This window comes from Alloyangia pacifica, assembly GCF_900116195.1.
In the GTDB taxonomy this organism is placed as follows: Bacteria; Pseudomonadota; Alphaproteobacteria; order Rhodobacterales; family Rhodobacteraceae; genus Salipiger; species Salipiger pacificus.
This window is the reverse complement of sequence record NZ_FOZW01000008.1, coordinates 222,277-279,370: the sequence shown is the minus strand read 5'-3', so window position 1 is coordinate 279,370 and position 57,094 is coordinate 222,277. Positions and strand designations below refer to the sequence as shown.

Below are 57,094 nucleotides of genomic sequence, written 5' to 3'. Positions count from 1 at the left end.
ACCATCGGCGCGGGCGAGAACCCGGCCCTGTCGGAATGGGTCGAGGACAAGATGGCCGAGAGCGATCGTCCGGAGCTGACCTCGGCGAAGATCGTCGTCTCGGGCGGCCGCGGCGTCGGCTCGGAAGAGGATTTCGCGCTGATCGAGAAGCTCGCCGACAAGCTCGGCGCCGCCGTGGGCGCCTCGCGCGCCGCAGTGGATTCGGGCTTTGCGCCGAACGACTGGCAGGTCGGCCAGACCGGCAAGGTCGTGGCACCGGACCTCTACGTTGCCGTCGGCATCTCGGGCGCCATCCAGCACCTCGCGGGCATGAAGGACTCCAAGGTGATCGTCGCGATCAACAAGGACGAAGAGGCGCCGATCTTCCAGGTCGCCGACTTCGGCCTCGTCGCCGACCTCTTCGAGGCCGTGCCGGAACTCACCGACAAGGTCTGAGCCGCCTAGGCACCCGCAAACCACCGGAAAGACAGATGAGCCACATACAGCAGAATTACATCGCGGGACGCTGGCAGGCCGGGGACGGCGTGACCGAGAACCGCAATCCCGCGCAACCGGACGACCTCATCGGGCTCTACGCCAGAGCCGGCCGCGAGACCGTGACCGCGGCGATCGATGCCGCCGCAGAGGCGCAGCCTGCCTGGGCCGCCGCCTCGCCGCAGGTCCGCGCCGATGTGCTGAGCCGAGCCGGCGATATCATCCTCGCCCGCCGCGAAGAAATCGCACGGCTGCTCACCCGCGAAGAGGGCAAGACCCTGCCCGAAGCGCTTGGCGAGGTCACCCGCGCCGGCCACATCTTCCAGTTCTTCGGCGGCGAGGCACTGCGTCTTGGCGGCCAGAAGATCGCTTCGACCCGCGCCGGCTGCGAGGTTGACGTGACGCGCGAACCGCTCGGCGTGGTCGGGCTGATCACCCCGTGGAACTTTCCCATCGCGATCCCCGCCTGGAAAAGCGCCCCGGCGCTCGCGGCGGGCAATGCGGTGGTGCTGAAACCGGCCGAGATCACGCCGGCCTGCGCCCATGTGATGGCGATGGTCCTCGAGGAGGCGGGCTGCCCGGCGGGCGTGTTCAACCTCGTGATGGGCTCGGGCTCGCAGATCGGCGACGTGCTCGTCAAGGATCCGCGCATTGCCGCGGTCTCCTTCACCGGTTCGGAGCGGGTCGGGCGGGTCATCGCCCGCGGCTGCGCCGAAGGCATGAAAAAGGTGCAGCTCGAGATGGGCGGCAAGAACCCGATGGTAGTGCTCGACGATGCCGATCTCGATCTGGCGGTCGAGGCCAGTCTCAACGGAGCCTTCTATGCCACCGGCCAGCGCTGCACCGCCTCGTCGCGGCTGATCGTGCAGGACGGCATCCACGACGCCTTTGTCGAGCGGCTCGAGGCGCGCCGCGCCACACTGGTGGTCGGCGACCCGCTGGAGCCTCAGACGCAGATCGGCCCGGTGGTGTCCGAGGCGCAGCTGCAGGGCAACCTCGACTACGCCCGGCTTGCGGGAGAAGAGGGCTGCGAGGTGCTGGGCGGCGCACGGCTGGACCGGCCCGGGCACTTCCAGGCGCCTGCCCTCTTTCTCGGCGCGACAAACGACATGCGCAGCAGCCGCGAGGAAATCTTTGGCCCCTGTGCCTCGGTCATCAGGGTCGGCGATTTCGACGAGGCGCTGGCCACCGCGAACGACACGCGTTTCGGCCTGTCTTCGGGCATCTGCACCGGCTCCCTGAAGCATGCCACGGCATTCCGCCAGAGGTCGCAGGCAGGGATGGTGATGGTGAACCTGCCCACCGCCGGCGTCGATCACCATGTCCCCTTCGGCGGTCGCAAGGCGTCGAGCCTCGGCAGCCGCGAGCAGGGGCCGATGGCGATGGAATTCTATACCGCCGTCAAGACCGCCTACAGCTTCGCGGGCTGACACCGGCCGCTGACGGCGGCGCAACCCGCCCCCCCCTTGGCCAGCGCGCTGACGCGCCCATGCCCTCGGAACTCCCGGCGCGGGGCCTGACTGGGCCCCGCGCCGGCGGAGATTCCGTGGCGCGGGTGCGGTCCCTGCGACAGCCGCTGCGAGAAGCAGAGGTGCTGCCCTCCCCTGCACGCCAAGGCGTTCCCGCAAGCGCCCGGCTTCAACAAGGATAACTTGCCGATGACTGCCTTTTCTTGATTTTGCGGTCTCCACCCGGCGGGCATCATCATGATGAACAGAAAGGGGACCCGGATGCGGACCGCACTCGTCACAGGAGCCACGCGCGGCACGGGCCGTGTCCTTGCCACCATGCTGGCTGACGCGGGCTGGCGTGTCCACGCTCTGGGGCGCGACCGGCTGGTGCTGGACGAGCTGCGCGCCAGCCACGGTATCATGCCGATGCATGCCGACCTGACCGACCGCGACCAGCTGCGCGCCCTCACCGATGAGCTCGAAGTCGATGCACTGGTCCACGCGGCGCTGCGCCTGCCCGACACCCCCGGTTTCACCGAGCTGACCGAGGCCGAGATCGACATGGCGCTCGAAGTGAACCTTTCGGCGACACTGCATCTCAGCCACGCGCTGCTGGACGGGCTCACCGCTCGGCGCGGCGACCTGGTCATCGCGCTCCCCGAAGGCGCCGGCCTGCTGCCCCGCACGCTGGCCGCCGCCCTGACCGAATTCGCCGCCGGCCTTACCGCCGAGCTGCCGGCAGACGCTCCGCAGGTTCACACCCTGCCCTGCGGCCCGACCCCAGAGGCCGCCGCCAGACGGCTCCGGATGATGCTCGCGGCGCAATCCACACCCGAAAGAACGAGGAATTCCGCAAAATGATCCGCAACGGAGGACAGCTTCTTGTCGAGAGCCTGATGGCCCTCGGAGCGACCAAGAGCTTCGGCGTGCCCGGCGAGAGCTATCTTGCCGTGCTCGACGCCCTGCATGACACCGCTGGCAAGCTCGACTACGTGCTCTGCCGCAACGAGGGCGGTGCCAGCTTCATGGCGGCCGCCTACGGCAAGCTGACCGGCACGCCGGGTATCTGCATGGTGACCCGCGGGCCCGGCGCCACCAATGCCTCGATCGGCGTGCACACCGCGATGCAGGACAGCGCGCCGATGATCCTCTTCGTGGGCCAGGTCGGCACGGACATGAAGGGCCGCGAGGCCTTCCAGGAGGTGGATTACAAGGCGGTCTTCGGCACCATGGTCAAATGGGCCGTCGAGATCGACCTCGTGGAGCGCATCCCCGAGATCCTCTCGCGCGCCTGGACCGTCGCTCTCTCCGGTCGCCCCGGGCCGGTGGTCATCGCCCTGCCCGAGGACATGCTGACCTCGCTCACCTCCGCCGCGCCGCTCACCGGCCCGGTCGAGATCACCGAAGCCGAACCCGCCGCCTCCGCCATGACCCGCCTGCGCGACATGCTCGCCGGGGCGGAACGGCCGCTAATCCTCTACGGCGGCTGCAACTGGCGCGATGCCGGCACGGCCCCGATGCAACGCTTTGCCGAAGCGTCGGACATCCCCGTCGTGTCCGTCTTCCGCTACCAGGATCAGTTCGACAACCACTCTCCGGTATTCTGCGGCGAGGCCGGGGTCGGCATGACCCCCTCGGTCAAGAAGCTGATCGCCGAAGCCGACGTGATCGTCGCGGTGAACAACCGCTTCGGCGAGAACTCCACCGACGGCTACACACTGCTAGACGTGCCGCAGCCGAAACAGAAGATCATCCACGTCCACGCCTCGGACATCGAGATCGGCAAGGTCTACCGCCCTGCCCTCGGCATTCAGGCTGGCCCCAACGCCTTTGCCGCCGCACTCGGCGCGCTGGAGCCGGTCAAAGGCAATTGGGCAGCGTGGCGCAAGACGGGCCGCGACGCTTACGAGGCGGGATTCGAGCTGCCCGACCTGCCCTCGCCCGTCGACATGGGCAAGGTCTGCGCGCTGCTGCGCGACAAGCTTCCCGAGGATTTCATCCTGACCAACGGCGCGGGCAACTTCACCGTCTGGCCGGGCAAATTCTTCCACTACGGGCCCGCCGCGCGGCTGCTCGCGCCGCAGTCTGGCGCAATGGGCTACGGCCTTCCGGCCGCCGTTGCCGCCAAGGTCGCCTGCCCCGAGCGCACGGTCATCTGCTTCGCCGGCGACGGCGACTTCCAGATGAACTGCCAGGAACTGGCCTCGGCCATGCAGGCCGGCGCGCAGCCCATCGTGCTGGTGCTCAACAACGGGATCTATGGCACCATCCGAGCCCACCAGGAACGCCACTACCCGGCGCGCGTCTCGGGCACGACCATGGAGAACCCCGACTTCGTCACTCTCGCGAAGGCCTATGACTTCCACGCCGAGCGGGTCGAGACAACAGAGGATTTCGCCGCCGCCTTCGACCGGGCGCTCGCCTCGAAGACCGGCGCGCTACTCGAACTCAACATCTCTCCGGAGGCGCTCACGCCCCGCCAGACCCTCAGCCAGATGCGCGAGGCCGCTCTCGCAGCCCGTAAGGAACCCGCATGACCAGATCCGACATCCGCCTCGGTGCCGACATCGGCGGCACCTTCACCGACATCGCGCTGGACGTGCGCGGCACGCTCTACTCGACCAAGGTGTTGACCAACTACAGCAACCCCGAGCAGGCGATCCTCGACGGCATGGAGATCGTCTGTGCCGACGCGGGCATCGCCTTTGGTGACATTGACATCGTCATCCACGGCACCACGCTGGCCACCAATGCCCTGATCGAGCGCCGCGGCGCGCGCACGGCGCTGGTGACCACCGAGGGTTTCCGGGACGTGATCGAGATGCGGACCGAGAACCGCTTCGAGCAGTACGATCTCAATCTCAAGCTGCCGACCCCGCTGATCCCGCGCGAAGACCGCTTCGCGGTCAAGGGCCGCATGAGCGCCAAGGGCACCGAGATCCAGCCGCTCGACGAGGCGGCGCTCGAAGCGCTGGCGGACACCATCAAGGCCGAGGGTTTCGGCGCGGTCGCCATCGGCTTCATCCACTCCTACCTGAACCCCGCCCACGAAGAGCGCGCCCGCGAAATCCTGAGCGCCAAGCTCGACGTGCCGATTTCCATTTCCGCCGAGGTCTCGCCGCAGATGCGCGAGTTCGAGCGCTTCAACACAGTCTGCGCCAACGCCTACGTGCGGCCGCAGATGGCCGATTACCTCGGCCGCCTGCAGGACCGGCTGAAGGAGATGGGCGCCCGCTGCCCGGTCTTCATGATCCACTCCGGCGGCGGGCTGATCTCGGTCGAGACGGCGGCCGAGTTCCCTGTGCGCCTGGTGGAATCCGGCCCGGCGGGCGGCGCGATCTTTGCCGCCGACGTGGCGCGGCGTTTCGATCTCGACCGGGTGGTCAGCTATGACATGGGCGGCACCACCGCCAAGATCTGCCTGATCGAGGACTTCCAGCCGCAGACCGCGCGCACCTTCGAGGTCGCCCGCACCTACCGCTTCTGCAAGGGCTCGGGCATGCCGATCTCGATCCCGGTGATCGAGATGATCGAGATCGGCGCGGGCGGCGGCTCGATCGCCTGGGTCGACGCCATGGGCCGCATCCAGACCGGTCCGGAAAGCGCTGCCTCGGAACCCGGGCCTGCCTGCTACGGGCGCGGCGGGGATCGCCCCGCCATCACCGACGCCGACCTGGTGCTCGGCAAGCTCGACCCCGACAATTTCGCCGGCGGCAAGATCAAGCTCCGGACCGACGCCTCCCGCGCCGCGATCGCGCGCGACGTGGGTGACAGGCTCTCGCTCGATGCGCAGGCCGCCGCCTTCGGCATCGTCGAGGTGGTCGATGAGAACATGGCCAATGCCGCCCGCGTGCACGCGGTCGAGAACGGCAAGGCCATCGGCGAGAACATCATGATCGCCTTCGGTGGTGCCGCCCCGCTGCACGCCGCGCGCCTGTGCGAGAAGCTCGGCGTCGACCAGTGCCTCATCCCGCGCGGCGCGGGCGTGGGCTCGGCCATCGGCTTCCTCAAGGCACCCTTCGGCTACGAGGCACTGGCCTCGAAGATCATGCCGCTCTCGGGCTTCGACGCCAAGGCGCTGAACGCGCTGCTGGACGAGCTGAAGCAGACAGCCGAGAGCTTCGTGCGCGCCGGCACCGAGGGCGAGATTACCCGCGAGATCACTGCCTTCATGCGCTACGCCGGACAGGGCTGGGAGATCCCCGTAACCCTGCCCGACCGCGCCTTCACCCCCGGCGACCACTGCGGCATCGAAGCGGCCTTCAAGGAACGATACGCCCAGTTCTTCGGCCGCGCCGTCGAGGGCCCCGAGATCGAGTTCGTCACCTTCTCGGTCAAGGCGCAGGACGTCATGGCAGCGCCCGAAACCGTGGCGCTGGATACCACCGGCAAGGTCCGCGACGTCAGCCCCTGCCGCGAAGTCTTCGACCCCGCCACCGGCGCGCCGATGCAGACGCTGATCGCCGAGCGCGACACGCTGGAGCCCGGAGACCGCATCACCGGCCCCGTGGTGATCGTCGAGCGCGAGACCTCGACCATCGTCACCTCTCCCTTCGATGCCGTGATCCAGCCCGACGGCACCATCCTTCTCGTGCGGAAAGGACCGAAAGCATGAGCCAAGTCGATGAAATCCGCATGCAGGTCATGTGGAACCGCCTGATCTCGGTCGTCGAGGAACAGGCGCTCACCCTACTGCGCACCGCCTTCTCGACCTCGGTCCGCGAGGCGGGCGACCTCTCCGCCGGTGTCTTCGATCCGAAGGGCCAGATGCTGGCGCAGGCGGTGACCGGCACGCCGGGCCACGTGAACACCATGGCCGAGGCGGTGCTGCACTTCATCGCCGAGATCCCGCGCGAGCAGATGTTCCCGGGCGACACCTACGTGACCAACGACCCGTGGAAGGGCACCGGCCACCTGCATGACATCACCATGGTCTCGCCCTCCTTCAAGGGCGACGAACTGATCGGCTTCTTCGCCTGCACGGCGCATGTCGTCGACGTGGGCGGGCGCGGCTTCGGGGCGGACGGAAAGTCGGTCTACGAGGAAGGCATCCAGATCCCGATCATGAAGTTCGCCGAGCGCGGCGAGGTGAACCGCACGCTGCTCGCCATGCTGCGCGCCAACGTGCGCGAGCCGAACCAGGTGATCGGCGACTTCTACTCGCTCGCCGCCTGCAACGACGTCGGCCACAAGCGGCTGATCGAGATGCTGGACGAGGTCGGTTTCGCCAACCTAGACGAGCTGGGCAACTTCATCTTCTCGCGCACCCGCACCGCGGTCATGGAGCGTCTGGCCGATCTGCCCAAGGGCACATGGTCCAACGACATGCTCACCGACGGCTACGACACACCAATCCGGCTGGCCGCCGAGATCGAGATCGCGGACGACAAGGTGAACGTCGATTTCGCAGGCTCGGACGGCATGAGCCCCTGGGGCATCAACGTGCCGCTGATCTACACCAAGGCCTATGCCTGCTACGCGATCAAATGCGTGGTCGCGCCGGACATCCCCAACAACTCCGCCTCGCTCGCGGCCTTCGATGTCTCCTCGCCGGTCAACATCCTCAACGCCGAGCGCCCCGCGCCGGTCTCGCTGCGTCACGTCATCGGCCACATGGTGCCCGATCTCGTGCTGGGGGCGCTGGCCAAGGCGCTGCCGGGCAAGATCCTCGCCGAAGGCGCGGGTGCACTGTGGAACATCCACATCTCTGCCCGCCCCGAAAAGGGCAAGGACGGCGAGCGCGCCGAGGTGCTGATGTTTAACTCGGGCGGCATGGGCGCCCGGCCGGGGCTCGACGGGCTTTCGGCCACCGCCTTCCCCTCGGGCGTGCACACCATGCCGATCGAGGCGACCGAGCACACCGGTCCGGTGGTCATCTGGCGCAAGGAGTTGCGCCCCGACTCCGGCGGCGACGGTGAATTCCGCGGCGGCCTCGGCCAGATCATCGAGATCGGCGCCGCCGAGGGCCACGAGTTCGATTTCTCGGCCATGTTCGACCGGGTCACGCAGGCGGCGCGCGGCCGTGACGGCGGCCAGGACGGCGCGCCGGGCTCGGTGACACTCGACGACGGCACCAGACTGCGGCCCAAGGGCTGGCAGCACGTGCCCGCCGGCAAGCGGCTGATCCTCAACCTGCCCGGCGGCGGCGGCTTCGGGGCGCCCGAGACGCGCGATCCTGAGGCGCGCGAGACCGACCTGCGCAAGGGCTACCTCACCGGAGGCAAAAAATGACCCATATCGCGACCCGCCTTTCGGTGGTCAAACCCTCGGCCTCGATGGCCGTCAGCCAGGCCGCCAAGGAGCTTGCCGCCACCGGCGTCGACGTGATCGACCTCGGCCTCGGCGAGCCCGATTTCGCCGCGCCCGCCCATGTCACCGAGATCGCCTTTGCCGAAGCGCGCGCCAACCGAATGCTCTACACCGCCTCGCTCGGCACGCCGGACCTGCGCCATGCGGTCTGCGAGAAGTTCCGCCGCGAGAACGGTCTCGACTACGTCGCGGACGAGATCGCGGTTGCCAACGGTGCCAAGCAGATCATCTTCAACGCGCTGATGGCGACGGTGGACGCGGGCGACGAGCTGATCCTGCCCGCGCCCTATTTCGTTTCCTACCCAGAGATGGCGAAGCTCTTCGGCGGGGTGCCGGTCACCCCGGCCTGTCCCGCCGAAAGCGGCTTTCGCCTGACGCCCGAGGTGCTCGAGGCGGCGATCACCCCGCGCACCCGCTGGCTGTTCCTGAACATGCCGGGCAACCCCTCGGGCGCGGTCTATTCCCGCTCGCAACTCGAGGCGCTCGGCGCGGTGCTGGACCGGCACCCGCAGGTGATGATCCTGTCGGACGAGATCTACGAGCACATCACCTTCGACGGGCGCGACTTCGTCTCCTTCGGCGCGGCCTGCCCGCAGCTGCGCGACCGCACGCTGATCGTGAACGGCGTGTCCAAGGCCTATGCGATGACCGGCTGGCGGGTCGGCTACGCCGCGGGACCGCGCGACCTGATCAAGGCCATGGCGACGGTTCAGAGCCAGTCCTGCACTTCGGTCAGCGCCCCCGCGCAACGGGCCGCGCAGGCCGCGCTCGAGGGTCCGCAGGACGAAGTGCAGACCTTCCGCGAGGCGTTCGAGCGCCGCCGAGACCTCGTGGTCGAGGGCATCCGGCAGATCAACACGCTGACCCTCGACCCGCCCGAGGGCGCGTTCTATGCCTACATCGGTTGCGCCGCGCTGATCGGCGCACGCACCCCGTCTGGGACCGTGCTGGAGGATGATGTGGCGGTGACGAAATACCTGCTCGATGTCGCGCATGTCGCTGCCGTACCCGGCTCCGCCTACGGGCTTTCCCCCTATTTCCGCATCTCGACCGCGACCTCCGAGGCGCAGCTTTCCGAAGCTGTGTCCCGCATCGCGCGCGCCGTTGCCAAACTCGACCGCTGAGGCTGGACTGATGAGCAAACCCTACAAGAAAATCCTGATCACCGGCGCCGCGGGGCGCCTTGGCTCCGAACTGCGGCGCGGCCTCGCGCCGCTGGCCGACACGCTGGTGCTGGCCGACCGCGTGGCCTGCGAGAACCTTCAGCCCAACGAGACCGCGCTGGTCTTCGACCTTGCCGACGAGGCCGCCACCATGGCCGCGACAGAGGGCTGCGACGCCATCGTGCACATGGGCGGCGCACCGCTCGAGCGGCCCTGGGAAGAGATCCTCGACAGCAATATCCGCGGCTCCTACCACATCTACGAGGGCGCGCGGAAACATGGCGTCAAGCGCGTGGTCTATGCCTCTTCTGTCCACGCCATAGGTTATCACGGCATCAACGACGGCATTGACGCCGATGCCAAGCCCCGGCCCGACAGCCTCTACGGCGTGTCGAAATGCTTCGTGGAATCGCTCGCGAGCCTCTACTGGGACAAGTTCGGCATCGAGAGCGCCTGCATCCGCATCTTCTCGTCCTTCCCCGAGCCCGCCGATCGCCGGATGCTCTGGTCCTGGCTGTCCTTCGACGACTGCATCCGCCTCGTCACCGCCTGCCTGACCACGCCGCATCTCGGCAACACCATCACCGTCGGCATGTCCGACAACAAGGTAAAGCCGGTCAACATGTCCAATTCGGGTTTCCTCGGCTACCAGCCGCAGGACAGCTCCGAGCCCTATCGCGAGGCGATGGAGGCCAAGACCGACGCCGCCGACCCCAAAGACCCGGCCACCCACCGCATCGGCGGCTGGTTCGTCAATCTCGGCCACCCCAACGACGAGGCAGCGGAATGAAGCAGCACTACGACGTGGTCATCGTCGGCGGCGCCGTCATCGGCTCGGCCGTCGCCTACTACCTGACCGCCAACCCCGACTTCACCGGCTCGGTGCTGGTGATCGAGAAGGACCCGACCTACGTGAAGGCCTCGACCTCGCTGTCGTCCTCGTCGATCCGCACGCAGTTCTCGAATCCGATCAACGTGAAGATCAGCCAGTATGGCTCGGAGGTCATCCGCAACTTCGGTGAGATGATGGAAGTGGACGGCGACAAGCCGGACCTCAACTTCCATTCCGGCGGCTACCTCTTCTTGGCAAACACCCCCGAGCAGGTGCAGATCCTGAAGGACAACCACGACGCGCAGATCTCCTGCGGCGCGGATGTCGTTCTTTGGAACCGCGACGAGCTGGCCGACGCCTTCCCGCACCTGCGCGTGGATGACATCGAGTTGGCCTCCTACGGGCGTTCGGGCGAGGGCTGGTTCAACAACACCGGCCTGATGTACGGCTTCCGCAACAAGGCGCGGGCGCAGGGCGCGGACTTCGTGACCGACGAGGTTGTCGAGATCACCCGTGACGGGGCCCGGGTCACCTCGGTCACGCTGGCCTCGGGGGCTGTCATCGGAGCCGGCACCGTGGTCAACGCCTCCGGCCCACGCGCGGCAAAGACCGCGCGGATGGCGGGTCTCGACATCCCGGTGGAGCCGCGCAAGCGCACGCTTTTCGTCTTCGACTGCGCCAAGACGCCCGAGGGCAGCGCCGCGGTCAACCAGGGTCGCCTGCCCTTGATGATCGACCCCACCGGGGTCTTCTGCCGCCCCGAGGGCAAGTTCTTCCTCACCGGCTGCCCGCCCGTGGACGATCCCGCCGTGGACTGGGATGATTTCGACCCGCGCTACGACGAGTTCGAAGAGATCATCTGGCCGGCTCTCGCAGAGCGGTCGCAGTCCTTTGAAGCGATCAAGGTTGTGAACCAATGGGCAGGGCACTATGCCTTCAACACGCTTGACCACAACCTGGTCGTCGGTGCCCACCCCGAGGTCGGCAACTTCATATTTGCCAACGGTTTTTCCGGCCATGGCCTGCAGCAGGGTCCGGCGACGGGACGCGGCGTTTCGGAGTTGATCATCTACGGCGGTTTCCGCACTCTCGATCTCGGCGAGGTCGGCTTCGAGCGCATCGTGGCAGGTCGGCCGTTCCTCGAGCGGGCGGTCATCTGACGGACGGAGACATAAACATGGGACAGGCGTATTCGGCAGGCTCCGAAGGATGAGCACGAGATCGGTGCGCCTGCCCCCGTTGAATTCGCTGCGGGTGTTCTCCTCGGTGATGAAGCACGGCAGCTTCCGCGCCGCTGCCGACGAGCTTCTGGTGACCCCGCAAGCGGTCAGCCAGCAGATCAAGCTGCTCGAGGACATGCTCCAGGTCGAGCTGTTCCAGCGCAAGGGCCGGGTGATCGAGCCGACGGAACAGGCGATCCTCTTCTCCCACTTCGTACGGGCGGGTTTCGACGAATTCATCGAAGGCGTGCGGCGCGTCACCAACGCGACCTATCGCAACCGCATCAACATCAACGTCAGCCCCTATTTTGCCACCCGCTACCTGATGGCGCGGCTCGAGCACTTCCGCGAGCGCATGCCCGGCGCGGACCTGCGGCTGACCACGATGATCGAACTGCCCGATTTTGCCGCTGACGAGGTCGATGCCTCGATCCAGTGGGGGTTCGGCCGCTGGAAGGACTTCGACGTCACGCTGCTGGTGCATGATCCCAAGATCATCTGCTGCGCACCGGAACTGGCGGAGACGGTCAAGACACCGGCAGATCTGGTTAACCACACGCTTCTGCACCCTGTCCTTGCGCGTTCGCACTGGCAGCGCGTGCTGTCGCATCTCGGAATCCCCTCGCGCGAAGCGGCGGGCGAGATCGAGTTCCAGGATGCTGCCACCATGCGGCGCGGCACGATCTCGGGTCTCGGCATCGGTCTCGTCTCGCGCATCGACGCGCTCTCTGATCTTGACGCGGGCAAGTTGGTGGCTCCGCTCGGGCTCGACATACTGGCCGACATGCCCGAGGCCGACATCCCCGGCTTCTATCTGGTTCTGCCCAAGGCACACCGGCGGGTGAAGACGATCGCCGCGTTCTGCGACTGGATCACCTCGGAAGATTGGGCGGCGCTGCTTGATGCCGAGTGACCTGCAAGCTCTGCTTGCCGGTAGCGTACCCCCGTGTGCCCTCGCGGCTACCCACGTTCAAGGATGGCCGCCGGATTGCCCAAGCAAAACTTGTCGATCTTCGGTCTTTCTTGATTTTGAGACTCCCGTCGCTGCGGCAAGCTCCGTCTATTAAAAGGGGAAAGGGTGCCATGAAGAGGGCATTGGTCACGGGAGCGACCAGCGGCGTGGGCCGCGCATTGGTCGAAACTTTGCGCAACGAGGGCTACCTCGTGCATGCACTGGGGCGCAACAAGGCCGCGCTCGACGAGCTCGGTCGGCTCGACAACGTCATGCCGCTTGGTGTCGACCTTGCGGACACCGGCGCGGTTGCCGAGGCCCTCGCGGGGGTCGAGGTCGACGTGCTGATCAACAACGCCGGGCTGATGCCGCCGCCGGGGCCCTTCCAGGACATCGACCCTGCCGAGATCGCAAAGGCGGTCAGCGTCAACGTCACTGCCCAGCTCGCGCTCACCCGCCTCGTGGTACCCGGAATGTGCAAGCGCGGCAGCGGGCACGTCTTCTTCACCGGCTCGATCTCGGGGCATGCGCCCTATGCCAACATGGCGGTCTACTGCGCCACCAAGGCGGCGGTCGGCGGCTTTGCTCAGGCGCTGCGGCTCGACCTCGCCGACTATGGCGTGCGCGTCACCGAGATCGTCGCCGGGCGGATCGAGACGGCGCTCTACACGGACGTGCTGAGCGCCGAGGCCCGGGCCGGCATGTACCGCCCGGGCACGACGCTTCAACCCGAAGACGTCGCGCGCATGACCATGGCCGTGCTGGCGATGCCGGAGCATGTCGACGTGTCGCGCTTCGACATTCTTCCCGCCCGCATCACCCCTGCCAAGGAGGCAAACACATGAAGGGACTTTCCGTGGTCATCGTCGGAGGCGGCGCCGGTCTCGGCGCGCTGATCGGCGAAATGGCCGTGGCCGAGGGCGCCGCGGCGCTCGGGATCATCGACATCAACGCCGAGGCCGCAGAAGCGGCGCTTGCCCCGGCACGCAGCAAGGGACTGCCCTGCGTCTCCGCCACCGCCGACATCCGCAACGGGCCGGACGCCCACGCGGCCTTCGAGGCGGTCGCGGCCCAGCTCGGCCGCGTCGACACGCTGGTCAACTCCGCCGCGATCTTCCCGCGCAAGCCACTGCTCGAGATCACCGATGCCGATTGGGACGCGTCTAACGCGGTCAACGTGAAGGGCACCTACCACATGATGGTCGCCGCCGTGCGCCACATGCAGGCGCAGGAGCGCAAGGACGAGGTGCGCGGGCGGATCGTCAACATCACCTCCGTCGATGCCTTCAAGGCGCATCCGCAGAACGCCCACTACGCCGCGACCAAGGCCGCGGTGGTCAGCCTGACCCGCAGCTTCGCACATGAGGTCGCCCCCGAGGGCATCCTGGTGAACTCCGTCGCGCCCGCCGGCATGGCCACAGAGAAGGCCAAGCAGCTCGGCTTCTTGGGCGAACTGGCCAAGGCCAGCCCGCTCGGCCGGGGTGGCACCCCGCGCGAGATCGCCGAGTGGGTGCTGATGACCGGCGGTCCGAAGAACACCTACATGACCGGTGAAAACGTCATCGTCTCCGGCGGCTACATCTACGCCTGAGGCCGACAGGCGCCAGGGCGGCACCGCCCGGCGCTCCCCCGCGGAGCGATCCGCACGCAGAACGCCAACAAAGCAAGACAGGGAACTTCAAGAATGACATCCATTCTCAAAACCGCCGTTCTGGCGGGCGGCTTCGTGTTGTCTGCCGTCAGCGCACAGGCTGCCTCGGAAACGCTCAAGACCGTGCAGGAACGCGGCGCGCTCAATTGCCCGGGCCACACCGGCTCGTACCTCGGCTTCGCGGAAGTCGACGACAAGGGCAACTGGAAAGGGCTCGACGTCGACCTCTGCCGCGCCGTCGCCACCGCCATCTTCGGCGACCCCTCCGCGCTCAAGATCATCCCGCTCAGCTGGGCACAGCGCTGGCCGTCGCTGCAGTCGGGTGACGTGGATATCATCATCAAGGCCTCGGGCGGCACGCTGTCGCGCGACACCGAACTGGGCCTGCAGTTCTCGAATTCCTACTACCTCGGCACCACCAAGGTGATGGCGCACAAGGAACTGGGACTCACCAGCCTCGCGGACGCCGACGGCGGCACCATCTGCATTCCCGCCGGCGCCAGCCAGGAGCGCCAGGTGGCCTCCTATGCCGAGCGCCTCGGCATCACCCTCGAAACCGTGGCCATCGAGAAGACCGAAGAGCTCGAAGACGCCTATTTCTCCGGTCGTTGCGATCTCTACGCGCAATGGGGTCCGGTGCTGGCGATCGCCCGCTCGGTTTCCGAGAACCCCGACGAGCACGTGCTGCTGGATGACGTGCTGGCAGTGGAGCCCGAGGTGATGATCGTGCGTCAGGGTGACGACGAGTGGCTCGACATCGCCAACTGGACCCTCTCGGTGCTGCTCTTTGCCGAGCAGGAAGGCGTCACCTCGGAGAACGTCGACGAGATGAAGGCCAACCCTCCGTCGAACGAGGTCGCCAAGATGCTGGGCGCGACGCCGGGCATGGGCACGCCGCTCGGGCTGCCCGACGACTGGGCCTACAACGTGATCAAGAAGGTCGGCAACTACTCGGAGATCTTCGAGCGCAGCCTCGGTCAGGACTCGCCCTACAAGATGCCGCGCGAGCTGACCGCGCTGTGGAACCAAGGCGGCGTGCTCTTCCCCTTCGTGATCGACTGACACATCCCCCCCTGCCCCCGTCCCTCGGGACGGGGGCCCTTTTTTTCTGCGTGAGGAGAGATCTCGATGGCGCTCTTGCAGCATCAGAAATCCCGGAACGCGCTGCTTCAGATCCTCTACGTGGGCGTCCTCCTCGCCCTCGTCGTGACGGCGGCGCTGACGGCGCGACACAATCTGCAGGCGCAGGGGATCCTGTCGGGCTGGAATTTCCTGTGGAAGTCCACCGGCTGGGACATGACCTTCTCGCTGCTGCCGACCTCTTCCTCTGACCCCTACTGGTGGGTCCTGCTGATGGGCGTGCTCAACACGCTGTTTCTCGGGATCATCGGGCTGACCTTTGCGACATTGGTCGGCGGGCTCGTCGGCCTTGCGCGCGTCTCGGACAACAAGGCCGCGCGGCTTCTCGGCACCATCTACCTCGAGATCTTCCGGAATATTCCGCTCATCGTGCAGGTGTTCTTCTGGTACGCGCTCGCCAACCGCCTGCCCTCGCCGCGGCAGGCCATCGAGGCCGGCGGCGCGCTGCTGAGCAACCGCGGCATCTACCTGCCCGGCCTCAACATCGCAGGCTGGAGCGTGGCTGCGGGCTTTCTGACGCTGGCGCTCGGCCTGACATTGCTGCTCTGGCTCGCGCTCGCCCGGCGTTTCCGCCGCGTGCCCCCCGTGCTGCGCCGCCGCCGGGGCCTGGCCGTGATGCTGGTCACGCTTGTCACGCTCGCCGCGATCTTCTTCCTCGGACACACACCCGGCACACCGCTGCTGACCCTGCCCGAGCTGAAGGGCCTCAACATCCGTGGCGGCTACCGGATCCAGCCCGAGGTCTATGCGCTCGCCTTCGCCATAGCGATCTACGGCGGTGCCTATATCGGCGAGATCGTACGCGGCGGCTTCATCGCTGTCGGCACCGGCCAGACCGAGGCCGCCAAGGCGCTCGGGCTCAGTGAATGGCAGAGTTTCACCCGCATCCGCCTGCCGCTGGCCATCCGCGCCATGCTGCCGATCCTGACCAACCAGTACGTCTGGCTCATCAAGGCGACCACGCTGGGCATCGTCGTGGGCTTTGCCGATTTCTTCATGGTCGTCGCCTCGGCGATCACCCACTCGGGGCAGACGCTCGAGCTGATCGGCATCCTGATGGCGGGCTTCCTCATCATCAACTTCTCGCTCGCCGCGGTGATGAACCGGATCAACCGCGCCATCGCCCTCAAGGGCCACCAGAACCGGAGCTGAGCATGACCGCCATCGACACCGGACCCGTTCCCCTCCGCGCGACTCCTCTTGGGCGCATCCGCAAGGATTACTTCTCCTCGCCGCTTTCGACGGCCGTCAGCCTGCTGTGCTTCGGTCTGCTCCTGTGGATCGGCTGGGTGCTGCTGGACTGGGGCGTGCTGCGCGCGACCTTTTCCGCCGAGGCCCGCCAAGCCGAATGCCGGGCCGCGGGCGGCGCCTGCTGGTCGGTCATCGCCAATCGCTGGCGGCTGATCCTCTTCGGCCTCTATCCCTACGAGGAACAATGGCGCTCGGCGCTGGCCTGCATCGCGGTGATCGCCACCATGGTCCTGAGCTGCATTCCGTTTCTCTGGACCGGCAAGCGCATCGCCTCGGTCTGGGCGCTGGGGTTTGCGACCTTCTACCTGCTGATGAAGGGCGGCCTGCTCGGTCTGCCGCTGGTCCGTGAGGAGCAATGGGGCGGGCTGGCCCTGACGTTGTTCATCTTCACCGCCACGGCGATCATCGGCATGCCGCTGGCCATCGCCTTCGCCCTGCTGCGAAACTCGACCCTGCCCTGGATCGCCAGGACAACGGGTGCGGTGATCGACGCGGTGCGCTCGCTGCCGCTGATCTCGATCCTCTTCACCTGCGCCATCGTGCTGCCCTTCGTGCTGCCGGACTTCGTGCTGCAGGAAAAGCTCTACCGGGTGATCGCCGGCTCGGCGCTGTTCTTCGCTGCCTACCAGGCCGAAATCATCCGCGGCGGCATGCAGGGTGTCGCCAAAGGCCAGGACGAGGCCGCCATGTCGCTGGGCATTCCCTACCGCCACCGGGTTGCGCGCATCCTGCTGCCGCAGGCCTTCCGCAACGCGCTGCCCGCCACGATCAACCAATTCGTCATCACCTTCATGGAGACCTCGCTGGTGGTCGTCGTCGGCTTCTTCGAGCTGCTGTCCTCGGCAAACGCCGCCTTCGGGACCAGCGAGTGGACCTTCGCCTTCGTCGAGGTCTACGTCTTCGTCGCCTTCCTCTACTTCATCTTTGTCTTCGGCCTCAGCCGCTATGGCGCCTTCCTCGAGCGGCGCATGGCGACCGGCCAGCGATAGGAGTCCGCAATGACCGTTCCCGCCATCTCCATCCGCGGCCTGCAGAAGTACTACGGCACCTACCACGCGCTTCGCAGCATCGACCTGACGGTCAGGCGCGGCGAGCGCATCGTGGTCTGCGGCCCCTCGGGCTCGGGCAAGTCCACGATGATCCGCTGCATCAACCGCCTCGAAGAGCACGACGGCGGCACGATCAACGTGCTCGGCACCGAGCTCGACGACAATATCGGCAACATCGACGAAATCCGCCGCGAGGTCGGCATGGTGTTCCAGCACTTCAACCTCTTCCCGCACATGACCGTGCTGGAGAACTGCACGCTGGCCCCCATGCTGGTGCGCAAGACACCGCTGGCCGAGGCCGAGGCTATGGCGATGAAATACCTCGAAAAGGTCCGCATCCCAGATCAGGCCGACAAGTACCCGGGCCAGCTCTCGGGCGGGCAGCAGCAGCGCGTGGCGATCGCTCGATCGCTGTGCATGAAACCCGAGATTCTGCTCTTCGACGAGCCGACATCGGCGCTCGACCCCGAGATGATTTCCGAGGTTCTGGACGTGATGACCTCGCTCGCCTCAGAAGGAATGACGATGATCTGCGTGACCCACGAGATGGGCTTTGCACGCAAGGTCGCCGACCGGGTGATCTTCATGGACCGCGGCGAGATCGTCGAGGAAGGCAGCCCCGAGGACTTCTTCACCGCGCCCAAGACCGACCGCGGCGCGCAATTCCTGTCACAGGTGCTCGGGCACTGACCTCCCTCCCCCCTGCCCACACAGGAAGGGCGGCTCCCGGATGCGGGAGCCGCCCTTTTCTCTCTGATCGGAGCCTCAGCCCAGGCGGTCGGCAATCAGGCCCAGCGGGTGGCGCAACGCTTCGCCGCCCAGTCGCTCGACCTGACAACGGCAGGAAAAGCCCGTGGCCACGGCCTCCTCGGCCATTGCCAATGGCTCCGCCCAAGACATGTCGAAAAGCTTGCGCGACATCGGCTGATGCCGGTCCTTGTGGCCGAACATGCCCGCCATGCCGCAACAGCCCGTCGCGGGCGTGTCGATCTGCAGACCAAGCGCGTCGAAGACTTCCTGCCAGTCCTTGCGTGCGGAGGGCGCCGCGGTGCTTTCGGTGCAATGGGTGAAGAGGCTCAGCGGCCCGCCCGGAACCTGCGGCAAGGCGACCCCGGCGCGGACCTCGGCGGCAAGAAATTCCTGCGGCAGCAGGACCTCCGGAACCTTCAGACCGGCCTTGCGATAGTCCTGCCGCAGCGCCATGACGAAAGCCGGGTCGAGGCCGATCATTGGCGTCCCGATCTCGGCTGCGCGCCCGAGCGCCCCGGCCAACCGCTCCGCCATCCCGCGGAACGCGGCGCGGTCGCCGAGGTCGCCCGCAACCTTGCCGGAGGGCAACATCTGCACAAAGCGCGGCGCGTATCCCAGAGCCGTGAGGCCCCGGTAGACGTCAAGCTGCGCCTGTTCATCATAGAGCGCCGAGAACCAGTCCATCCAGACCAGCACCGCGCGCGCCGGAACATGCCCGCGCGACAGCGCCTCCGGCGAAATGCGCGCCTCCCGCGGCAGGGGGCGGGCGATGCGCTCCGGCAGGTCGCTCACCCCGAGCAGCCGTTCGGTGAGCGCCCGGGCAAGCGGCCAGGCCGGGCGCAGCAGCGGGGCGGCACGCAGCAACCAGGGGCTCAGACGCTCTGCCAGCAGCATGGCGCGGTCGGTGAGCGGCCGCGACCTGCGCGCGTAGATGTCGGCGTAGAAGGCCGCGCGCATCGCCGGAATGTCCACCTGCACCGGGCAGGTCGAGGCGCAGGCCTTGCAGCCGAGGCAGGTGTCGAGCGTGGCCAGAAGGTCGTTGTCCTCGACCGTCACCTGCCCGCTGCGCCGCCCCTCATGCCAGGCGCGCAGCGCATCGGCGCGGCCCTTGGGAGACTGGCGCAAATCCTGCGTCGCCTTGAACGACGGACACATGGGCGTGGTCGCGGCATAGCTCAGGCATTGCGCGTTGCCATTGCAGCGGAAAGCCTTTTCCAGCGCGTCGCCCGCGGGCGCGTTGAACGGCCGGAACGGCGTCGTGGCGATGCCCATGACCGGCGTATCCGTCGCCACCAGCTTGCCGGGGTTGAAGCGGCCGGCAGGATCGAAGGCGGCCTTCACCCCTTGCAGCGCCGCATAGGCTTCCGGGCCAATCCAGCCCTCGAGATAGGCGCCGCGCACGCCCTTGCCGTGCTCGCCCCAGAAGATGCCGCCGTGCCGGTTCACCAGAGCGAAAATCTCGTCCGAAACCTGCACCAGCCGCGCGCGATCCGCCTCGGCGTCGATGTCCAGCGCGGGGCGGATATGCAGGCAGCCGACATCGACATGCCCGTAGATGCCGAAACTGAGCCCGTGCCGGGTGAGGATGTCGAGAAAGCCGTCGAGGAAGGCGGGCAGCGCCTCGGGCGGGACCACGCAATCCTCGACGAAGGCAACGGGCCGCGCGCGGCCCTCGACCTTGCCCAGCAACCCGACCCCGGCGGAGCGGATTGCCCAAAGCTCTCGGATCTCCTCTGTACCCGAGGCGACATGCACCGCGCGACTGCCCGAAAGGCCCCGCAGCCGGATCTCGCAGGCGGCGATGCGGGCGTCGAGTTCTTCGGCATCGTCGCCGTTGAACTCGACAAAGGCATATGCGACGGCCTCGCCGCCTGAGGGGCGCAGGCTCTCGGGCAGTCGTTCGAGCAGGCCAGCCCCTTCGGCAAGCGCCTGCACCCGCTCGTCCATCACCTCGATGGCCGTGGGATCATCCTGCAGCAGCGGCATCGCGGCGGCCAGCGAGTCGCGGAAACTGGCAAACCCCGCGACCACGAGGCGCTTTTCCCTGGGCAGTGGCCGCAGCTTCACCCGGAGGCGGGTGATCGGCCCGAGCGTGCCTTCGGAGCCGGGGAAAAGGCGCCACCACTCGAAGCCGCCCTCCTCGGGGCAGGCGCGCTCGAGATCGTAGCCAGTGAAGCGCCTGTTGAGCTTCGGCGTATGGGCGACGAAGGCCGCGCGACCGGCCCGCGCCGCGCGTGCGGCGGCCTCCATCATCGGCACCGCCCAATCGGGCGTGGCTGCGAGACTCGACACCAGCCCCTGCCCCCGCGCGATCTCGACGCCCATGAGATTGTCCGAGGTCTTGCCGTAGATCCGCGAGCCCTTGCCGGAGGCGTCGGTCGAGACCATGCCCCCCACCGCGCAGCGGGTCGAGGTCGAGGTCTCCGGCGCAAAGAACACGCCGCGCGGCCGCAACTGCGCATTGAGATCGTCCAGCACGATGCCCGGCTCGACATCCGCCCATCTGCCTTCGGCATCGACCTCCAGCAGTCGGTGCATATGACGCCGCATGTCGAGGATGACGCCGCGGTTGAGGCTCTGCCCGTTGGTGCCGGTGCCGCCGCCGCGGGCCGTCAACGGCACATGCGCGAACTCCGGGCGCTCCAACACGGCCATGCAGGTGACCACGTCGTCGCCATCGCGCGGGGCGACCACCAGGTCCGGCAAGATGCGGTAAACCGAGTTGTCGGTCGACATCGCCGCCCGCAGCGCGCTGTCACGCGTCACCTCGCCGCGGAACCCGGCGCGCTGCAACGCCTGCGGGAGCTTGCCTATCGCGTCGGTAAGGCTTCGGTCTATGTCGGTCATTCGGGTCTCCTGTGTCGCCGCATATTGACCGGGACCGCCGGTTCTTTAAAATTGAAAGTTATGAAGCTTGATTCAGAAAATACGAACTTCAACCTTCGGCACCTCCGCGCCATCCATGCGATATGGTCCGAGGGCAGCTTTGCCCGGGCGGCAGCGCGGCTCGGCGTGGTGCCCTCGGCCCTAACAGAGACCGTGCGCCAGATCGAGGAAATCGCCGGTGGTGCACTCTTCGACCGGCGCAGCCGTCCGCCGGAGCCGACACCTCTGGGGCTCGAGTTCCTCAGGGAGACAGCGCCCCTTCTCGATGCGCTCGATCTCTCGCTCTCCCGTCTGCGCGATCACGCGCGGGGACTCCGCGGCGCCCTGCGGGTCGGGGCCACACCCTCGGCAATCACGCCGCTCGTCGCCCCCGCCATCGCTGCCTTCCGCGCCGCCCACCCAGAGGTGATCCTCACCTTGCATGACGATGTCGCCGAGACCCTCGCCGACATGGTTGCAGACGGCAGGCTCGATCTTGCCATTGCCGGTCGTGCCCGCGGGTCGCCCGATCTGGTACAGACCGAGATCGCCGCCGACCCCTTCGGCCTCGCCTGCGCGATCGATCACCCGCTGGCACAAACCTCGGCACCGGTGCGCCTTGCGGACATCGATCCGCAGCAGCTCATTCACCTCGGCACCGAGACTGGCTCTTCGCGGCTGCTCGCAGCCCATGCGGCTCTGCCGGACTCGCTGAAAGCCGGCCCGCTGCGCAGCCATTCGACGATCGCCCAGCTCTGCCTCGTGCGCGCCGGTATCGGCGTCGCTCTGCTGCCGCGCAATGCCGGCTTGCTGTTCAACGACCCGGGAATCGCCTTCGTGCCGGTCGCCGACCTCTCGCTTGAGCGCAAGCTCTACCTGCTGACGCCGGCGCGCCGCGCGGTGAGCCCGGCCTCGGAGCGCTTTGTCGCGCAGTTCCGCGACATCACCTCCAGCGCACCGAGATCAACGTGAGCGGAGCGCTCCTCGTGCGCCCGGTTGGTCCCGAAGTTGCGGAGGTTGCGCGTTGAGCACCCGTAGGCGTGTGCCTGCGCGCCGAGACACCCTGCGTCCAGTGCAGCGGGCGGTCGCGGCGCGCCTCCCCTGTCCGGTAGCGCGGCGGCCGGTAGCGCGGCGACCCTCGCACCGACGTCCCCTTCGAGCGCGAAATTCGCCTTTCTCGGTCTGGACTTGTGGACCACAGCTATTCACATTCAGCGATGTCCTCAGGCGGCCGGACTGTGGCCGCCATCGGTGTCCCGCTCCCTGCAGCCGTGTCGGTTCAATCGGCAACCAAGAGAAGAGAAGATCCCAATGGCACACCCTCCGCATCCGGTGACAACCATGCTCGACACCATCGGCTCCACGCCGGTCACCCAGCTCAATCACATCGTGCCCGAGGGCGCGGGCAAGGTGTTCGTCAAGCTGGAGTATTTCAACCCGACAGGCTCCTACAAGGACCGGATGGCCAAGACGATGATCTCCGAGGCCGAGCGTCGGGGCACGCTGAAACCGGGCATGACCGTCGTCGAGGCGAGCGGCGGCAGCACAGGGTCGTCTCTGGCCTTTGTCTGTGCGGTGCGCGGCTACAAGTTCCACGTCGTTTCCTCCAATGCCTTCGCGCAGGAAAAGCTGCGCACCATCGCCGCCTTCGGGGCCGAGGTCGAACTGATCCACAGCCCCTCCGGCAAGATCACGGCGGACCTGATCCCGAGCATGATCGCGCGCGCCCGGGACCTGGGCGCGCAGGACGGGTGGCTCTACACGGATCAGTTCGACAACGAGGATTCCTTGGCGGGATACGAAACCCTCGGACAGGAACTGGTCGAACAATTCCCGGACGGGATCACCGCGTTCTGCGGCGCCGCCGGCATCGGCGGTATGCTGATCGGTGCGGCGAAGGCCCTGAAGGCCGCCGATCCGGCGACGCGCATCGTGCTGCTGGAGCCAGAGTCCTCGCCCACGATCACGCAGGGCAAGCCTGGCACCCACCATGTCGAAGGCATCGGCATCGGCTTCGTGCCGCCGCTGCTCGAGACGCACAGGGTCTATGACGAGGCGCGTGGCATCTCCGAGAGCGAGGCCCGGGCGATGTGCCGGCGTCTGGCCAGCGAAGAGGGGATCTTCGCCGGCACTTCGACGGGGATCAACGTGGTGGCCGCCATCGCGCTTGCACAGGAACTGGGCCCGGATGCGACGGTGGTCACCGTGGCCTGCGACAGCGGTCTGAAATACACCAATGGCACGCTGTACAACCAGGCTCCGGACTAGGACAGAAGCAGCGCGACCGCCGCACAGACCCGCTCGACGTCGCCATCGCGCGGCCCGGCCAGGTGATGCGCCGGGAGACGACCATGTAGAATGCGCGGTCTTCGCGAAGCAGGGCGACCTGTTCACCGGTCAGTTCAAGATTGGAGAACATGCCGTTCTGCGCCGCGATGAAGCCGAGCCCCGGGCTCTGCGCGGCGACGGCCCGCCGGATCGACCGGAACCGGCGGGTCATCTCGGCCATCTCTTCACGCCACATCTGCTCCAGCTCCGGCGTCTTGAGAACAAGACCACCGCGGCAGCACCATGGCCCGGCGGCATCGCCCACATCGAGTTGGTCACGACGCCCATGTTTGATTTCGCGGCCGCGGCGACAGCCGCATTCTTGCCGACGGCGAACAGGGTCGCGGCGCGTTCGTGGTAGAGGCCGTAATTCCTGCCCCCGGCCCTGGTAGGCGAAGTCCACGAGCGGAAAGAGCCGCTTTCGCGCGATGTCGAGCAGGCGCGCGGCGACCCGCAACGCGCCGATCCGACGCGAATTCCGAGTTCAACGCCAAGAGTGAACCTTCGGGCTGCTGAACCACTTTCTCCAGCATCTCCACCTGCACCTGCTGAGCGCGCAGATGACCCGGTTTTGCCCCCGCTCTCGAGCCCCTGAGGAGCAACCCTGCGGTGCCCGTCCCGGGTTTGGCATGGCGGCATCGGCGGCCTTTCACCTACGACCAGGGACCGGGCCCCGGCGGCCTCACCACGCCACGGCAGAGAGCTCTGCGGCCAGTTCGGCACTTGCTGCCGCGATGATCCGGCCCTGCCGCAGCGTCGGCGCGTATCCCGGCTCTCCCTCGATGACCACGCAACCTCCGGCCTCCTCGAGAACCAGGACGCCGGCCGCGTGGTCCCAGGGGTTGAGCGAGCCATTCACCGAGAAGTCCGCCTGCCCCATCGCCAGCATCCGGTATTCATGGCAGGAGCAGCGCAGGGAGCGGGCGCTCCGCACGGCGGCGAAGGCGCGGAGGATATCTGCCCGCCGCGCACCTCCGTAGAGATCGAGGGGCAGCGTGCCTTCCGCCTCGTGCACCGCGATGGCGGCACGGACGGAGAGCCGCCGCTGCACGCCCCGCGCCGTCGCGTGGACGGCCCCGCCGCCGCGATGCGCCATGACCCAATCGTCCAGCACCGGATCGTAAAGCAGGCCGAACACCGTCTGCCCCCGCCGCGTGACGGCGAGGATCACCCCGAAGACCGCCACGCCGCGCGCGAAATTGAAGGTGCCGTCCACCGGGTCGATGATTACGCAGGTCTCCGCGCCCGCGATGGACTCGAGCCGCGCGGGGTCTTCGGCCACCGCTTCTTCGCCGACCACAGTGCAGCCGGGAAAAATCTCCCGCGCTCCCTCGGTGAGCGCGGCCTCGGCCTCGCGGTCGGCGATGGTCACGAGATCCGTGGGGTCGGTCTTCGCCTCCACCTCGGCAGGTCCGAGAGTGCGGAACCGGGGCAGGATCACCTCCTTCCCCACCTTGCGGACCAGTGCGACCAGCGCCTCGGCCTCCGCTTCGGTCACAGGGTTGGTCGCAACGTCGGTCTCCGGCTCGATCTGGGTGGTCATCGCATGCTCTCCTACAGGTGCCGCAGCGGTTCGAAATGGTGCATGTGCTCGAAGTTGCAAAGCTCGATGCGGCCCAGACGAATGTCCTGGAGGCGCGGGCCATGTTCGGCAAAGAGCGCCTCCGACAGCGCCACCACCTCGCGCGCTGCCCGCTCTTCGAGCCAGTGCAGGATGTAGGCCAGCGTGATGTGGAAAGTATAGGTCTCGTAGCCCGCCGGCTCGATGCCTGTCACCTCGCGCAGCGTCTCGCGGGTGTCGCGGAGCCCCTGCTCGTCGGGGCCGATGCCGTCGACGGTCATCGAATGCCCGGCAAACACCTCGAGTGCGCGAATGCGCCGGACCTGCGGCAGCGCGATGCCATCGAGCCTGTCCTTGAGCGCGCGGGTCACCTCGTTGCGCGTCGCGCCCTTGTCGACCCCCTCGGGCCAGTCGAAGCGGTTGGCGAAGGGACCGGAGATGCCCTGGAACACCGTCATGTGCAGCGACTCCGCCGGCAGGAAGGTGAAGCTGGCCGCATGCGGGCCGGCCTTCAACCCCGCTTGGATATCGACGAGGGCCGCGTGCGCGTCGCTCTCGGGGTCGATGTGGCAGATCATCGTGTTGCCGGGCCAGATCAGAAGCTGCCCCTCCGGCGTGAACTTGCCACCATTGCCGGGAGCGGAAATCCCCGGCGGAAACGGCAGCCCGGGATGGACGCGGCCAGTGAGGTGATCGAGCGGATCAGGACGGAACGTGGTCATGCTGTGCTTTCTTGGTCTGTGTCGCAGGCGTGGCCGAGGCCAGCGCCTTGCCAGTGAGAGGGTCGAAGAGATGAAGCTCGGCTGCAGGCAGAGCGACCCGCAGATCGGTGGGCAGCCCCCCGCGCTGGCCGAGCGCGGTGGCCATGCGCAGCGCGGTGCCGTCGGGCAGGCGCAGGGTCAGCACCGCGTGGGCGCCAAGCTCCTCGCGGTAGGTGATCTGCACCGGGAGGCCATCCGGCGCCGGCACCACCAGCTCGGGCCGGATGCCGAGGATCGCCGGGCCCCTGTGGGAATGGGCGGCGAGCGCGGTGCCATCCGCGAGCCTCAGCACACCGCCTTCGCCAGTGACGTCGACGAGGTTCATCGCCGGAGAGCCGATGAACCCCGCAACGAAGGTCGAGGCCGGGCGGTGATAGATCGCCTCGGGCGTGTCGAACTGCTCGATCCGGCCCTTGTTGAGCACCATGATGCGGTCGGCAAGGGTCATCGCCTCGACCTGGTCATGGGTGACGAAGACCGAGGTCGCGCCGATGCGGCGATGCAGTTCGGCGAGCTCCCGGCGCATGTCGTGGCGCAGCTTGGCATCGAGGTTCGAGAGCGGCTCGTCGTAGAGCAGCACCTGCGGCTCGCGCACCACCGCGCGGGCGATGGCGACGCGCTGCCGTTGCCCGCCCGACAGCTGGCCGGGGCGGCGATCCAGGTAGTCACCGAGCTCGACGACGCGCGCGGCCTCGGCCACTCGTGCGGCGCGCTCGGTCTTGTTCACCCCGGCCACCTTCAACGCGTAGCCGATGTTCTCGGCCACGGTCATGTGCGGGTAGAGCGCGTAGTTCTGGAACACCATGGCCAGCCGGCGGTTCTTCGGCTCTTCCTCCTGCACCTCGCGGCCCCCGATGGTGATGCGGCCGGCGCTCAGCCGCTCGAGCCCGGCGATACAGTTGAGCAGCGTGGACTTGCCGCAGCCCGAGGGGCCGAGGATGACGGTGAACTCGCCGCCCCGCAGCTCGGCGTCGAGGCCGGGGATCACCGGGGTCTCACCATAGGATTTGACCAGCCCGTGCAGGCCGATGGCGGCGGTAGAGCTTGTCTCGAGCATTGTCATTTCTCCGAGAGGGTCAGACCGCGCACGATGCGGCGCTGGAACAGCGCGATCAGGATCAGCGGCGGCAGGGTGACAAGGATGGCGCCGGTCATTTGCAGAGGGAAATCGGGGATGCGTTCACCGTCCTCCTGCAACCGGGTGAGCCCGACCACGGCCATGGTGCGGGCGGGCGAGGAGGCGGCCACCAGCGGCCACATGTATTGAATCCACGCGCTGATGAACATGTAGATGCCAAGCGCGGTAAGCGGCCCCTTCGACAGCGGCAGCAGGATGTCCCACAGGAAGCGCAGCGGGCCGACCCCATCGACGATGGCGGCACGCGCCAGCTGCGGCGGGATGGTCCGGAAGAACTGCACCAGGATCATCGTGCACGAGCCCTGCGCCATCAGCGGGATCGAGATGCCCGCGTAGGTATCCAGAAGGTTCCACTGCAGATCGAGCGGCCCGCCAAAGAGCGCGCCCCACCAGCCACCGAGATTGGCCACCACGTTGAGTGGCAGCGCGACATTGGCGGTGACCTGGTATGCGGTGATGATCATCAGCTCGAGCGGCAGCATGATCGAGGCCACCACCAGCGCGTAGACAAAGCCCCTGCCCCGCCCGGTGAAGAACACCACGGCATAGCTGGTGGTCACCGCCAGCGCGACCCGGCCCGTGGCGACGATGCCGCCCACGATGATCGAGTTGAGCGTCTGGCGCGGCAGGTCGGTGCGGGACCACACCTCGCGGAAGTTCTCGAGGAAATGGCTGCCGGGGATCAGCGAGAAGTTGTTGCGCAGGAAGTCCTCATAGCTCTGCGTCGCGGTGATCACCACGAAGGCCAGAGGGGTCAGCACGAACAGGAGGCCGGCGATGAGGATCGCACCCGCGACCCGGTCGATGGAGGAGGTGTTCTCGATCATCGGTCGTAGTTCACTTTGCGCTCGAGGAAGAAGTACTGAAAGCCGGTGATGCAGGCGACGAGCACCATGAGGATCACCGTCTGCGTGGCCGCGCCCGACAGGTCATAGGCTTTGAAGCCGTCAGAGTAGATCTTGTAGACCAAGAGGTTGGTGGAGCCGCCCGGCCCGCCTTGGGTCATCGTGTCAATAAGGCCGAAGCTGCCCGAAAGGCTGTCGGCGACTTCCAGCACGATCACCACGAAGAGCTGCGGCGTCAGCAGCGGCAACTGGATGTCCCAGAGCCGCCGCCAAGGCCCCGAGCCGTCCATCGCCCCGGCCTTGTGCAGCTCCTGCGGGATCGCCTGCAGCCCGGCCAGCAGGATGATGAAGGTGAAGGGGATGGCGTTCCACACATTGGTCACGAAGAGCATGATATAGGTGTGGGTGACATTGGTGCGCGGGTTCCAGAAGCCCGGCCAGATCTCGTTGAGCGGCGCGAGGATGCCGAGGAACGGGTTCAGGATGAACACGAAGATCACCCCGATCGAGGCCGAGGCCACGGCCTTGGGCCAGATGAACACGTTGCGCGCCAGCGGCGAGAGCTTCAGCGCCCGGTCGGCGGCCAGCGCGAGGATCAGCGCCGTAGTGATCGAGGTGCCCGAGGCGAGGATCATGTAGAGCAGCGTCGCGCCCGCAGAGGTCCAGAACTCGCCCGAGCCCAGCACCCGGCGGAAGTTCTCCAGCCCGACGAATTCCGAGCCGCCGCCAAAGGGCTGCTCGAGGTGGAAGGCCCAGAAGAAGGCCAGCGCGATCGGCAGGTAGAAGAACAGGAAGAGCACGATCAGCTGCGGCGCGCTCAGCCACCACGGCAGCCAGCGCGAGCGGAAGATTTCCTGTTTCATGGGTGGGCCTCTCGGCTTGGTAGGTCGGCGGGGTGGCCGGCCCCGCGAAGGGCCGGCCGCGTCTCAGGTACGGGACCGAGGGGTCAGGGGAGCTTGGTGCCCTTGTAGGTCTGCTCGAACCGGCGCAGCAGCTCGTTGCCGCGGGTCGCCGCGTTGTCGAGCGCCGCCTGCATGTCCTGCCCGCCGGTGAAGGCCTTCTGCGTCTCTTCCATGAAGATGTCGCGGAACTGAACGTAGAAACCGAGCCGCACGCCGCGGCTGTCCTCGGTGCCCGGCTGGTTGAGGCTCTCGACACCGGTGCTGGCGGTGGCGAACTGCGGATCGTCCGACAGGCCCGCTGCTTCCAGCGCGGCGAGGCCGCTGTTGGTTACCGGAACGTAGCCGGTGATGCGGGTCAGCTCGATCTGCTGCTCATCCCCGCGCAGGAAGTCGAGAAAGGCGGTTGCCGCCTCGTAGGCAGGGGCGTCATGGCCCTTCATCACCCAGAGCGAGGCGCCGCCGATCAGCGTGTTGTGGCGCTCATAGCCTTCGTACATAGGTGCCATGGCGATCTCGACCTTGTCGCCGAGTGCGGCGAAGGCCGCTCCGTAGGAGCCGGTCGAGCCTTCCATCATCGCGCATTCACCACTGTTGAAGGCGGTGGTGTACTTGCCCGCGGCGGTGTCGGCGTCGAGCTTCACGAGCCCTTCCTCGCGCCATGCGGCAAGGTTCTTGAGGTGCTCGGCGACCGGGCCGGTGTTGAAGGTGTACTCGGCGTCGAGCCCGCCATAGCCGTTGTTCTGGGTTGCAATCGGCAAGCCGTGACGGGCCGAGAATTGTTCGAGCACGCGCCACGGGTGGCCGTCGGTGGTGAAGGGGCAGTCGACGCCGGCCGCCTTCAGCGCACGGGCCGTCTCGATCACCCCTTCCCAGGTCTGCGGCAGCTCGCTGACGCCGGCTTTCTCCAGCAGTTCGCGGTTGCCATAGAAGATCAGCGTCGAGCCGTTATAGGGCTGCGAGAAGAGTTCGCCGGTGGATGTCTCGTAATAGGAGCGTGCACCGTTGATGTAGTCGCCCCAGTCGACATCGGGCGCGACCTCCTGGACCGGCTGAACCGCGCCCGACAGCATCAGGTCAAGCGTGCCCGCATCGAAGAACTGGATCAGCACCGGGTGCTGTTTCGAGCGGTAGGCGGCGATGGCCTTCTGCATGCCGGTTTCGTAGCTGCCCTGCCCCACGCAGGAGACGTGGTGCTCGGTCTGGCTCTCGTTGAAGGCGGCGCAGGCGGATTGGATCGCCTCTTCGCCGGTGCCGGTATTGCCGTACCAGAATTCGATGTCGGCGGCATATGCCACCGGCGCGGCGGCGGTGCCTGCCAGCAGCGCAAGCGCGGAAAGGGCGGATTTCTTCAGCATGTCGGGTCCTCGGAAGACAGGAGCAGGAGCGCCGGAATCGGCATGCTGGCGTGATAACACTTTAGGTGTGACAATGAGGTGACGTGCCTGAAACAGTATTAATTTGCTTGAATACAAGACATCTCACGTAGAATGTGACCACATGAGCGCCCAGTTCCGAACCTTCCCGACCGATCCTGTGGCGTTGCTGTCGCGGCGCTTTTGTCGCCATGGTTCCGCCATTGTCAGCCGCAACGAGCGCCAGATGCTCTCCGCGGTGTGGCAGGATCCCGAACAGACCCGCGCCTCGCTCACCGCCCGGATGGAGCTGACCCAGCAGTCGGTGCACCGGCTGCTTTCGACGCTCCACGAGGACGGGATGATCCTCTTCGGCCCGCTCGTCCCGCCGAAGCGCAAGGGCAAGCCCAGCCCGCGCCTGCTGCTGAACCCGCGTTTCGGCTGCGCGCTCGGGGTCTCCCTCGACACCGACCGCGTTGGCGTGGCTTGCATGGATTTTGCCGGCGGCCATGTCACGCGGCAGTTCTCCATCGCGGGCGACAGCGTCGAAGCCGTGCTGAACCGGATCGACGAGGCGTTCGACGCGTTGCTCGCACAGGCGCGCTTTCGCCGCGAGGACGCTGTCGGGGTGGGGTGTGCGATCGCCGGCTACCTGATGAAGAACGGTCGCTACAACCCGCCCGAGCCACTGAAGCACTGGTCCGAGGTCGATCTGGCCCGCCGCGTTTCGGAACGCTTCCGCCTGCCCTGCTGGACCGACAACAACGCCAATACCGCCGCGCTGTGCGAGGCGATGTTCGGGCTCGGGCGCAGCTACCGCAATCTCGTCTACCTGTCGTTCAACTATGGCTTCGGCGCCGGGATCATCAGCGAGGGCGACCTGCTGCACGGCGCATTTGGCAATGCCGGCGAGATCGGCATGATCTTCACCCCCGAAGAGGCCGAGAGCCGCCCCGCGCTCGGCCTGCTGCTGGCGCACCTGCGCCGGGCCGGACACGACGTGCGCAGCATCGAGGAAATCGGGGCCGCGATCGGCCGGGTGCCCGACGAAGTGGCGGTTTGGGCCGACAGGGTCGCGCCGCAGCTCAACCGGGTGATCAACGCGGTGACCGCGGTGGCCGATCCCGAATGCATCGTCTTCGGCGGCCAGATCCCGCGCCCGCTGGCACAGGCCTTCATCGACCGTGCCGAGTTCTTTGCCCGCCCGCGCCATGGCCATATCAACCCGTTGCCGGAGCTGGAGATCTCGACACTCGGGGGAGAGACCCCGGCGGTCGGCGCGGCCTGCCTGCCACTGCGGGCGCTGCTGTTCTGACGCCCCCGCCCTGAAGGGCCCGGGCCGCGCCTCTTACCGCCCCATCCAGCCGACGATGCGGCCCGCACCCAGCAGCACGACGAGCAGGAGCGGCGTCGAGACGGTCAGCGCCCAGACCGCGCCATGGGCCTCGACCAGCCCGCCCAGAAGCGGCGGCACCGCGAAGAGCGCGAGCAGCGAGGTCAGCGAGTAGGCCGCCATGGTCTTCGTGGCCGAGCGCGTCGGGTGGCGCATCGCCAGCGAAGTCGCCACCGGCGCGCCGAGCGCCACGCCCGCCCCGACCAGCGCGAAACCGGCGAGCAGCCCGGCCTCTCCGAGCCCGGCGGAGGGCGAGGCGATGCACAGCACGAGCCCCGCCAGCGTCGTCACCGCCATCATCCGCAACAGAATGCGAACGCGCAGACGCGCGCGCAGCCCGTCGCCCGACATGCGCGCGGCGAACATGCCGATGGTGAAGGCAGCGTAGATCCGCGAGGCGCTCAGCGCCCCCAGTCCCAGCTCCTCGCGCAGGTAGAACATCGACCAGTCGTAGATCACACCCTCGGTGATGCTGAAGCCGGCGATGAGGATCAGCAGGCCGATCACGAAGGCGTCGGGCCGGGCAAACCGTGGCCCCTTCACCGGGGCCTCTGCGGTCACCAGCGGCTCGGGGTCACCCGCCCGCAGCAGCAGCAGGATGACCAGCGGCAGGCTGGCGGCCCCGAGCAGCGCAAGCTCCGAGGCGGCGGACATCCCGCGGCTCGCGGCCCAGCCGCCGAGCACCGCGCCGACGAAAAGCCCCGCCGACCAGAAGCCGTGGCATTTGGAGATCACGTTGCGACCGCTCTTCTCCTCGATCCGCGCCGCAATGAGGTTCTTGGCGACCTCCATGATCGCCATGGCGAACCCGTAGCCGAAAAGCGGTAGCGCGAGGCCCGCCAGACCCGGCGCCAGTCGGCCGGACGCCGCGAGCGGCAGGAGCAGCATGGCCACCAGCAGCGTCGCCCCGGCCACCCGCCGCGCCCCGAACCGCTCGATCACCCGCGCCGCCAGCGGAAAGCCGAGCAGGGTGCCGCCGGTCTGCGCCAGCAGCGCCAGCCCCAGCGCCGCCCGGCTGATCCCCTGCGCGGCGGTCACCTCGGGCAGGCGGGAGTAGAGCGTGACATAGAGCACCGCGTTCACCAGGAAGATGGCCGCGGGAAGCGCGAAAAGGGGGGTACGAAGGGTCATGGTCGGACGAGCCTCTGAAGCTGGCCTCTGAAGGAGAGCTTCGCAGAACCACCAAACGCCGATCAAGTCCATGCGCAATCCGGTGGCGCAGTCCATCTTCATCGAGGCATCACCAAACCATTACAAAAGCTTAACAATACGAGCCTATCTGCGCCGCCTGTGAACCCGCCGACCTCCCCGGCGGGACGTCTCTGACCTCTCAGGAGCCACCATGACCTCCCATTTTTCGCGCCGCGGCTTCCTTGCGACCGCCTCTGCCTCCGCTGCCGCGCTGGCCCTGCCCCGCTTCGCCCTGGCCGCCGACGGCTTCGTGAACGTCTACACCGGCTCGGACAGCAATATCTCGGACTTCTGGACCAACGTGATCCTGCCCGGCTTCAAGTCGGTGAACCCCGACGCCAAGGTCCGCGTCGTCGACGCTGGTGACGGTGCCGGGCTGCGCGCCATGGCCGACCGCGCCATGGCCGCGCTCGGCAGCGACGCCGACCCGCAGGTCGACCTCTTCGAGGCCTTCACCCCAGACCAGACCGAAGGCTCGATCGACGCGGGCCTCTGGGTGAACTTCGCCGAAACGGGGATCGATGCCCTGGACAAGGTGAACCCCGCCGCCAGACAGACCGACTTCGACCTGCCCTACCGCGGCAGCCAGGTGCTGCTGGCCTATGACGCCAGCCGCGTCGCGGCCGAGGATGCGCCGAAGACCTGGGACGAGATGACCGCCTGGATCCACGCCAACCCCGGCCAGTTCATCTACAACCGTCCCGACAAGGGCGGCTCGGGCGGCAACTTCGTGCGCCGCGCGATCCACGAGGCGAACGGCCGCGACCCGCAGAAGTTCACCCTCGAGAACTTCTCGGCGGACTACGCAGCCGAGACGCTGCCGGGCGCCTGGGAGCTGCTGAACGGCCTCGCGCCGAGCCTCTACGAGGGCGGCTCCTATTCGTCGGGCAACACCCAGTCGATCCAGCTTCTGGCGCAGGGCGTCGTGACCATGACCCCGGTTTGGTCGGACCAGGTGCTGCAGGCGATCGCCATGGGCGTGCTGCCCGAGGACACCGGCCTCGTGCAGCTGCAGGACCTCGCGCTCTGCGGCGGCTTCAGCCGCATCACCGTGCCGACCAATGCGGCCAACCGCGACGTGGCGCTGCAGCTCGCCGCCTACGTGCTGTCGGAAGAGGTACAGTCGAAGATCATCACCGAGCTCGGCGGCTTCCCCGGCGTGTCCTGGGACCACGTGGACGGCGCACTGCGCGAGAAATACGCCGACGTGATCCCCGCCACCATCCCGACCTTCCCGGGCGGCGACTGGGACGCGGCGATCAACGATGGCTGGTATCGCAACGTCGCCCCCGGCCTGACCCGGGGCTGATCGCGATGACCGACCTCTCGTCCTCCGGCACAGGCCGGGCGGGCGGCACGGCACACAGCAACGGAAGGGGGCTCACGGGCCTCCTTCTCGTTTCCGCGCCGGTCGCCCTGCTTGGCTGGCTGATCATCTACCCGATCTTCAACGCCATCGCCCGCACTCTCTTTGCCCCCACCCAAACCGGCACGGCGTTCAGCCTCGACACCTACGGGCGCTTCTTCTCCGACGGCTATGCGCTGGCGAACCTGTGGCTGACGCTCTGGGTCACCGCGGTCTGCGCTGCCCTGTTGCTGGCGATCTGTCTGCCGCTCGCGCTCTACCTGCGCTTTGCCAAGAGCCGCGTCGCGGGCGTGGTGCAGGGGCTGGCGCTGTTCCCGATGTTCGTCCCCTCGGTGATCCTCGCCTATGCGCTGATCCGCACCATCGGGCCGAATGGCGGTGTCGATCTGGTGCTGAACGCGCTCGGCCTGCCGAAGATCAACTCGCCCTATCTCACCCCATGGGGCCCGATCATCGGCCTGGTCTGGGACAATATCCCGCTGACCACGCTGATGCTGGTCGCGGGCCTCGGTGCCGTTTCGGACAACGCCGTCGAGGCGGCCCGCGATGCCGGCGCCCGACCGATCGCCCTTCTGCGCCACATCATCCTTCCGCAGATCGGCAACGCCATGCTGGTGGTGCTGTCGTTCACCGTGCTCAGCATCTTCTCGGCCTTCACTCTGCCCTACGTGCTCGGCCCCGCTTCGCCCGAGATGATGGGCCCCTTCATGCAGCGCACCTTCTCGCAGGTGATGGACCCGCGCATGGCGGTCACGCAGGCGGTGATCACCTTCGCCATCTGCGCCGTCTTCGGCGCCTTCTACGTGCGCTCCATCGCCAAGAATCGCGAGGCCCGCCGATGACCGCCATCGACCCTTCGACCCTTTCCGCCGAGGTGCCCGTCCACCGCACCAAACGGCCCGACTGGCTGGGGCTCGCGCTGGCGCTGGCGCTCGGCATCGTCGTGGTGATCCCGCTGCTGGTGGTGGCGATCTGGGCCTTTGCCGAGGTCTGGCGCTACCCCAGCCTCCTGCCGCAGGAATTTGGCTTCCGCTTCTGGCAGGCGACGCTGGCCCGCCCCGACGTCTGGGCCGCCATGTCGCTGTCGCTGCGCCTTTCGGTCACCGTCACCCTGCTATCGGCGCTGATCTGCCTTCCGGCGGCCTATGCCTTCGCGCGGATGGATTTCCCGGGACGCAACCTGCTCTTCCTGTCGTTCCTCGCCTCGCACGCCTTCCCCAAGTTCGGCCTGCTGGTGGCGATCGCTGGGATCTTCCTGAACCTCGGGCTGATCTCGACCTTCTGGGGTGTGGTGCTGATCCAGCTCGTGGGGACGCTGATGATGATGATCTGGATCCCCGTCGCCGCCTTCCAGAACGTCGACCGCGCCATGGAAGAGGCCGCGCGCGACGCCGGCGCGGGCCCGATCCGGGTGTTCTGGTCGGTGAGCCTGCCGCAGGCCGCCCCCACCATCTTTGCCGCCGTGCTGCTGAGCTTCGTCGGCACTTTCTACGAAACCGAGGGCGCCTGGCTGATCGGCGCGCCCGAGATCCGCACCATGCCGGTGCTGATGATCACCTACATCAACAACCAGATCGTCGTGCAATACGGCGCGGTTCTTTCGGTCCTGCTGTGGGTGCCGAGCTTCATCGCGCTGATGTTCACCCGCCGCCTCGTCGGCTCGGGATCCTTTGCCAAGGGCTTCGGCGTCTGAGGAGACTGCAATGGCACAACTGACACTCAAGAACCTCGGCAAGTCCTTCGACGCGACCGACGTGATCCGCGACCTGTCGCTCGACGTCGCCGACGGCGAGCTGGTCTGCCTGCTCGGGCCGTCGGGCTCGGGCAAATCCACCGTGCTCCGCATGGTCGGAGGCTTCGAGACGCCGAACCGCGGCGCCATACTTATCGACGGCGAGGACGTGACCCGCGTTCCGCCCGAGAAGCGCCCAACGGGCATGGTGTTCCAGAGCCACGCGCTCTGGTCGCACATGTCGGTGGCGGGCAACGTCGCCTTCGGCCTGAAGCTGCGCGGCCTTCCCAAGACGCAGATCCGCGAAAAGGTGGGCGAGGCGCTCGCGCTGGTCGGGCTCGAGGGCTACGGCGAGCGCCGGGTCTGGCAGCTCTCGGGCGGCCAACAGCAGCGCGTCGCCATCGCCCGCGCGCTGGTGCTCGAGCCGAAGATCCTGCTGCTCGACGAGCCCTTCGCCAGCCTTGACCAGCACCTGCGCGAGCGCCTGCGCGAAGAGCTGCGCGACATCCAGCGGCGGCTCGGCATCACCACGCTCTTCGTCACCCACGGGCAGGACGAGGCGCTGGCGCTGGCCGATCGCATCGTGGTGTTGCGCGGCGGTGAGATCGAGCAGGTGGCCAGCCCCGACCGCATGTACCGCGCGCCGCAGACCCGCTTCGTCGCGGGGTTCATCGGCTCGATGAACTTCCTGCCCTGCGACATGCGCGGCGGCGTCTCGGATCACCCGCTCTTCGCCGTCCGCGCCACCGTGCCCGACGGGCCGGTGGAACTGGCGATCCGCCCCGAGGCGCTGACCCTCCTGCCCGCCCGCGGCACCGGCGCGCGGGTGCACCGGGTCACCGACTACGGAACGCACCTGCTGGTCGATGTCGATTTGCCTGACGGCGGCCGTCTCAAGGCCATGTGCCCGCCGAGCGCCCGCTACGAGCCCGGTCAGGAGGTCGCGCTCGAGGCAGGTCACGTGGCGCTGTTCCGGGGCGATGCGAAACTGGCCGAGGTGACGGTCGAGCGGCGGGTGGCTGTGCATGTCTGAACTGATGACGCCGGCCCCCACGGTGATCGTACACGCCGCAGGCCGCACCTGGCTGAAGTGGCACCGGGGCCGCCGCCGCCTCGCCGACTTCGAGTTCGACCCGCGACGGATCCGCGAGGGCATGCGCCTTGGCGCCTCGGTCGAGGTCGACCTGCGCCGCCACGCCGGCGGCGGCTTCGCGGTGCTGCACGACGAGACGCTCGATGACGCGACCACCGGCAGCGGGCCGGTGGCGCTAGCCTCGGCCGAGGCGCTGCGCGGGCTTCATCTGCGGGACAACGCCGGCGCGGCGACCGATGTTCGCGCGGCGCTGTTGGGCGACCTCTGCCGCGATCTCGCCGCCGCCCCCATCGGTAACGGCGCCCTGCTGCAGCTCGACCTCAAGGAAGACAGCAGCACGCTGACCGGGGCCGACATCGCCGCCTTCGCCCGGGACGTGGCCCCGGTGCAGCGGCACATGATCCTCTCGGGGGGCGATGCGCTGGCGGTCCGCCGTCTGGCCGAGGCACTGCCTCAGATGCAGACCGGCCACGACCCCTGCCATTTCGGCGCCCGCGAGGCACTCGAGGTCTCGGGTGACGACAGAGGGTTCGTCGCGCATGCCCTCGTCGAGGCCGGGACCGCCCGGATGATCTACCTCGACATCCGCCTGATCCTGGACGCCTTGGGCCGCGACTTCGACATGATCGCCGCCTTCCATGCCGCGGGTCGCCGGGTCGACGCCTATACGGTGCAAGGGCTCGCCCCCGGAACCGTCGACCTGTGCCGCCGGCTCATGGCGCTCGGGGTCGATCAGATCACCACGGACGACCCCGAGAGGCTTTTCGCCGCGCTGGCCTAGCCCGCGGCGAAGCCTTCCAGAAGCCAGGGATGCATCCCGGCGCTGCCCGCGAGGATGGCGCCGGGGCTGCGGATGTCTCCGCCGTCGAAGCCGGTGACCACGCCGCCCGCCTCGCGCAGGATCAGCACCGAGGCGCCGTAATCGACCAGCGACAGCATGTCCTCGAAGAACCCGTCGAGCCGCCCCGCGGCCACATAGGCGATCGACAGCGCCGAGCTGCCGAGCCGCCGGACACCCGAGGTGCTGTCCATCGCCCGGCGCAGCGCGGCGTGATAGCTGTCTTCGGACACGCTCCGCACCTGCCCGCGAATGGGGAGCCCCGCCCCGATCACCGAATTCTCGACATCTGCCGTACCGGTCGCATCCAGGCGGACGCCATTGAGCCAGGCCCCCTGTCCGATCTCGGCGCAGAACATCTCGCCCATCATCGGATCATAGGTGATCCCGGCCACCACCTCGCCGCGTTCGAGCCGGGTGATGACCACGCCGAAATGCGGGATTCCCCAGGCGTAGTTGGTGGTGCCGTCGATGGGATCGATCACGAAGGTCGGCCGGTCCTCTTCCGCAGCGCGGTCGCCAACCTGCTCCTCGCCCATGATGCCGCAGCCGGGAAAAGAGGCTTTCAGTGCCGCGACAATGGTCGCTTCGGTCTGCAGATCGCCCTGAGTCTGGTAGTCGTGGCGTCCCTTGAACACCATTTCGCCGGCGTCGCGGCGGCGCAGGGTCAGCCGGGCCACCTCGCCCCCGGCCAGCGCCGCCCGCGCCATGGCGCGCAGCTCCTCGGAAGCGGTTTGTGGAAGGGCGGTCTGCAGGGTCAGGGAAGGCATGGAGGTCTCTTTCGAAAGGCGTGTCTGTCCGCCCTGCGATGCGACCATCAGCACCGCGAGACAAGTGAAGCTTTCATGACCAGAGACCTGGAGTTGGCCGGCGGCGTCGCGCAGCTGTGATGCCTGACGTCCGCTTCGCGGCAAGGCCTTCCGCAAAATGGCCGGCACGGGGGAAAGAGCCCTCGAGCGCGCTTCCCCGCAAAGCATCCTCCGGACCCAAAAATGCGCCGGCCCGCGCCCGGGTCACCCGGTCCGGGTGGCGGCGGGCAGGCGTCCATCATCTAAAAGCCGCGAAATCGCCTGCTCACAGCGGAAACAGGCACCTGTGCCCGCGCCCGCTCTCTTCCGTCCAGCCCGGCTCCTTTGCCGCACATGCCTCGCGGGCCCAGGGACAGCGCGGGTGGAAGTCGCAGCCCGAGGGCCGGTTCACCGGGCTCGGCACCTCACCCGAAAGCGCCACGCGCTCGTGCCGTGCCTCCGGATCGGGCTCCGGGTTCGCCGCCAGCAACGCCTTCGTATAGGGGTGTCGCGGATGGGCGAAGACCTGTTCGGTCGGCCCCTGCTCGACGAAGCGCCCCAGGTACATGATCGCCATCTGGTCGGTCACGTGGCGCACGAGGTTGAGGTTGTGGGTGATGATCACGATCGCCACGCCGCTGCGGGCCTGCACCTCGGCCAGCAGGTTGAGCACCTCGCCCTGCACGGACATGTCGAGCCCGGCGGTGGGCTCGTCGGCGATCAGCAGCTTGGGATCGAGCGCCAGCGCCCGCGCCACACCGACACGCCGGGCCTGCCCGCCCGAGAGCTGGTGCGGGTAGCGCGTGGCGAACTCCGCCGGCAGGCCGACCAGCCCCAGCAGCCGCTCGGCCTCGGTCCGGCCCGCCGGCAGCCCGTTGATCCGCAGCGGCTCGGTGACCAGCGACTTCACCGTGAGCCGCGGCGACAGAGAGCCCACCGGGTCCTGCCACATCATCGACATCTCGCGCCGCAGCCGGGCCCAGTCGCGGCCCGAGGCCTGCGAGATCTCGGCCCCGTCGAAGCGGATCGACCCGCCCGAGGATTTCTTCAGCCCGATCAGCGTGCGGGCGATGGTCGACTTGCCCGAGCCACTTTCGCCCACCAGCCCAAGCGTCTGGCCCGGTTCGAGCGTGAACGAAACCCCGCAGACCGCCTCGAAGTCGTGACTCTCGCGGCGCAGAGCGGCCTTCAGTCGGCCCTGCCGGGCATAGCGGATGCGCAGGTCGGTGACTTCCAGAAGGCTCATGCCACATCCTCCGCCGGATCGTTGAGGTGACAGCGCGCCACCTGCCCGGGCCCGGCGGCATGGAGCGGCGGGTGCTCGGCGGCGCAGCGCCCGAAGGCCTTGCTGCAGCGGGCCCGGAAGGCGCAGCCGGCGGGCGGTTGACGCAGGTCGGGCAGCGTTCCGGGGATGGTCGGAAGCTGCCTGGTGGCCTGCCGGATGCGCGCCGGGTCGCAGTCGAACAACGCCTGCGTGTAGGGATGCCGCGGCGCGTGGAACACCTCGCGCACATGGCCGCGCTCCACGACTTCGCCGGCATACATCACCGCCACCTCGTCGCAGAGCTCGGCGACCGTGCCGAGGTGATGCGAGACGAACAGAACCGAGCAGCCGAACGTCTCCTGCAACTCGCGCAGCAGGGTGACGATCTGCAACTCCAGCGTGGCGTCGAGCGCCGTGGTCGGCTCGTCGGCGATCAGCAGGTCTGGCCGGGTCAGCAGCGCCATGGCGATGCACACCCGCTGGCGCATGCCGCCCGAGAGCTGGTGCGGGTAGACGTCAAGCTTGGCGGCGGCGTCAGGCAGCTGGACCTGTTCGAGGAACTCGATCGCCCGCGCGCGCTTTTCCGAGCGGCTGATCGGCTCGCGGTACTGGATGTCGATCATCTGCTTGCCGATGGTGGTCACCGGGTTGAGCGAGGTCATCGGGTCCTGGAAGATCATGGCGATGCGCGTGCCGCGCAGATCACGCCAGGCTTTCGGCTTAAGATGCGCCAGGTCCTGCCCGCCCATGCGGATGGCACCCCCGGCGACCCTGGCGTTCTCCGCCAGCAGTCCGATCATCGAATAGGCCAGCGTGGACTTGCCGCAGCCGCTCTCGCCGACGAGGCCGAGTACCTTGCCCTTCGGCACCTCGAGAGAGATGTCGCGCAGGGCGTGGATGGTGCCGCGGGGCGTGGCGAAATCCACCGAAAGCCCCTCGACCGAAACCAGCGGATCGGCGGTCTGCGGAGCCTCTGCGGTCCGATGTGATACAGCGGCGGATGCCATCAGCCGGCCTTTCTCAGCTTGGGATCGAAGATGTCGCGCAGCGCCTCGCCCATGAAGGTGAAGCCCAGGGTGACCAGGATGATCGGGATCGAACCACCGATCACCGGCCAGGGCGAGTTGCGGATGAAGTTGTAGCCATCGTTGAGGATCACCCCCCAGGATGGGGTCGGCGGGCGCACCCCCATGCCGAGGAAGCTCAGCCCCGCCTCGGTGGCGATGACCAGCGGCACGTCCATCGAGGCGAGGATCAGCAGCGGGCCCAGCACGTTCGGCAGCACGTGCACGAAAAGTAGCCGCGGCAGGCCGACACCCATGGCGCGCTCGGCGAGGATGAACTCGGCGTTCTTCAATGCCAGCGTCTGGGTGCGCACGATGCGGGCATAGATCGGCACCGAGGTGATCGCCACCACCAGCATCACGGTGAACAGGCTCGGGCCGATGATCGTCACCACGGCAAGGCCGAAGACGATGGTCGGGAACGAGCGCAGCGCGTCGAAGACCAGCAGCAGCAGGTTGTCGAGCCAGCGCGGCCCCAGCCCAGCGATCAGCCCCAGCAGCAGCCCGGCGCTCAGCGCCGCGGTGAGCGAGGCGGCGGCGACCAGCATGGCGATACGCCCGCCGGCGATCACCCGGCTGAAGATGTCGCGGCCGATGTTGTCGGTACCGAGCCAATGCTCGGCCGAGGGCGGCGCCATGCGCGGACCGGTCATGATGGCGGTGGGATCGTAAGGCACGATCCACGGCGCAAGGATCGCCGAGCCGACGATCAGCGCCACCAGCACGAAGCCGATCACCCCGGTACGGTTGCCCGAAAGCACGCTCAGGCTGCGCGCCAGCAGGCCGGGTTCGGGCAGCGGGCTCTGGGTCGCGTCGGTCATATTACAGTTCCTCTCGCTGGCGCGGATCAATCCAGGCGATCACCAAGTCCGAGATCAGCGTGGCCAGCACGATGATGCCGGTGGTCACCAGCACCGCGCCCAGCACGATGGGGTAGTTGCGCTCGTTCACCGCCTGCACGATCAGCGCGCCGATGCCGGGGCGGGCGAAGATCACCTCGACGAAGACCGCCGCCGAGAAGAGATGCGCCACGCCGGTGCCGATCAGCGTCACCGCCGGCTGCACCGCGATCTTGAGGATGTGCGAGCGGGTGATCCAGCCGTCGGGCAGCCCGTAGGCGCGGGCCATGCGCACATGCGGCTGGCCCATCACCTCGAGCATCGAGGCACGCACGATCCGCGCCACGTAGCCGACCCAGGACACGCCGATGGCGAAGGACGGCAGGATCAGGTGCGTGACCCCGTCCCAGAACCCCTCGCCGGCGCCGATGGCGGGCAGCCAGCGCAGCCAGACCGCGAAGACCAGCACCGAGTAGAGCGCCATCACGAAGGCCGGGATCGAGATGGTGCCGACCGAGATCACCCCGGTCAGCGTGTCGAGCCAGGTGTTGCGCCGCAGCGCCGAGTAGCACCCCAGCGCGATGCCCAGCACCGCCGCCCAGAGGATCGAGACGGTGATCAGGATCAGCGTGTAGGGCAGCTGCTCGAAGACGATCTGCGACACCGCACGACCGGTGAACACGTCCTGCCCCAGATCGCCGCGCAGGATGTTGCCGAAGAAGGTGACGATCTGCACCGGCAGCGGCTGGTCGAGTCCCATGGCGACGCGGGTTTGCTCGATCAGCTCGGGCGTGGCGCGCGGGCCGAGGATCATCACCGCGGGATCGCCCGGCACCACGTGCAGCATCAGGGTCAGGATGGAGACCGCGACCATGACGATCACGACCGAAAGGACGAACCTTTGAGTTGCGTAGAATATCACGGGTCGCGGTCTCCCTTCTCTTACACGTCGCCCTTGAAGTCGATGAACAGCGGGCGGCCGTCCGGGCGCAGTGCCGGCTCCAGCCCCTCGCGGTACATCACCGGCGTGCCTTCATGGGTGATGAACTTGTAGGCGCCGCTGGCCTCCATCAGCTCCTGCATCTTGCGGTACATCTCGGCGCGTGCCTCGGCGTCGGCCTCGCTCAGCGCCTGCTGGTGCAGCGCGTCGAACTCTTCGCTCGAGAAGCGCTCCCAGTTCCACACGCCCACCTGGTCGGTGACGAACCAGCTTGTGGCGTAGTAGGGGTCGGGCAGCATCGAGAAGCGGTTGAGCACCAGTTGCATGTCCTTCCAACGCGCGCCCTCGCTTTCCATGCCCAGCGTCCAGAACGAGCCGGAGTCCTGCACGTTGATCTGCGTCTGGATGCCGATCTGCGCCAGCTGCGCCTGGATCACCTCGGCCATGGTCTTCCAGACCGTGGCGTTGAGCGCGTCGATGGTCAGCGGCTCGGACGGCGGACCGCCGGCGGCCTCGAGGTATTCGCGCGCCTTGTCGAGGTCCCCCGCGACCGGCACCGACGGCGTCTCGCGGTGGCCTGGCAGGCCCGGCGCGATCAGCCCGGTGGCCGGCGCGGCTTCGCCGAAATAGGCGGCGTCGATGATCTGCTCGGCGTTGATCGCATACTGGATCGCCTTGCGCAGGTTCTCGTCGCCGAGCGCCGGGTTGTCGAGGTTCATGCCCAGCCAGACGTAGTAGAGCGAGGGATACTCCTCGATCACCGTCTCGGCGGGCACGTTGCCGCGGTACTGCGCCAGCGACGACAGGGTGATCTCGGTGTAGTCGAGATCACCGGCCTCATAGGCGCGCTCGGCGGTCTTGGTGTCATCCATCGGCAAGATGCGGATCTCGTCGAAACCCGGCGCCTCGCCGGTCCACTCGGGGTTGCGCACCAGATGCACGTATTGGTTCGGCTTCCATTCCTTCAGGATGTAGGGGCCGGAGTAGGCGGGCGGCTCCATGCCGAAATTGCCGCCGCTCTCGGTGGCTTCCATCACCGCCTTCTTCGAGACGATATGACCGGTGCCATAGGGCAGCGTTATGCTCCACAGCGGCTGGAACGGTTCCTTCAGGACGATGGTGCCCTCGTAGGTGCCGGTCACCTCGACGTGGTCCAGCGGGCCCCAGTCGCTCTTCACCGGGCTGTCGTGCTCGAGCACCCGCTCGAAGGAGAACTTCACGTCCTCGGCGGTCATCTCGCCGTAGCCGCCGGTGAACATGATGCCGGGCCTGAGCTTGAAGCGGATGTGGGTGTCGTCGACCTGCTCGATCTCCTCGGCGGCCTCGAGTTCCCAGTCCCACTCGCGGCCGGGCACGTAGCGCACCAGCTTGGAGTAGATGCAGTTCATCACGTCGACGTTGTAGCCGTTCTGGTAGAAGCCCGGATCGAGCGCGTCGATATCAGCATAGGAGCTGACGCGCAGCACCTTGCCCGACTGCGCCCAGATGCGCGAGCCAAGCGGCAGGGTGGCGGCGGCGAGCCCGGTGGCGGTGGCACCGCGCAGGAAGGCACGGCGGCCGATGCCCGGGTTTGCGGCAATGGTCTGTTCGGTCATTCTGATACTCCCTGTGAGCTGGCCGTTTCGGCCTTCGTTGGTTGTGTCTGGCGGGGACATTGCCCTTGCAGCGCCCCCACCCGCCTGCCGGGATTTCCGGATCAGTATTTCATGCCCCGGCACGCGCTGCAGCGCCGGGGTCCCGGTCACGCGAGGTCACGCGGGATTTCGCAGACCCAATCCTGCGCATGGGCGACGGCCTCGCCTTCCTTGGCGACGAGCCTCGCCTTGATGACGAAATGCGTGGCTGTTGCGGTCATCTCGGTCTCGGTGCGGCTCGACATCCGCCAGTCACCCCGCGACATGTCGAGATCCCAGACAACATGCCCCTTGAACGAGCGCCAGTCGGTGCCGCTGAACGAATAGGTCTCGACGCCGCAGGCCCCGGTGGTCAGCCCATTGTCGGCGATGCGGATGCGGCCGCTGTCGTCGGTGATCCGCACCTCGGTCTCGCCCGTGGCCAGATTCTCGCTGACCACCCAGTCGGAACGGCCGGGTGCCAGCACGTCCTTTTCCATCGGCGCGGCGCCCTTCGGCGTGCCCAGATCGCGCGGCTCCGGGTCGTCGGTCGCGGCGCGCAGCGGCAGGACCAGCCGGCTCGCCGCGGTGTCGACGCGCAGCGTCGCCGCCTCGGGTGCCGGCCAGGCGATCGGGAAATAGCTGGTCGAGATCGCCAGCCGCAGGCAGTGGCCGGCGCGGAAGGTCTGCGCCACATGCTTGAACGGCACGGTGGCGGTGTAGACCTCGCCGGGCACCAGCGCCTCGGGCGTCTCGTGGCTGTCCCGATGCGTGAGGTTGAGCAGCCCGTAGCTGACCCGTGTCGCCGCACCATCCGGCGCCACGTCGACGAGTCGCGCCGCCACCTGCGCGACCGGCTGGTCGACGGTGAAGGTCAGCTCCAGCTTGGTGTCTCCGGCGATCTCCAGCGGGCGCTCCAGCGGCGTCGTCTCGAAGACCAGGCTGCCGGCGTCGTCGCGGCGCTGGTCGACCGGCTGGTCGCCGGGCTTGGCGTAGGAGCACCACTTTCCCCCCGCGATGCCGGTGCCGAGCGGCGAGCGGATCTCGCGGAAGCCGGCCGGCGCGTCATCCCGCCCCAGCGAGCCGTCCGCGCCAAGCGTGAGCCCGGTGCGCACCACATTCGGCGAGGGCCAGCTCGGCTCTTCCACCCAGCGGCCGTCGCGATGGGCGTAGAAACTGGCGGGCTCGGCGTGGTCCTGCATGTAGAGGCGCAGCTGCGGCTCGTCCATGATGCCGGTCTCGATCCGCTTCAGCCACTGATCCCACCAGCGCAGCTCCTCGCCGTTCCAGTCGATCGCCGGCCCCGGCACGCCGATGTGCGGATATTTGTGCGACCATGGGCCGACGAGGCCCTTCTTCGGTCCCTGCAGGCTCTCCATCAGGCGAAAGACCGTGCGGCAGTAGCCGTCGGCCCAACCCGACACGGCGTAGACCGGCACCTCGATGCGGCTGATGTCCTCGCAGACCGAGCCGTGCTTCCAAAAGTCGTCGCGGCGCTGATGCTCGGCCCAATTCTTCAACCACAGGCCCGAGCCGGTAAGCCGCTGCATCCACATCTCGCGCCACTTCTCGCCAACCAGATCGGGGTCCGGCGGCAGGGTGTTGATGGCGAACATGTGCGAGGCCCAGGAGATCTGATCCACCACCATCGTGCCGCCCATGTAGTGCACGTCGTCGGCGTAGCGATCGTCGGTCGAGGCGATCGAAACCACGGCTTTAAGGGCGGGCGGCCGCAGCGCGGCAACCTGCAGGCCGTTGAAACCGCCCCAGGAGATGCCGACCATGCCGACGCCGCCGTCGCACCAGTCCTGCGCCGCGATCCAGGCGATCACGTCACACCCGTCCTGCAGTTCCTGCGCGGTGTACTCGTCGACCATCAGGCCCTCGGACTCGCCGGTGCCGCGCAGGTCAACGCGCACGTAGGCATAGCCGCGCGCCGCTATATAGGGGGCCCGCACCGCATCGCGGGCCAGCGTGCCGTCGCCCTTGCGATAGGGCAGGTACTCGAAGATCGCCGGCACCGGCGCACCGTCCGCCGGGCGCCAGATGCGCGCCGCGAGGATGCAGCCGTCGGGCAGCGGGATCTCGACGTGGCGTTCCTCGATGACCTCGTGAAGCGGGCTGAGCTGGTCCATGCGGCGGCGTCCTTTTCGTATCACTGGAGCAGATCGTGACATGCGCAGGACAGCGTCACAATTTCGCGGTATGGCGCAGGTTGACTTCCAAAGTGCGTCAGGTAGCTTCAGGTCATGACTGTTGACCCGGTTTCCGCCAACCTCGCCTTCGCCTGCACGCTCTTCCCCTCCATCGCGCATGTCTGCCGGCGGATTGGAATCAACCGCCAGCAGTTCAACAAGTACCTCTCCGGCACCGTCCGCCCGTCGCGGCACAACATGCGCAAGATCTGCGACTTCTTCGGGGTGACCGAGGCGGAGCTGCTGATGGAACCGGCGCGTTTCACCGAGCTGATCGCACTGCGCCGACGCCCTGGCGGCGAGGTCGAAGCCACACCGCTCGGCCCGACGCTGAAACGGCTCAACCAGTTTTCCGAGCCGCTCGACCGTTACTGCGGCGGCTATTTCCGCTACTTCCATTCCTACAGCAATCCCGGGCGGATCATGCGCTCCTACGCGCAGATCACCCGCAAGGACGGCTACTACCTGTGGAAGAACATCGAGCGCGAGGTCTCGGTACAGGGCGGCGCGCAGGACGTCTTCAAGTACGAGGGCATGGTGTTCTTTCTCGGGGAGCGCATCAATGTCGTGGAAAACGAAGCTATGCTGTCCTCCTCGATCACCCAGATGATCCTCTACCCCTCCTATAGCGCCGGGATCGACTACCTGCTGGGCATCCAGACCGGCGGCCCCCTGAAACGCGGACGCAAGCCGGCCGCCTCGCGGGTGGTGCTCGACTACCTGGGACAGAATGTCGATGCCCGGAGGGCGATGGCGCAATGCGGTCTGTTTCCGCCGGAGGCGCTCGATCCGCGGATCGTGCAGCTCGTGCGCAATGATATGGCGCCGGGCGCCTGGACCTTCGAGGTCGAACAGCTCTGACGCCGGATCGCGCCGCCCGGTCGCGGTGAAGGGATACCGAGCGCCGGTGCCGCAAGTTCGACAGGTGTCTCGGCAGAAACTGATTGCGACAGAGCTCTGCACGTATTGGGCAGGAATGCGCCCGCCGCGCTGCTCGAACCCCCTCCACGCGCCCTACTTCTGCCCCGAAGCCCTGATCAAACGACGGTGAAGAAATAGGCAGCTGCCCCCACGGCGGCGACCGAAGGGAGATAAAAAATGCTGACGTTTCTGAGAATTGGTGTCTCGGCCCTGGCGCTGTCCACGTTTGTCGTCGCGCCGATCGTGACGGTTGTGACCGCAGACCAAGCCTACGCCAAGAGCGACAAGGCCGGTGGCAACGGCAATGGTGGCGGCAAAGGTGGTGGTAACGGCGGCGGCAACGGTGGAGGCAAAGGGGGCGGGAACTCCGGCAAGTCCGACAGTGACCGCGGCAACTCGGGCAAGGGCGGCGGCAAATCCGCCTCGGCCCGCAGCAGTGGCGGAAACTCCAGCCAGGGAAACAAGGGGGGCAAGGCCCTCGGTCGCGCCATTCAAGAGGATTTCACCAGCCTCGGCCGCAGCCTGAAGTCCGGGATCGGAGGCCTGTTCGGCGGCGCTGAAAAGCCCAAGGAAACGCGCAAGGCCAAGGCAACGGCCGCAACCCGCACCGTATCGGTCAGCCCTAAGCAGAAGGCACCCGAGGTCTCGGTGCGGCCTCCCGCATCGCGCCCCGGCAAGGTCAAGGATACCCTCCACGCCAGCGCCCTGGGCAAGCTGAACGGCGCGCTGCATTCGAGCCCGCGCGCCAAAGAGGCGCATATCGCCAACGGCAATTACGCGACCGGCAAGGGGCCGGTGAGCCTCGCCGCGGCGCTGGCCGTGGCCGACTACCTCGCGAGCGACGCCGCAACTGCCCGCGCCGCCTACGCAGACGCCGTTGTCGCCGCCGAGGAGACGCTGGCTCTGGCCGAGGCCTTCTCGCTCGTCGAGAACAAGCCGACCGAGGACGAGGTTCTGGCGGCGCAGGCCGTGCTGGACGACCCCGAGGCCACCGAAGAGGCCAAGGCCGCGGCGCAGGAGGTGCTCGACTACCCCGACACCACCGAGGCGCAGGCGCAGATCGAGGGCCAGGTCCAGCCGACCGAGGAGCAGCTCGCCGAGGCGCAGGCGGTGATCGATGGCGGCGCGCCGTCCGAGCAGGACTTCGCCATCGCCGAGCAGTCGGTCGCCGAGGCCGAGGCTGCGCTTCTCGACAGTGCCAGGGGCGCGCTTTCCGAAGAGGAGGCCGCCGCACTCCTCGAGGCTATCCGCGCTGCCAACCCCGACCCCGAGGCCGTGGCGGCCGCGCTCGAGGAACAGGCCGCCCGCGAGGCCGAAGTCAGCGACGAGACCTTCGAGGAGGACGATCTCGCCGACGGCACGGACGACGCTGAAGAGGACGGCGAAGAAGATGCCGCTGAGGGCGAAGCCGTGGTCGAGGAGCAAGCCGCTTCGCTCTGAATCGGCCCCGCTCTGCCGGGTGAACCCATATCGTGGCCGGGATAGCTCCCGGCCGCGTCGCGCAGCGGGCCGCAAAGTACCTCGTCCTCGGGTGAAGACGGCACCACGCCCGCGCCCTCCGGGCCGCGCATCAGGGCAGGTTTCGTCGGCGCGCGTTGCGGTGCAGCGCAGAGGGCGAGGTTCGTGGCGCCTTGCCGCCAATCACGCTCCGAGATGATTAAGATGGACCCGGACCAGCTCTGTCGGGACGACTTCCTGCACGTCGCCGTCGAATGCGAGTTGCCAAGACCTTGGCCGCCCGGCTCAGCGAAGCCAATCTCGCCCCGGCGGTGGCCGGCAAGGGGCAATGCTCTAAGCGATGCGCTCCCACGACCTGCACCACGCGCAGGCACCTACTCGTGCCGACCGCAAAACTTGGCGGAGCCACCGAAGTTTCACCTGACCGCCACCGTCACGTCAGCGGGTGGAAACAGGCCACCTGCGTAGTCCCGCCTGCCGCTTCGAGCCGCGGGACCTCGGCGCGGCAGCGATCACTCGCACGCGGGCAGCGCGCGGCAAAGGCGCAGCCGGGCGGTGGGTTCAGCGGGTCGGGCAGCTCGGTGCCCTTTTGCTCGGGCGCCTTGAGCGGACGCCCCACCACCGGCGCGCTGTCTGCGAGCAGCTTCGTGTAGGGATGGCGCGGCGCGCGGAACACCTCCTCGGCCGGGCCCAGTTCGACCACCGAGCCGAAGTAGAGCACCGCGATCCGGTCGCTCACCGCCTCGACCACCGCCAAGTCGTGCGAGATGAAGAGATAGGTCAGCCCGAACTCCGCCTTGAGGTCGGCCAGCAGGTTCAGCACCTGCGCCTGCACCGACACATCCAGCGCCGAGACCGGCTCGTCGAGGATCAGGATGCTGGCCTGCGCCGCCAGCGCCCGCGCGATGCCGATGCGCTGCGCCTGCCCGCCGGAGAATTCGTGCGGGTAGCGTTCGAGGAACTCCTCGCGCAGGTTCACGCTCGCGAAGATCTCGGAAATCCGCCGGTCGCGCTCGGCCTTGCCCATGCCGTGCAGGCGCTTCAGCGGCGACTCCATGATCTGCCGGATCGTCTTGCGCGGGTTGAGCGAGGAGATCGGGTCCTGGAAGACGTACTGGATGCGTTTGCCGAAAATGGCCGGGTTCGCGTTGTCCAGCGCCGCGCCATCGATCTCGATGCTGCCGGTCGTCGGCGCGATCAGCCCCACCAGCAGCCGCGCCAGCGTGGACTTGCCGCAGCCGCTCTCGCCGACAATGCCCAGCGTCTCGCCCTGGGGTACCTCAAGCGTGATCGGATGCACCGCGTGGACATGGCCCACCGGACCACCGAAAAGGCGCCGCCCCACTGCGAAGGACTTCGACAGATCCGTCAGTTTCAGCGCGATGCTCATTCGGCGGCCTCCTGCAGCGGCGCTTCGGGGTGGATACAGCGCACCGCGCGCGGCCCGGCGCGGTAGAGGTCGATCTCGCCCTTCCGGCAGTCGGGCTGCGCCCGGGTGCAGCGCTCGGCAAAGGCGCAGCCCTTGGGCAGGCGGTCCACCACCGGCGGCAGCCCGGGGATCGCCTCGAGCCTGCGCTTGCCGGTGCCAAGCTCGGGCACGCAGGCCATCAAGCGCGCCGTGTAAGGATGCAGCGGCCGCTCGAGGATCGCCTGCGTCGGCCCTTCCTCGACGATGCGCCCGGCATACATCACCGCCACCCGGTCGCAGAGCTGCGCCACCACCCCGAAATCATGGGTGATGAAGACGATGGCCAGCCCGCGTTCGCGCCGCAGGTCGTCGAGCAGCGCGAGGATCTGCGCCTGCACCGTCACGTCGAGCGCGGTGGTCGGTTCGTCGGCGATGATCACGTCGGGTTCGTTGGCCAGCGCCATGGCGATGCCGATGCGCTGGCGCATGCCGCCGGACAGCTCGTGCGGGTAGTCGGTCAGCCGCTTTTCCGGGTTGGGAATGCGCACTGACTTCAGCAGCTCCAGCGCCCGCGCCTGCCCCTCCCTGCGGCCGATGGGCCGGTGCGCGCGGATCGCCTCGATGAGCTGGTCGCCGACCCGGTAGAGCGGGTGCAGCGTCGCCAGCGGGTCCTGGAAGATATAGGCCACATTGCGCCCGCGCATGTCGCGCAGACGGCCGTAGGGCGCGCCGATCAGATCCTCGCCCTCGTAGCGCACCGCGCCGCCGGTGATCACCCCGGGCGGCGAGGCGACCAGCCCCATGACGCTGAGCGCGGTGACCGACTTGCCCGAGCCGCTCTCGCCAATGAGGCCAAGGCATTCGCCGGGCTCCACATGCAGCGACACGCCGCCCACCGCGCGATACACGCGGTCCTTGACGTGGAACTGGGTCTGCAACTCCTGTACCTCCAGCAGCCCCTGCCCCGCGCTCTCGGGCACAGGCCCGCGCCGGTCCACCCGCGTCGCCGCCATCGGCCGCGACAGCGCGCCGGACTTCAGCCGCGGATCGAGCGCATCGCGCACGCCGTCGCCGAGCAGGTTGATCGACATGACGATGATCAGGATCATCAGCCCCGGCACCACCGAGGTGTGCGGATTGGTGATCAGCGCCGAGCGCGCCTCGCCCAGCATCGAGCCCAGATCCGCCTGCGGCGGCTGCGAGCCGAGGCCAAGGAAGCTGAGCCCCGCGGTCTCGAGGATCATCCAGCCTATGGTGGTGGACATGGCGATGACGATCACCGGGATCACGTTGGGCAGGATCTCCGACAGGATGATGCGCGCGTTCGACAGGCCCGAGAGCCGTGCGGCATCGACGAACTCGCGGTGTGCGAGGCCGACGGTGATGCCGCGGATGTTGCGGGCGAAGAACGGCACGTTGACCGCCGCCACGGCGATCAGCGCGTTCAGCAGCCCCGGCCCCAGCGCCGCGACGATGGCCAGCGCCAGCAGGATATAGGGAAAGGCCATGAGCATATCGACGCCGCGCATGATCAGGTTGTCGGTGCGGCCCCCGTAGAAGCCCGAGACGATGCCCACCGCCGCGCCGATGGTGGCCGCCGCGATGGCCGCGGCAAAGCCCACCGCCAGCGACAGCCGCGTGCCCCAGAGCAGCCGCGACAGCAGGTCCCGGCCCAGATGATCGGTGCCCAGCAGGGCGCCCTCGGAGAACGGCGGCTGAAACCGCGCGCCGGTGTTGGTGACATCGGGATCGGCCAGCGGCAGCAGCGGCGTGACCAGCGCCAGCAGCACCACCAGTGCCATGACGATGCCCCCGGCCAGCGCCAGCCGGTTGCGGGCGAGGAGTTTGAGAAACCCGCTCATGTCTTGATCCTCGGGTCGAGCAGGCTCTGCGCCACATCCACCGCGATATTGAACAGCACGTAGCAGGCAGCGACCAGCACCACCCCGCCCTGCACCAGCAGGATGTCGCGCTTGAGGATCGCGTCGACCAGCATCCGCCCCACCCCCGGCCACTGGAAGACGATCTCGATATAGACCGCGCCCGACAGCACGAAGCCCGCCTGGATGCCCAGCACCGGGATGATCGAGACCATGGCCGCCTTCAGCGCGTGCCGCCAGATCACCCCGCTCTCGTGCACCCCCTTGGCCCGCGCGGTGCGGATGAAATCCTGCCGCAGCACCTCGAGCATGGCCGAGCGCGACAGCCGCGCGATGACCCCGGTCGCCACCACCGCCAGCGCGATGGCCGGCAGCGTCAGATGCCGGAGCAGCGCCCAGAGGTCGCGATCGCCGTAGATCGGCCACATGCCCGAGACCGGGAACCACTTCAGCTTCACCGCGAAGATCAGGATCATCATCATGCCGAGAAAGAACGACGGGATGGATATCCCCAAGAGCACCGCGAAGGTGATGCCCTTGTCGCCCCAACCGTACTGGTTCGCCGCCGAGACCACCCCCGCCACGATGCCGAAGATGGAGCAGAGCACAAAGGCCGTGCCCGCCAGCACCAGCGTCGCCCCGAAACGCTCGACCACCTCGTCGAGCACCGGTCGGTTGAGCGAGAAGGAGGTGCCGAAGTCCCCGCCCAGCATATTGCCCAGCCAGATGAAATACTGCTGCACCAGCGGCTTATCGAGCCCCAGATCGCGGTTCAGCTTCTCGACGTTCTCCGGTGTCGCATAGGATCCGAGGATCGCCGTCGCCGGGTCGCCGGGGATCAGCGCCATGATCGCGAAGACGATCACGGTGATCCCCAGCAGCACCGGGATGGCCGAGAGCAGTCGCTTGAGGATGTAACCCGTCATGGCAGCTCCATCTGCGGCAGACGCCCCGTGCCCTTCGCCGCACAGCGCCCTTCATCTTTCACAAAATACTCCGGGGGAGTCGCAGCCCCCCAGGGGCCGCGACGGGGGCAGCGCCCCCGCTATCGCCGGTGGATCAGTTCTTCACCACGTCATCCAGCAGCAGGAAGAAGGATGGCTGCAGCGTGAAATTCTCGACCCGCTCCGAGGTCACCGCGTTCTGCTTCCAGTTCGCCACGAAGACCCAGGGCGCGTCCTCCTGCACGATGGTCTGCATCTGCTTGTAGAGCACGGCGCGCTCATCCTGATCGGTGGCGACGCGGGCCGCCTCCAGCAGCTCGTCGACCTCGGGGTTGGAATAATAGCCCGAGTTGAACCCGCCCTTGTCGGGCCATGCGTCCGTGCGCAGCGCGAGGAAGGGCAGCGTGTCGGGATCGTTGGTCATCCAGGCCATCTCCGCCATGTCCGCCTTGCCCTCGAGCCCGGGGTTCACCTCGCCGAGGAAGGTGTTCCACTCGTAGGTCTCGATCTTGGTGTCGAAGCCCACGGCATTGAGGTCGGCCTGAATCGCGGTGCCCATGGCGATGGGATCGAGCATCCCCGAGCCGCCTTCGGTGACATAGAATGTCAGCTCCGCCCCCTCGGCCCCGGCCTCTGTGAGCAACGCCTTGGCCTTCTCGGGATCGTAGGGATAGGGCTCGAGATCGGGGTTGTAGGCCCAGGCAAAGGCCGGCGGGGTCGGCCCGGCGGCGACCTCCGCGGTGCCCTCCAGCACGTCGTTCACCAGAGCTTCCTTGTTGATCGCGTAGTTCGCCGCCTGCCGCACGCGCTTGTCGGCGAAGGGCCCCTCCTTGGCGTTGAGGATCAGGAACCAGACGTGCGGTCCGGCCTGTTCGTGCAGCGTGTAGGCATCGCCCTGGAACTCGCTCAGCGCCACGGGGGGCACCTCGACCATCAGGTCGATGCCGCCGGCCAGCATTTCGGCGGTGCGGGTGTTGGCGTCGGTGATCGGGCGGAAGACCACAGCCTGCAGCGCGGGCGCACCGTCCCAGTGGTCGGGGTTGGCCTCGATCACCACCGCCTCGTTCGAGCGCCATTCGGCGAATTTGAACGGTCCGGTGCCCGAAGGATTGCGGCCAAAGTCCGCGCCATACTGTTCGACCGCAGCGGGCGAGACCAGCAGGCCGGTGGGATAGGCGAGGTTCGACAGGAAGGGCGCGTAGGGTTCCGAGAGGGTGAATTTCACCGTCAGCTCGTCCACCGCCTCGACGCTCTCGACCGACGAGAAGAAGAAGGCCAGCGGGAAGGGGCCGGTGTCGTGGAAAGGGTGGCTCTCGTCCAGCATCCGATCGAAGTTGAACTTCACCGCCTCGGCGTTGAACGGCGCACCGTCGTGAAAACTGACGCCCTCGCGCAGCGTGAAGGTATACTCGGTGCCATCGTCGGAAATCGTCCAATCGGTCGCCAAGGCCGGTTCGACCTCCAGCGTGCCGTCCTTGTAGCGCACGAGGCCGTCATAGACGTTCATCAGGATGCGGAAGTCGTTCACCGCGGTCACCGCGGCGGGATCGAGCGACTTCGGCTCGGCGATCTGCCCGACGATGAGAACCCCCGGCGGGGTCTGCGCCTGCACGCCGGTCAGCGCGCCGAATGTCAGGGTGAGAGCCGTGCCCGCGGCCAGCAGGCCCCGGCGGGTAAAGGACGTGATGGACATTTCGTGACCTCCCAGCTGGTCAGGATCAATTATTTATCATGATAAATTGCATGAGGCCAAATTTTCATGATAAATTCAACCCTGCAGCAGACAGGGACCCTGAATGACCATTTCCATCCTCGCCTACGACGAAAAATCGGGCAGCTACGGCGGCGCGGCGACGACCGGCAGCCTCTGCGTCGGCGGCTGGGTGCTGCGCGGCGATGCCGAGGCGGGGCTGAGCGCCTCGCAGGGCTCGCTGCCCTCGACGATGTGGGGGACCGGGGTGCTGGAGCTGATGCGGCAGGGCGTTCCCGCGGAAGAGGCCGTCGCGCAGGTGGTCGCCCCGGACACGGGCAAGGCGCAGCGGCAGCTCTCGGCGCTGGATCCGCAGGGGCGCACAGCGACCCACACCGGGGCCGAGAGCATTCCCACCGCCGGGGCCCGGCAGGCGGACAAGGTGATCGTCTCGGGCAACCTGCTGTCGTCCGAAGCCGTGCTCGATGCCTGCCTAGACGGCTTCCTCGCCTCCACCGCGCCGTTCGACCAGCGCCTGATGGACGCTCTCGATCGCGCCGCAGCCTGCGGCGGCGACAGCCGCGGCCTGCTCTCGGCCGCGCTTTTGGTGGTCAGCCGCCAAGCCGCGCCGCTGACCCTGCGCATCGACCATTCGGAAACGCCGCTGCGCGATCTGCGCGCGCTGCACGGCCATGCCACCGGCGGGGCCTATGCCGATTGGGCGAGGACGGTACCGACGCTGGACGAGCCCTACCTCGCCGACCCCTTTCCAAGGATCGTCAGCCAGTAGGCCCCTGCCCGTCTACTCGGCGATGAAGCGTTTCATCACCACGGCTTCCTGATCCTCCATCATCCGCCGCGCCATCTGCATGTGGTCGCGCATCACCTCGCGTGCGCCCTCGGAATCCCCGGCCTTCAGCGCCGCGATGAGGTGCAGCTGATGCGCGCGGCCCTGCTTCCAGAGCGCCTCGTTGGGCTGGGCATAGAGCCGCTTGTAGACCGTCAGGTCGGTGAGGATCCGCGCCATGAAGCCGATGAAGAAGCTCAGCATGGCGTTCTCGGAAAACTCCGCAAGGCAGGCGTGGAACCGCAGCGAGGCGACGTGCTGCGCCCGCTCCTCCTCGGCATTGGCGGCGGGCTGGGCATAGTCCGCCATGATCGCCTCAAGCTGCGCGATCTGCCCGGCGTCCAGCCGGCCCGCCAGAGAGGCCGCGACCTCCGGCTCCAGCGCGACGCGCAGCTGGTAGATGTCGTCGATCGAGACATTGCGGAAGTAGAAGTAGTTGGCCAGCAGCGCCCGCGCGCGATCCGTGCTGACCTCGCCGACGAAGCTGCCGCCGCCGGGGCCGGTCTTGGTCACCACCAGCCCCTGCGCCTGCAGCAGCCGCATGGCCTCGCGGATGGTGCCCTTGGACATGCCGAAATGCGCGATCAGCTCGGCCTCGCCGGGCAGCCGGTCGCCGGGCATCAGGCCCTTTTCGACCACCCAGTCCTTGATCGCCTCGGCCACACGCACCGGGCGCGAGCGCCGGACCGTCTCCGCCTGTTCTGCGTTGCTCATCCTGCGCTGCCCATGGCTTCGCCCTTCGCGATCGCCGCTCCACCCGTGCCGCCGGAAAGACCCCGCGCGGCGTTTTCGCCATTTATCATGAGAAATCCGCCAGCCACAACACACCAGCCACAACACGGCACGCGCCCCGCAGCGCCGCAGGCAGTCCGCTGCGCATTCGCGAGACCGGCGGCGTTTGCGCCTTGCGCTGCGTCACGCCCGGGCCTACCAAGCGCGGGTTCCCCACGGCGCGGAGCCGGTTTCCGGCCTCCGCTTCGGCCGACAGCCCTCAGAGATCATGACCATGCAGAGCACCCCCGTTTCCGCCGGTGGCCCGGACCCTATTTCCGACCCCGATCACGCCGCGCGCAACCGCCTTGTCATCCTGCTGCTGCTGGTCTCGGCCTTCACCGTGATCCTCAACGAGACGATCATGGGGGTCGCGCTGCCCCGGCTGATGAAGGACCTGAACGTCACCGCCAATGCCGCGCAATGGCTGACCACGGCCTTCCTGCTGACCATGGCGGTGGTGATCCCGATCACCGGTTTCCTGCTGCAGAGGCTCCACACCCGCACGGTCTTCACCATGGCGATGGGGCTCTTCAGCCTCGGCACGCTGATCTGCGCGCTGTCGCCGGGGCTCGGGATGCTGATCTTCGGCCGGGTGGTGCAGGCCTGCGGCACGGCAATCATGATGCCGCTGCTGATGACCACGGTGATGACGCTGGTGCCCCCCGAGAGCCGCGGCAAGACTATGGGCAATATCTCGATCGTCATCTCGGTGGCCCCGGCCATCGGGCCGACGATCTCGGGGATCATCCTCAACCTGCTCGACTGGCGCTGGATGTTCTGGCTGGTGCTGCCGATCGGTCTGGGCGCGCTGGCGCTCGGCTACGCGCGGCTGCAGAACGTCACCGAGCCGCGCAAGACGCCG

At 67.7% G+C, this 57,094-nt stretch carries 48 protein-coding genes (1 of these 48 cut by a window edge); 28 read left to right on the top strand and 20 right to left on the bottom strand.

Going from position 1 to position 57,094, the window contains the following annotated elements; translation table 11 throughout:
• The 16 genes from BM397_RS18045 to BM397_RS17970 all read left to right on the top strand — a co-directional run.
• Positions 1–435, top strand: a 435-nt coding sequence (locus tag BM397_RS18045) for an electron transfer flavoprotein subunit alpha/FixB family protein (protein WP_218159338.1), incomplete at its 5' end; no start/stop codon positions are given.
• 35 nt (positions 436–470) lie between these two features.
• Positions 471–1,904 (top strand): aldehyde dehydrogenase family protein, encoded by a 1,434-nt coding sequence (locus BM397_RS18040; RefSeq protein WP_092427463.1) that lies wholly within the window; start codon positions 471–473, stop codon positions 1,902–1,904.
• Positions 1,905–2,204: 300 nt separating this feature from the next.
• Positions 2,205–2,786 (top strand): SDR family NAD(P)-dependent oxidoreductase, encoded by a 582-nt coding sequence (locus BM397_RS18035; protein WP_218124897.1) that lies wholly within the window; start codon positions 2,205–2,207, stop codon positions 2,784–2,786.
• Entirely contained in the window at positions 2,783–4,462 is a 1,680-nt protein-coding gene (locus tag BM397_RS18030; RefSeq protein ID WP_092427459.1) for a thiamine pyrophosphate-binding protein, read from the top strand. Before BM397_RS18035 ends, BM397_RS18030 begins: the two co-directional genes overlap by 4 nt.
• Entirely contained in the window at positions 4,459–6,540 is a 2,082-nt protein-coding gene (locus BM397_RS18025; RefSeq protein ID WP_092427457.1) for a hydantoinase/oxoprolinase family protein, read from the top strand. Before BM397_RS18030 ends, BM397_RS18025 begins: the two co-directional genes overlap by 4 nt.
• Positions 6,537–8,156: a hydantoinase B/oxoprolinase family protein gene (locus BM397_RS18020; protein WP_092427455.1), complete on the top strand. Its 1,620-nt coding sequence runs from the start codon at positions 6,537–6,539 to the stop codon at positions 8,154–8,156. The genes BM397_RS18025 and BM397_RS18020 overlap by 4 nt, the downstream gene beginning before the upstream one ends.
• A complete protein-coding gene (locus BM397_RS18015; protein WP_092427453.1) occupies positions 8,153–9,358 on the top strand; it encodes a pyridoxal phosphate-dependent aminotransferase in 1,206 nt (401 codons plus the stop codon). Before BM397_RS18020 ends, BM397_RS18015 begins: the two co-directional genes overlap by 4 nt.
• Positions 9,359–9,368: 10 nt before the next feature.
• Complete coding sequence (locus tag BM397_RS18010) at positions 9,369–10,187, top strand: NAD-dependent epimerase/dehydratase family protein (RefSeq protein ID WP_092427451.1); 819 nt, start codon at positions 9,369–9,371, stop codon at positions 10,185–10,187.
• Positions 10,184–11,389: an NAD(P)/FAD-dependent oxidoreductase gene (locus tag BM397_RS18005; RefSeq protein ID WP_092427449.1), complete on the top strand. Its 1,206-nt coding sequence runs from the start codon at positions 10,184–10,186 to the stop codon at positions 11,387–11,389. The genes BM397_RS18010 and BM397_RS18005 overlap by 4 nt, the downstream gene beginning before the upstream one ends.
• 49 nt (positions 11,390–11,438) lie before the next feature.
• Positions 11,439–12,362, top strand: a complete 924-nt coding sequence (locus tag BM397_RS18000) for a LysR substrate-binding domain-containing protein (protein WP_092427447.1) — start codon at positions 11,439–11,441, stop codon at positions 12,360–12,362.
• Between the two features lie 170 nt (positions 12,363–12,532).
• Complete coding sequence (locus BM397_RS17995; protein ID WP_092427445.1) at positions 12,533–13,246, top strand: SDR family oxidoreductase; 714 nt, start codon at positions 12,533–12,535, stop codon at positions 13,244–13,246.
• Entirely contained in the window at positions 13,243–13,992 is a 750-nt protein-coding gene (locus tag BM397_RS17990) for an SDR family NAD(P)-dependent oxidoreductase (protein ID WP_092427443.1), read from the top strand. Before BM397_RS17995 ends, BM397_RS17990 begins: the two co-directional genes overlap by 4 nt.
• 93 nt (positions 13,993–14,085) lie before the next feature.
• Positions 14,086–15,114, top strand: coding sequence for an amino acid ABC transporter substrate-binding protein (locus BM397_RS17985; protein WP_092427441.1), 1,029 nt, complete (start codon positions 14,086–14,088; stop codon positions 15,112–15,114).
• A gap of 66 nt (positions 15,115–15,180) precedes the next feature.
• Complete coding sequence (locus BM397_RS17980) at positions 15,181–16,344, top strand: ABC transporter permease subunit (RefSeq protein WP_092427439.1); 1,164 nt, start codon at positions 15,181–15,183, stop codon at positions 16,342–16,344.
• Between the two features lie 2 nt (positions 16,345–16,346).
• Entirely contained in the window at positions 16,347–17,432 is a 1,086-nt protein-coding gene (locus BM397_RS17975) for an amino acid ABC transporter permease (RefSeq protein WP_092427437.1), read from the top strand.
• A gap of 9 nt (positions 17,433–17,441) precedes the next feature.
• The gene (locus BM397_RS17970) at positions 17,442–18,182 is read left to right on the top strand and encodes an amino acid ABC transporter ATP-binding protein (protein ID WP_092427435.1); all 741 of its coding nucleotides are present in this window, start codon (positions 17,442–17,444) and stop codon (positions 18,180–18,182) included.
• A 75-nt stretch (positions 18,183–18,257) separates the two neighbouring features.
• Here the strand turns inward: BM397_RS17970 and BM397_RS17965 are convergent, their stop codons facing one another.
• On the bottom strand, positions 18,258–21,089 hold the full coding sequence (locus BM397_RS17965) for an FAD-binding and (Fe-S)-binding domain-containing protein (protein WP_092427433.1): 2,832 nt from the start codon (positions 21,087–21,089) through the stop codon (positions 18,258–18,260).
• A gap of 60 nt (positions 21,090–21,149) precedes the next feature.
• On the opposite strand from BM397_RS17965, the gene BM397_RS17960 reads away from it, so the two are divergent.
• Together BM397_RS17960 and BM397_RS17955 are read left to right on the top strand one after the other, a co-directional pair.
• Positions 21,150–22,079 carry a LysR family transcriptional regulator gene (locus tag BM397_RS17960; protein ID WP_092427431.1) on the top strand — a complete coding sequence of 310 codons (930 nt, stop codon included), beginning with the start codon at positions 21,150–21,152 and terminating at the stop codon, positions 22,077–22,079.
• A gap of 339 nt (positions 22,080–22,418) precedes the next feature.
• Positions 22,419–23,375 carry a PLP-dependent cysteine synthase family protein gene (locus BM397_RS17955; protein WP_092427429.1) on the top strand — a complete coding sequence of 319 codons (957 nt, stop codon included), beginning with the start codon at positions 22,419–22,421 and terminating at the stop codon, positions 23,373–23,375.
• 742 nt (positions 23,376–24,117) lie between these two features.
• On the opposite strand, the gene BM397_RS17950 is transcribed toward BM397_RS17955, so the two are convergent.
• The 6 genes from BM397_RS17950 to BM397_RS17925 form a co-directional block, all read right to left on the bottom strand.
• Positions 24,118–24,978: an inositol monophosphatase family protein gene (locus BM397_RS17950; protein WP_092427427.1), complete on the bottom strand. Its 861-nt coding sequence runs from the start codon at positions 24,976–24,978 to the stop codon at positions 24,118–24,120.
• 11 nt (positions 24,979–24,989) lie between these two features.
• Positions 24,990–25,718: a DUF1868 domain-containing protein gene (locus BM397_RS17945; protein WP_092427425.1), complete on the bottom strand. Its 729-nt coding sequence runs from the start codon at positions 25,716–25,718 to the stop codon at positions 24,990–24,992.
• Positions 25,699–26,814 (bottom strand): ABC transporter ATP-binding protein, encoded by a 1,116-nt coding sequence (locus BM397_RS17940; protein WP_218124896.1) that lies wholly within the window; start codon positions 26,812–26,814, stop codon positions 25,699–25,701. The genes BM397_RS17945 and BM397_RS17940 overlap by 20 nt, the downstream gene beginning before the upstream one ends.
• A 2-nt stretch (positions 26,815–26,816) precedes the next feature.
• The gene (locus BM397_RS17935; RefSeq protein WP_092427421.1) at positions 26,817–27,722 is read right to left on the bottom strand and encodes a carbohydrate ABC transporter permease; all 906 of its coding nucleotides are present in this window, start codon (positions 27,720–27,722) and stop codon (positions 26,817–26,819) included.
• Positions 27,719–28,603, bottom strand: a complete 885-nt coding sequence (locus tag BM397_RS17930; RefSeq protein WP_092427419.1) for a carbohydrate ABC transporter permease — start codon at positions 28,601–28,603, stop codon at positions 27,719–27,721. Before BM397_RS17930 ends, BM397_RS17935 begins: the two co-directional genes overlap by 4 nt.
• Positions 28,604–28,686: 83 nt before the next feature.
• On the bottom strand, positions 28,687–29,997 hold the full coding sequence (locus BM397_RS17925) for an extracellular solute-binding protein (protein ID WP_218124895.1): 1,311 nt from the start codon (positions 29,995–29,997) through the stop codon (positions 28,687–28,689).
• 142 nt (positions 29,998–30,139) lie between these two features.
• Between BM397_RS17925 and BM397_RS17920 the strand changes: the two genes are divergently transcribed.
• Positions 30,140–31,309, top strand: a complete 1,170-nt coding sequence (locus tag BM397_RS17920) for an ROK family transcriptional regulator (protein WP_092427417.1) — start codon at positions 30,140–30,142, stop codon at positions 31,307–31,309.
• Positions 31,310–31,342: 33 nt separating this feature from the next.
• On the opposite strand, the gene BM397_RS17915 is transcribed toward BM397_RS17920, so the two are convergent.
• A complete protein-coding gene (locus BM397_RS17915) occupies positions 31,343–32,518 on the bottom strand; it encodes an MFS transporter (protein WP_176806747.1) in 1,176 nt (391 codons plus the stop codon).
• A gap of 211 nt (positions 32,519–32,729) precedes the next feature.
• Here BM397_RS17915 and BM397_RS17910 point away from each other — a divergent pair, with 211 nt between their 5' ends.
• Genes BM397_RS17910 through BM397_RS17890 form a run of 5 tightly spaced genes read left to right on the top strand, consistent with a single transcriptional unit; the run spans position 32,730 to position 37,550 of the window.
• Entirely contained in the window at positions 32,730–33,887 is a 1,158-nt protein-coding gene (locus BM397_RS17910) for an extracellular solute-binding protein (protein ID WP_092427413.1), read from the top strand.
• 5 nt (positions 33,888–33,892) lie between these two features.
• Positions 33,893–34,786: an ABC transporter permease gene (locus BM397_RS17905; RefSeq protein ID WP_092427411.1), complete on the top strand. Its 894-nt coding sequence runs from the start codon at positions 33,893–33,895 to the stop codon at positions 34,784–34,786.
• Positions 34,783–35,637, top strand: coding sequence for an ABC transporter permease (locus BM397_RS17900; RefSeq protein WP_092427409.1), 855 nt, complete (start codon positions 34,783–34,785; stop codon positions 35,635–35,637). Before BM397_RS17905 ends, BM397_RS17900 begins: the two co-directional genes overlap by 4 nt.
• Before the next feature lie 10 nt (positions 35,638–35,647).
• Positions 35,648–36,709 (top strand): ABC transporter ATP-binding protein, encoded by a 1,062-nt coding sequence (locus BM397_RS17895; RefSeq protein WP_092427407.1) that lies wholly within the window; start codon positions 35,648–35,650, stop codon positions 36,707–36,709.
• Positions 36,702–37,550, top strand: coding sequence for a glycerophosphodiester phosphodiesterase (locus tag BM397_RS17890; RefSeq protein ID WP_245696141.1), 849 nt, complete (start codon positions 36,702–36,704; stop codon positions 37,548–37,550). The genes BM397_RS17895 and BM397_RS17890 overlap by 8 nt, the downstream gene beginning before the upstream one ends.
• On the opposite strand, the gene BM397_RS17885 is transcribed toward BM397_RS17890, so the two are convergent.
• The 7 genes from BM397_RS17885 to BM397_RS17855 all read right to left on the bottom strand — a co-directional run bounded on the left by BM397_RS17885 (position 37,547) and on the right by BM397_RS17855 (position 46,250).
• Positions 37,547–38,377: an inositol monophosphatase family protein gene (locus BM397_RS17885; RefSeq protein WP_092427503.1), complete on the bottom strand. Its 831-nt coding sequence runs from the start codon at positions 38,375–38,377 to the stop codon at positions 37,547–37,549. The genes BM397_RS17890 and BM397_RS17885 overlap by 4 nt on opposite strands.
• Positions 38,378–38,681: 304 nt before the next feature.
• Positions 38,682–39,641 (bottom strand): ABC transporter ATP-binding protein, encoded by a 960-nt coding sequence (locus tag BM397_RS17880; protein WP_092427405.1) that lies wholly within the window; start codon positions 39,639–39,641, stop codon positions 38,682–38,684.
• On the bottom strand, positions 39,638–40,666 hold the full coding sequence (locus BM397_RS17875) for an ABC transporter ATP-binding protein (RefSeq protein WP_092427403.1): 1,029 nt from the start codon (positions 40,664–40,666) through the stop codon (positions 39,638–39,640). Before BM397_RS17875 ends, BM397_RS17880 begins: the two co-directional genes overlap by 4 nt.
• Positions 40,666–41,544, bottom strand: a complete 879-nt coding sequence (locus BM397_RS17870) for an ABC transporter permease (protein WP_092427401.1) — start codon at positions 41,542–41,544, stop codon at positions 40,666–40,668. The genes BM397_RS17875 and BM397_RS17870 overlap by 1 nt, the downstream gene beginning before the upstream one ends.
• A gap of 1 nt (position 41,545) precedes the next feature.
• On the bottom strand, positions 41,546–42,484 hold the full coding sequence (locus BM397_RS17865) for an ABC transporter permease (RefSeq protein WP_092427399.1): 939 nt from the start codon (positions 42,482–42,484) through the stop codon (positions 41,546–41,548).
• 20 nt (positions 42,485–42,504) lie between these two features.
• A complete protein-coding gene (locus BM397_RS17860; protein ID WP_092427397.1) occupies positions 42,505–44,097 on the bottom strand; it encodes an ABC transporter substrate-binding protein in 1,593 nt (530 codons plus the stop codon).
• Positions 44,098–44,243: 146 nt separating this feature from the next.
• Positions 44,244–46,250: a CocE/NonD family hydrolase gene (locus tag BM397_RS17855; RefSeq protein WP_092427395.1), complete on the bottom strand. Its 2,007-nt coding sequence runs from the start codon at positions 46,248–46,250 to the stop codon at positions 44,244–44,246.
• A 114-nt stretch (positions 46,251–46,364) separates the two neighbouring features.
• Between BM397_RS17855 and BM397_RS17850 the strand changes: the two genes are divergently transcribed.
• Together BM397_RS17850 and BM397_RS17845 are read left to right on the top strand one after the other, a co-directional pair.
• Positions 46,365–47,171, top strand: coding sequence for a helix-turn-helix domain-containing protein (locus tag BM397_RS17850; protein ID WP_092427393.1), 807 nt, complete (start codon positions 46,365–46,367; stop codon positions 47,169–47,171).
• Positions 47,172–47,408: 237 nt separating this feature from the next.
• Entirely contained in the window at positions 47,409–48,671 is a 1,263-nt protein-coding gene (locus BM397_RS17845) for a hypothetical protein (RefSeq protein WP_092427391.1), read from the top strand.
• Between the two features lie 451 nt (positions 48,672–49,122).
• Here the strand turns inward: BM397_RS17845 and BM397_RS17840 are convergent, their stop codons facing one another.
• From BM397_RS17840 to BM397_RS17825, 4 genes are all read right to left on the bottom strand, one after another.
• The gene (locus tag BM397_RS17840) at positions 49,123–50,079 is read right to left on the bottom strand and encodes an ABC transporter ATP-binding protein (RefSeq protein WP_092427389.1); all 957 of its coding nucleotides are present in this window, start codon (positions 50,077–50,079) and stop codon (positions 49,123–49,125) included.
• Complete coding sequence (locus BM397_RS17835) at positions 50,076–51,959, bottom strand: dipeptide/oligopeptide/nickel ABC transporter permease/ATP-binding protein (RefSeq protein WP_092427387.1); 1,884 nt, start codon at positions 51,957–51,959, stop codon at positions 50,076–50,078. The genes BM397_RS17840 and BM397_RS17835 overlap by 4 nt, the downstream gene beginning before the upstream one ends.
• Positions 51,956–52,903, bottom strand: a complete 948-nt coding sequence (locus BM397_RS17830; protein WP_092427385.1) for an ABC transporter permease — start codon at positions 52,901–52,903, stop codon at positions 51,956–51,958. The genes BM397_RS17835 and BM397_RS17830 overlap by 4 nt, the downstream gene beginning before the upstream one ends.
• 133 nt (positions 52,904–53,036) lie before the next feature.
• Positions 53,037–54,614 carry an ABC transporter substrate-binding protein gene (locus BM397_RS17825; protein ID WP_092427383.1) on the bottom strand — a complete coding sequence of 526 codons (1,578 nt, stop codon included), beginning with the start codon at positions 54,612–54,614 and terminating at the stop codon, positions 53,037–53,039.
• A 103-nt stretch (positions 54,615–54,717) separates the two neighbouring features.
• Between BM397_RS17825 and BM397_RS17820 the strand changes: the two genes are divergently transcribed.
• Complete coding sequence (locus tag BM397_RS17820; RefSeq protein WP_092427381.1) at positions 54,718–55,401, top strand: DUF1028 domain-containing protein; 684 nt, start codon at positions 54,718–54,720, stop codon at positions 55,399–55,401.
• Between the two features lie 12 nt (positions 55,402–55,413).
• Here BM397_RS17820 and BM397_RS17815 read toward each other — a convergent pair whose 3' ends face one another.
• Complete coding sequence (locus BM397_RS17815; protein ID WP_245696140.1) at positions 55,414–56,172, bottom strand: FadR/GntR family transcriptional regulator; 759 nt, start codon at positions 56,170–56,172, stop codon at positions 55,414–55,416.
• A 292-nt stretch (positions 56,173–56,464) separates the two neighbouring features.
• Between BM397_RS17815 and BM397_RS17810 the strand changes: the two genes are divergently transcribed.
• Positions 56,465–57,094, top strand: partial view of an MDR family MFS transporter gene (locus BM397_RS17810; RefSeq protein WP_218124894.1) — the start only. Its footprint extends 843 nt past the window's final position; 630 of the gene's 1,473 nt are visible here — the first part of the coding sequence; the start codon lies at positions 56,465–56,467; its stop codon lies beyond the right edge, outside the window.

Excerpts from the sequence above, each read along its gene's own strand:
- BM397_RS17915 (WP_176806747.1), bottom strand. The coding sequence starts at position 32,518 with ATGACCCTTCGTACCCCCCTTTTCGCGCTTCCCGCGGCCATCTTCCTG.
- BM397_RS17815 (WP_245696140.1), bottom strand. The coding sequence starts at position 56,172 with ATGAGCAACGCAGAACAGGCGGAGACGGTCCGGCGCTCGCGCCCGGTG.
- BM397_RS17980 (WP_092427439.1), top strand. The coding sequence starts at position 15,181 with ATGGCGCTCTTGCAGCATCAGAAATCCCGGAACGCGCTGCTTCAGATC.
- BM397_RS17895 (WP_092427407.1), top strand. The coding sequence starts at position 35,648 with ATGGCACAACTGACACTCAAGAACCTCGGCAAGTCCTTCGACGCGACC.
- BM397_RS18015 (WP_092427453.1), top strand. The coding sequence starts at position 8,153 with ATGACCCATATCGCGACCCGCCTTTCGGTGGTCAAACCCTCGGCCTCG.
- BM397_RS17830 (WP_092427385.1), bottom strand. The coding sequence starts at position 52,903 with ATGACGGGTTACATCCTCAAGCGACTGCTCTCGGCCATCCCGGTGCTG.
- BM397_RS17985 (WP_092427441.1), top strand. The coding sequence starts at position 14,086 with ATGACATCCATTCTCAAAACCGCCGTTCTGGCGGGCGGCTTCGTGTTG.
- BM397_RS17950 (WP_092427427.1), bottom strand. The coding sequence starts at position 24,978 with ATGACCACCCAGATCGAGCCGGAGACCGACGTTGCGACCAACCCTGTG.
- BM397_RS17955 (WP_092427429.1), top strand. The coding sequence starts at position 22,419 with ATGGCACACCCTCCGCATCCGGTGACAACCATGCTCGACACCATCGGC.
- BM397_RS18040 (WP_092427463.1), top strand. The coding sequence starts at position 471 with ATGAGCCACATACAGCAGAATTACATCGCGGGACGCTGGCAGGCCGGG.
- BM397_RS17870 (WP_092427401.1), bottom strand. The coding sequence starts at position 41,544 with ATGACCGACGCGACCCAGAGCCCGCTGCCCGAACCCGGCCTGCTGGCG.
- BM397_RS17840 (WP_092427389.1), bottom strand. The coding sequence starts at position 50,079 with ATGAGCATCGCGCTGAAACTGACGGATCTGTCGAAGTCCTTCGCAGTG.
- BM397_RS17875 (WP_092427403.1), bottom strand. The coding sequence starts at position 40,666 with ATGGCATCCGCCGCTGTATCACATCGGACCGCAGAGGCTCCGCAGACC.
- BM397_RS18035 (WP_218124897.1), top strand. The coding sequence starts at position 2,205 with ATGCGGACCGCACTCGTCACAGGAGCCACGCGCGGCACGGGCCGTGTC.
- BM397_RS17835 (WP_092427387.1), bottom strand. The coding sequence starts at position 51,959 with ATGAGCGGGTTTCTCAAACTCCTCGCCCGCAACCGGCTGGCGCTGGCC.
- BM397_RS17885 (WP_092427503.1), bottom strand. The coding sequence starts at position 38,377 with ATGCCTTCCCTGACCCTGCAGACCGCCCTTCCACAAACCGCTTCCGAG.
- BM397_RS17975 (WP_092427437.1), top strand. The coding sequence starts at position 16,347 with ATGACCGCCATCGACACCGGACCCGTTCCCCTCCGCGCGACTCCTCTT.
- BM397_RS17940 (WP_218124896.1), bottom strand. The coding sequence starts at position 26,814 with ATGCTCGAGACAAGCTCTACCGCCGCCATCGGCCTGCACGGGCTGGTC.
- BM397_RS17905 (WP_092427411.1), top strand. The coding sequence starts at position 33,893 with ATGACCGACCTCTCGTCCTCCGGCACAGGCCGGGCGGGCGGCACGGCA.
- BM397_RS18010 (WP_092427451.1), top strand. The coding sequence starts at position 9,369 with ATGAGCAAACCCTACAAGAAAATCCTGATCACCGGCGCCGCGGGGCGC.
- BM397_RS18000 (WP_092427447.1), top strand. The coding sequence starts at position 11,439 with ATGAGCACGAGATCGGTGCGCCTGCCCCCGTTGAATTCGCTGCGGGTG.
- BM397_RS17930 (WP_092427419.1), bottom strand. The coding sequence starts at position 28,603 with ATGAAACAGGAAATCTTCCGCTCGCGCTGGCTGCCGTGGTGGCTGAGC.
- BM397_RS17880 (WP_092427405.1), bottom strand. The coding sequence starts at position 39,641 with ATGAGCCTTCTGGAAGTCACCGACCTGCGCATCCGCTATGCCCGGCAG.
- BM397_RS18030 (WP_092427459.1), top strand. The coding sequence starts at position 2,783 with ATGATCCGCAACGGAGGACAGCTTCTTGTCGAGAGCCTGATGGCCCTC.
- BM397_RS17860 (WP_092427397.1), bottom strand. The coding sequence starts at position 44,097 with ATGACCGAACAGACCATTGCCGCAAACCCGGGCATCGGCCGCCGTGCC.
- BM397_RS17990 (WP_092427443.1), top strand. The coding sequence starts at position 13,243 with ATGAAGGGACTTTCCGTGGTCATCGTCGGAGGCGGCGCCGGTCTCGGC.
- BM397_RS17960 (WP_092427431.1), top strand. The coding sequence starts at position 21,150 with ATGAAGCTTGATTCAGAAAATACGAACTTCAACCTTCGGCACCTCCGC.
- BM397_RS17965 (WP_092427433.1), bottom strand. The coding sequence starts at position 21,089 with ATGACCGACATAGACCGAAGCCTTACCGACGCGATAGGCAAGCTCCCG.
- BM397_RS17900 (WP_092427409.1), top strand. The coding sequence starts at position 34,783 with ATGACCGCCATCGACCCTTCGACCCTTTCCGCCGAGGTGCCCGTCCAC.
- BM397_RS18025 (WP_092427457.1), top strand. The coding sequence starts at position 4,459 with ATGACCAGATCCGACATCCGCCTCGGTGCCGACATCGGCGGCACCTTC.
- BM397_RS17925 (WP_218124895.1), bottom strand. The coding sequence starts at position 29,997 with ATGCTGAAGAAATCCGCCCTTTCCGCGCTTGCGCTGCTGGCAGGCACC.
- BM397_RS17910 (WP_092427413.1), top strand. The coding sequence starts at position 32,730 with ATGACCTCCCATTTTTCGCGCCGCGGCTTCCTTGCGACCGCCTCTGCC.
- BM397_RS17845 (WP_092427391.1), top strand. The coding sequence starts at position 47,409 with ATGCTGACGTTTCTGAGAATTGGTGTCTCGGCCCTGGCGCTGTCCACG.
- BM397_RS17850 (WP_092427393.1), top strand. The coding sequence starts at position 46,365 with ATGACTGTTGACCCGGTTTCCGCCAACCTCGCCTTCGCCTGCACGCTC.
- BM397_RS18020 (WP_092427455.1), top strand. The coding sequence starts at position 6,537 with ATGAGCCAAGTCGATGAAATCCGCATGCAGGTCATGTGGAACCGCCTG.
- BM397_RS17855 (WP_092427395.1), bottom strand. The coding sequence starts at position 46,250 with ATGGACCAGCTCAGCCCGCTTCACGAGGTCATCGAGGAACGCCACGTC.
- BM397_RS17970 (WP_092427435.1), top strand. The coding sequence starts at position 17,442 with ATGACCGTTCCCGCCATCTCCATCCGCGGCCTGCAGAAGTACTACGGC.
- BM397_RS17890 (WP_245696141.1), top strand. The coding sequence starts at position 36,702 with ATGTCTGAACTGATGACGCCGGCCCCCACGGTGATCGTACACGCCGCA.
- BM397_RS17820 (WP_092427381.1), top strand. The coding sequence starts at position 54,718 with ATGACCATTTCCATCCTCGCCTACGACGAAAAATCGGGCAGCTACGGC.
- BM397_RS18005 (WP_092427449.1), top strand. The coding sequence starts at position 10,184 with ATGAAGCAGCACTACGACGTGGTCATCGTCGGCGGCGCCGTCATCGGC.
- BM397_RS17995 (WP_092427445.1), top strand. The coding sequence starts at position 12,533 with ATGAAGAGGGCATTGGTCACGGGAGCGACCAGCGGCGTGGGCCGCGCA.
- BM397_RS17825 (WP_092427383.1), bottom strand. The coding sequence starts at position 54,614 with ATGTCCATCACGTCCTTTACCCGCCGGGGCCTGCTGGCCGCGGGCACG.
- BM397_RS17945 (WP_092427425.1), bottom strand. The coding sequence starts at position 25,718 with ATGACCACGTTCCGTCCTGATCCGCTCGATCACCTCACTGGCCGCGTC.
- BM397_RS17935 (WP_092427421.1), bottom strand. The coding sequence starts at position 27,722 with ATGATCGAGAACACCTCCTCCATCGACCGGGTCGCGGGTGCGATCCTC.
- BM397_RS17920 (WP_092427417.1), top strand. The coding sequence starts at position 30,140 with ATGAGCGCCCAGTTCCGAACCTTCCCGACCGATCCTGTGGCGTTGCTG.